Consider the following 57,671-nt stretch of genomic DNA (forward strand, 5'->3'; position numbering starts at 1 on the left):
CTATCTTGAGTTTGAAGAAGAAGACTTCGTTCAATTGTCAGAATTGCCAGAAGCAGAAACGTTTGCCAACCAAGAAGAAATCTTGGATACCTGGTCAGCCTTCATGGACTTCCGTGGTCAAGCTCAAAAAGCCTTGGAAGAAGCGCGGAATGAAAAAGTGATCGGTAAATCTCTTGAAGCTCACTTAACTGTTTATCCAAATGAAGTTGTGAAAACTCTTCTTGGAGCTGTTGATAGCAATGTTGCTCAACTCTTGATTGTTTCTGAGTTGACCATCGCAGAAGGGCCAGCTCCAGAAGGTGCAGTGACCTTTGAAGATGTAGCCTTCACAGTTGAACGTGCAGCTGGTGAAGTTTGTGACCGTTGCCGTCGCATCGATCCAACAACGGCTGAACGCCACTACCACGCAACCATCTGTGATCACTGTGCAAGCATCGTCGAAGAGAACTTTGCGGACGCAGTCGCAGAAGGATTTGAAGCTAAATAATAAGATGTGAAAAATCGCAGGGAGAGAGTCTCCTTGCGACTTTTCAATAAAGAGGAAGTTATGTGGTACCAGAAAGAATTTAAGGAACTAGAACTGAAAGAGTTTTACGAGATCGTTCAGCTACGATTAGAGACTTTTGTCGTGGAACAAACTAGGATCTACAATGATCTCGATGATGTTGATTATCGATCTATCCATCTTTTTCATCAAAATAGGGAAGGACGTGTGGATGCCTATGCTCGCATATTCGAAACAGGGCTGACAATTCATTTTGGCCGAGTGGCTGTTGCCGAAGGCAGTCGTGGTCAAGGACTAGGAAAGGCTATGGTAGAGCAAATTTTGGACCTTTGTGAACAAAGATTTCCTGAACGGACCATTGAAATTGAGGCTCAAGAACAGGTGGTAGGCTTGTATGAAAAATTAGGTTTTCAAACGGTGAGCGAGCCCTTTATCTTGGCTTCTACCCCTCACGTAAAAATGATCTATCAGAAATAAAGAATCCTTTCATCTCATAATCGAGGTGAAAGGATTTTTTTTGGAAAAAGATACCAAAGAAAAAAGTAAGGCAAATTGGCCTTACTTAGTAATTGGAAAGGAAATTTCAATTAGTTTATCGGAGTAGAGGGTTTTAATAGCGGATTGGTCAATGATTTGAAGATCAATCTTACGTTTTAAAAAGAACTCACGAATTTTTTCTACTTCAGTTTCACGAATAGCTCGGTGTTTGTTACTGATCAATAATTCATAGTGTGTTGGGGCCTGTGTAAAAACAACATCGGTATTGCCCGCGGAATAAACCTCGACAAGCAAGGCGTCAGTGCTGGCAAGTTGGCTTTTGACCAGTGCAGCATGACTATTTGTGGTATTAATGAGCTTCATATGAGTTCCTCCTAACCTCTATCTTCATTTATTATAGCACTTTTTTATTTTTTGTGAAAGAATTCCTTTATTTTTTGTGGGTATTTTTCCACTGTTCAATGCCCCATTTGTGACTACCACGTTTGAGTTTTTCAATCGCTTCATCTACAGGAAACCAAGCAAGATTGTTAAAATCTTCCAGTGGTTTTTGAGTCTCTGTATAGTCTACCACTTCATAAATATAGGCAGGATTGTAGTAGTAGGTGTCGCGATGACTGGAATAGAAATACTCATCTGCTTGGCCATAGTATTGCCCTAAAATAGCGGTAAAGCCTAATTCTTCGATCAGTTCCCGTTTCAGAGCTTGCACGTGATCTTCACCTGCCTCAATTTCCCCTCCAGGTAAGAACCAAGCTCCATTAGGAGCTTGAACGAGGATGATCTGATCCTTGTCCTTATTGGGAATAACAGCGTAGACACCATAGCGATTGACGTAGGTCACATCTTGTTTCTTTTCACCAAAAGAAGGATTTGTCATTGAATTTTCCTCATTATCTAGTATCTTTATTATTATCATAATGGACGAGGTGAAAGCTGTCAAGAATAAACTGCTGAACTTGTGCAAAAAAAGCTACTTTGTCTGAAGTATAAATTTGTTTAGTTAAACACTCCTATCAAATTAGTTTAATTGATATAATAAAAGGGAGGTGATTTTATGGCTGAATCAAGACTATTTCGTATTTTATACATACTTTTAGAAAATGGGAGAATAACCGCTCCTGAACTTGCTCGATTATTTGAAGTCTCAGTACGTACAATTTATCGTGATATTGAGAGATTAAGCATAGCAGGTATTCCTCTTTATTCTGTTCCTGGAAAGGCTGGAGGGACCTTTTTAATGAAAGACTTCGTTCTTGATCGCACCCTTGTATCAGAGGAGGAAAAAATAGAACTTTTATCTGCTTTACAAGGTCTCCAGACTTTGACAGAAGATAAACAAGATTTTTTACTGACAAAAATGGAATCTATTTTTAAAGTTTCAGCTAGATCTTGGGTAGAAGTCGACTTAACAGATTGGAGGAAACGAAAAGGGCAAAAAGATCTCTTTGATACAATTAAACAAGCTATCTTAGAGAAAAGACGACTTTCGATTACTTATATGAGTGGGAATGGTCAGAAAACGATTCGTACAGTTGAGCCTTTTAAACTAGTATTTAAAAAAAGAGACTGGTATCTTCATGCTTATTGTTGTTCAAAAGAAGATTGGCGTTTTTTTAAATTATCTAGGATTAATGACTATCAACTACTGGAAGAAACAATTAATCAAAAAAATGTGATTGAACCTATTGATACTTCAATTAAGATGGAAAATCTAATGGAAGTATCATTGAAGTTTAGTCAAAAGCTCGCTTTTAGAGTTTATGAAGACTTTTTAGAAGAAGAGATTTTTCAGTGTGAGGATGGATGTTTATATGTTAAAACCCAATTGCCAGAGCACGAGAGTATTTATACTTACTTATTGTCTTATTTAGATGGGGTAGAGATTATTGAACCGGATCATCTGAGAAGATCAATGATTTCAAGATTAGAAAAAATACAAAAGATTTATAAACCTTGACAAAAGATGTCAGGGTTTTAATGTTAGAATTGAGATAGAAAGGAGATAGGTCAAATGAAATATGAATGGAGAAAAATAGAGAAAGTTCTCTATCAAATCAAGGATAAGCCCACTATCCTGCAAGTACCTTCTAAATCCTATATCATAATTGACGGCAAAGGTGATCCAAATGAAGAAGATTTTTCTCAACGAGTGAGTGCCTTATATGCGTTAGCATATGCTATTAAGATGAAGTATAAAAAGTCTCCTCTGGATCAAGACTACATGGATTTTACTGTTTTTCCATTAGAAGGTTTATGGAAACAGGAGAATGAAGGGAAACTAGTTAAAAGTGAACTGTCTTATAGTATTATGATTGGTCAACCTAATTTTGTTACGAGTGACTTGTTTGATAAAGCTTTGGAAGAGGTTAAAATCAAGAAGCCCAATCAGCTCTATGATGCTATTCGTTTTGAAGAACTAGAAGAAGGCTACAGTCTTGCCATGCTTCATGTAGGACCTTTTGATACAGAAAATCAGACTTTTGATGAAATGGAGCGTTTTTGCAAACTCCATAAACTTAAAAGACTTTCGAAAGTTCATCGTGAGATTTATCTAAACAATCTCCATCGAACAGATCCATATAAATTAAAAACAATTCTTCGTTATCAGATTCAAGAAGAGAATTAAAAAGAACAGGAAATAAGAATTCCTGTTCTTTTTATAAAACTAGAAAATTTAGTCTTCCTTTTCAGAAGTGTTCTTTTCTACTTTTTTAGCAGCTTTGATACTAATATTCCCATTGCTGGTCATGACTGCTTTGAGTTGTTTCTCACTTGGATGTTCCAGGTAATAATCGGTAATGGCATCTTCGATATGGTCTTGGATGGTACGACGGAGTGGGCGGGCCCCCATTTTTGGATCGTATCCCAGATCGACCAGTTTTTCTTTGACCTTCTCTGTCACATCCAGATGAATCTCATTTTGTGCGAGACGTTGATTGACTTCATCCAGCATGAGGGTAACGATTTGGAGAAGGTTTTCTTTTGATAGAGGTTGGAATTCAATGATGCCATCAAAACGGTTCATGAATTCAGGGCTAAAGAAGTTACCGAGTTCTCCAAGTACAGAGTTGGTTCGACCTTCGCGAGCAGCTCCAAAACCAACATTGGCCTCAGCTTTGCCGGTTCCAGCATTAGAGGTCATGATGATAATAGTATCTTTAAAGCTGACGGTACGACCTTGACCATCTGTCAAACGGCCATCATCCAAGACTTGCAAGAACATGTGCATGACATCTGGATGGGCTTTTTCCACTTCATCCAATAACACGAGGGAGTAAGGATTGCGACGTACCTTTTCTGTTAGTTGTCCGGCTTCATCGTAGCCAACATAGCCCGGAGGAGCTCCGACTAGTTTCGCTACGCTATGTTTTTCCATGTATTCGCTCATATCAAAGCGGATCATATTGTCTGCAGAGCCAAAGAGCTCGATCGCCAATTGTTTAGACAATTCGGTCTTTCCGACACCGGTTGGTCCGACAAAGAGGAAGCTTCCGATTGGTCGATTTGGAGATCCTAGGCCGACACGATTGCGTCGAATGGCTTTCGCGATTTTATCTACTGCATCATCTTGACCGATCACATGAGCTTTCAAATCAGAAGCCAGATTGATCAATTGAGACTGTTCTTTTTCTTTCAAATCACCAACAGGAATATTGGTCTTTTGTTCAACGATGTGTTCAATAGTTTTTTCACTGATGACAGGGGTTTCCTGATCGGTGACATGTTGACCTTGCATTTCCTTGTATTTCGCGATTTGGTCGCGGAAGTAGGCTGCTTTTTCAAAGTCTTCTTCGCGCGTCGCTTGAGCTTTGAGGTTTTCCGCTTCAATCAAGCGCTGGTCGATCACTTTGGGATCCACGAAGTTTAGGGTCAGGTTCATCTTAGATCCCGCTTCATCCAACAAATCAATGGCCTTGTCTGGCAGGAAGCGATCTTGGATATAGCGGTTTGAAAGAATAGCTGCCGCTTCGATGGCCCCGTCTGTATAGTGGACGTGGTGGTAGTCTTCGTATTTTTTCTGGATGCCCTTGAGGATGGTGATGGTTTCTTCAACCGTTGGTTCATCGACCTTAACGGGCTGCATCCGACGTTCCAAGGCCGCATCTTTTTCAATGATACGGTATTCATTGAGGGTAGTAGCCCCAACTAATTGGAGTTCTCCGCGCGCTAAGGCTGGTTTAAGGATATTTCCAGCATCCATATTGCCCTCACCAGCTGATCCTGCGCCAACAATTTCATGGATTTCGTCGATGAACAGAATAACATCTTCGCGTTGACGAATTTCATCCATTAATTTTTGCATGCGTTCTTCGAATTGACCACGAATGCCTGTGCCCTGAACGAGGCTCACGACATCTAGGCGGATGACTTCTTTTCCTTGCAATTTATGAGGAACGTCGCCATCGACGATTTTTTGAGCCAGGCCTTCCACAACAGCAGTTTTTCCGACCCCAGGCTCTCCAATCAGAACCGGATTGTTCTTGGTTCGACGGTTGAGAATTTCGATGACACGGATAATCTCCTCGTCACGGCCAATGACAGGGTCAATATCCCCTTTGCGGGCAATTTCTGTGACATTGATGCCGAACTCTTCTAACAGTCCTTTTGGCTTCTGAGGGCGTGCTTGACGAGGGTCTTGACCGCCACCATGGTTATTGTTTTGGCCGTAGCCACCACCTCCATAACTGCCTCCAGATTGAGTTGGAGGAGTTTGAGGTTCTTGCGGACTTTGGAAGTTTCCAAGGTTATTGAAGAAATCTTCAAAAGGATCTCCAGTGAGTTGGCTCCGTTGGGTCATGCCTTTCAAGAAGCTGTTATTTGGGTCTGTTTTCATAATTTTATAGCAATTTTGACAGAGGTCTACTTGCTGCTGACGTCCATTTACATTTGTATATAAATGGATGGTTGATTCATTTATTTTACAATTTTGACAAAGCATATACATACCTCACAGTAGGTTTTTGATGGTTTTCCATCAAGAGACGAGCCTATTTTCAAAAGGTCAAAAATAGTCAAAGATTTATAGTTTCATTATATCAGTATTCTAGAAGTTTGCAAGAATTTGCTACGGAATGTCACTAAGGATTGAAGAAAGAGCAAATCAATGGAAAATGTGAATTTTTATTGGAAGAGCTTTCTCTTTTATGATAAAATAGGAGAGTAGAAAGTAAAGAGGAGAAATAAAATGGAATCACATTTAGTACGGATTATCAACCGTTTGGAGACGATGACAAAAGACGGTGGAAACTTGAAACGTAATTTTGAACGTGACGGTGTTGTTGTCGCTGAAGTAGCATACAACCACAATGAAGAAGAAGGTTCAACCTTTACACTTCGTGATGTTGAAGCGCGTGAAACCTATACATTTGATAGCATTGATTTAATTGCAATGGAAATTTATGAATTGCTTTACTAAGCAGCTGTGTGGATGAGTTTGGGGTGGTCTCAAGCTCATTTTTTGTCCATCTGGCTATAGTTTTCGTCTATAAGAAATTCTAATTAGGAACAGTTAGGTTTGAGAGTGGAAATCTGCTATAATAGAGAGGACTATTTTCATTACTTGACTAGAAAGAGAATTGATATGACGACACTCATTGATGGGAAGGCGCTCGCTACAAAATTACAGGGTGAGATTGCGAAGAAAACAGCACGATTAAAAGAAGAGACAGGGGTTGTGCCTGGTCTCGTTGTCATCGTGGTAGGAGATAATCCAGCCAGCAAAATCTATGTAAGAAATAAAGAGCGTTCTGCTATTGCGGCAGGCTTTCGGAGTGAAGTGAGACGACTTCCTGAAAGCATCAGCCAAGCTGAATTATTAGAAGTGATCGAACACTACAATCAAGATCCCCTTTGGCATGGGATTTTAGTGCAGTTGCCACTGCCTAAGCATATCGATGCGGATGCAGTCCTTTTAGCCATTGATCCGACAAAAGATGTGGATGGCTTTCATCCATTGAATATGGGACGCTTGTGGGCTGGAAATCCGATTATGGTGCCATCGACTCCCGCTGGTATCATGGAGATGTTCAAAGAGTACGGGATTGATCTAGAAGGGAAGCGAGCAGTCGTGATTGGTCGTTCCAATATCGTTGGAAAACCAATGGCGCAGTTGCTCCTCGCCAAAAATGCGACGGTAACCTTGACCCATTCCCGGACCCATCATCTGCCTAAAATCGCTAAAAGAGCGGATATCCTGGTTGTGGCGATCGGTCGTGCAAAATTTGTAACAGCAGACTTCGTGAAAGAAGGCGCAGTCGTCATTGACGTCGGGATGAATCGCGATGAGAATGGCAAATTGTGTGGGGATGTCGATTTTGACTCCGTTGCCCCTTTGGCCAGTCATATTACTCCGGTACCAGGAGGGGTTGGTCCTATGACCGTTACCATGCTGATGGAGCAGACCTACGAAGCAGCTGTTCGTACCTTAAAAAAATGAAAGTGTGAGCTAGATGAAGTTTGTCTTTGATTTAGATGGAACCTTGTCATTCGATGGTCTTACCATCGATGATGAAATCAAACAGGTCTTATTGAGAGCAGAAGAATTTGGCCATGAAGTCGCTTTTGCTTCTGCGCGTTCTTATCGGGATTGTTTAGGCCTTTTAGGGGATCAACTGAGTCAGCAACTCGTGATTGGCTTAAATGGCGGGCTAGCTTATCGTCAGGGCCAACTGGTTTATGAGGATCAATTGGACAAGGATGTTTATCGAGAAGTCCTTGGTTTTTGTCGCCATTTCAATCTACCATTTTTTGTGGACGATACCTTTGATTATAGTGGTCAGATTTTGGAAAAGATTCCTTTTATTGCGAATGTGGATCCCCTCAAAAAAGCCCAGTATCGTTCTTTAGAGGACCTGACGGACCCGATTAAGGTTGTGATCTATATGGGGGCCCATGAGGAATTGGTAGATGAAATCATTGAGCGAATTGAAAAGACCAATAAGGCCCACATTCGTTATCATGCTCATGAAAAATGTATCTATCTCAATCCAGTAAACACTCATAAAGCGACAACAGTCGAAGAACTCTGTGGAGAAAATTTCGTGGCTTTTGGTAATGATCAAAACGATATTGAGCTCTTTGAAAAAGCTATTTATGCAGTTCAAATTGGCGATTTTCCATCCCTTCGGCCTTACGCTGATGATCAATTAGTGGCCAAGCAAAATCATCCACAAGCTGTTGCTGCTAAGATCTTGCAAGTCTTCGCAGAATTTAGAGGAAAATAAAAGAAGGAGGGGGAGTCGTGGCTTCTCCTTTTTCGCTAGAAATGAGGAAGGTATGAGAAGAGTTGAGATAGGAATATCTCGGCTTTTTTTATTTATTGTAAAGCAGGTTTTGTCAATTGAAGTTTCTTTCTATTGTTTTGTAGTATAATGATAGTAAGAAAATTTGAGGAGAAGGAATATGCTTGTAAAAATTTGTAATGCAGATTATAGTCTCCAGTGGGATGGAATTTATCAATTTGCTCTTGAAAACTATCCACAGATTCAAGAATGGGAATTGGAGAAGCTAGCAAAGTTTATTGCTTACGAACAGGACCATCATCGTCAGACCATTGTGGAATGTGAGAATCATGAATTAAATATACAAATTCATGATTACTTGCAAGAGCATAGCTATTTTCCTCCCTACAGGCCAAGTCATCGGCTTGTAGCTTCTACCTATGATATCCATAGGAAGTTAGTTACTTCAAATTATTGTAGTCATACTTGTACAGTTGAGGTGGCTCAGGCTATTTTTCAGATTGGAAAACTCATGTCGGCGGTAAAAGTATTTGGTAAAAGTGGGGCTGAGTTAGTTACAGATAGTCGTAATGCAGCTTCTGATCCAGCAGACTATTTTGACTATATCATGTTCGGATGGTCTAATACGACTTCGGGTTACCGACTCGCTATGGAGCGTTTGTTAGGACGGGCACCGTCTGAGGAGGAATTACAAGAAAAGTTCATTCCTGGTGTTAGTTTTCATTTTCTGTATGAAGAATTAATTCAAGCACCAGGCTATATGTTTGATGGCTATCATGTTGCGAAGGTAAGAGATAGTTTAGATTTGGATACCTTTCTTCATTTATGTGTTATTCCTTCAAAAGATAAGTCTTGTTTTGAAGGTTTGATTCCTTGTCAATTACAAGATAGAGTGATTTACCTAGACTATGAAGGAGAAGGGTTACAGGCTTGGAATACTAAGGTTAATCAAGTACTATATGGTAAGGATAAGTTGAGGGAGTAGTGTATGAAAGAGATTGATCAAACTCTACTGAAAAAAGTTATCATTGAGCGTCCTCGTTCTAGTCATAAGGGAGATTTTGGTCGTCTGCTCTTGATTGGGGGAACTTACCCCTATGGAGGAGCTATTATTATGGCAGCCCTTGCTGCGGTTCATAGTGGTGCGGGGCTGGTTACTGTCGCAACAGATCCTGATAATCTGACAGCCCTTCATAGCCATCTTCCTGAAGCCATGGGCTTTGATTTGGCAGATCACGAACTCCTTTGTGAGCAGCTCCAAAAAGCCAGCGTGATTCTTGTAGGACCGGGCTTAAATGAAGCAAGAGAAAACCAAGCAATCTTGCACATGATTTTTGAGCAAGTCTCTAGCCAGCAGGTCTTGATATTAGATGGAGGGGCTATTAGTCTTTTTGCAGTCTCTCAGTTTGACCTGCCAGAGGCTCAGTTGGTCTTTACCCCTCATCAAAAAGAGTGGGAAAAGCTGTCAGGACTTGATCTAGCAAGCCAGACTGAAGATAGAAGCCGAGAAGCGGTTCAAAGCTTTCCTAAAGGGACTGTCATTGTAGAAAAAGGGCCTCACACCCGCATTTGGACAAGTGGGCAAGAAGAGGGCTATCAGCTAGATGTTGGTGGTCCCTATCAAGCCACAGGTGGAATGGGGGATACCTTGGCAGGGATGATCGCAGGATTTGCGGGTCAATTCCCACAGGTCAGTCTCTATGAGCGCGTGGTGGTTGCGACCTACCTCCATTCAGCCATTGCTGAAGACTTGAGCAAGGAGGCTTATGTGGTTCTACCGACAACCATCAGCCAAGAAATCCCAAAATGGATGAAGAAATGGAGTGACCAAGACCAGGTTGCCAGCACTGAAAATAGAAAATAGGTAAAAAAGATGAAGGAAAGCATTCGGAAAGCAAATCAGTATATCGATGAAAACAAGGAGAGGGTTAACCAGCAATATAGAGGAGCATTTCATTTGTTACCTCCTATCGGCTGGATGAACGATCCAAATGGCTTTGTTTATTTCCGTGGGGAATACCATTTGTTCTATCAATTCTATCCCTATGATAGTGTTTGGGGTCCCATGCATTGGGGGCATGCCAAATCAAAAGATCTTTTCCATTGGGAAGAATTGCCAGTAGCTTTAGCACCAAGTGAAAGCTATGATAAGGATGGCTGCTTCTCGGGTAGTGCTATTGTGAAAGATGACAAGCTCTATTTGCTGTATACGGGTCATGTAGACGATGAGGAAAAGCGAGAAGAGACTCAGTGTCTTGCGGTGTCAACAGACGGCATTACCTTTGAAAAGTTGCCTACTAATCCTGTGATTCATGCTCAACATATTGAGGGGATCGCAGATATTGCAGATTTTCGTGATCCTAAAGTATTTGAATACCAAGGAAGCTATTACGCTGTCGTTGCTTCTAAGACGCCAGATGACAGAGGTCAAATTCTCCTATTTGCATCAAGTAATCTAGTAGATTGGGCCTTTACATCAGTTCTTTTAGAAGGTGAAAAAGGGCAAGGGATTATGTGGGAGTGTCCCGATTTCTTCCCTTTAGATGGCAAATGGGTCTTGATCCTGTCTCCCATTGAAATGGAAAGGCAGCAAGAAAAATACTGGAATTTAAATTCGACGGTTGCCTTTATCGGTGACATGAATTGGGAAACGGGGCGCTTTCATGTCGATTCCTATGATGAAATGGATGGTGGTTTGGATTTCTATGCCCCTCAAACTTGTCAAGGACCAAATGGCGAACGATACATGGTTGCCTGGATGCAAATGTGGCACCGGTCTATCCCCAGTCATGATTTAGCTCATGGGTGGGCAGGTAGTATGACTCTTCCAAGAAAATTGTCCTTGAAAGACGGACGATTGGTTCAGGAGTTACCTGAGTCAGTGAACGAACACTTTCTTGTAGACCATGCGTCAGAAACCATTGTTAAGGGCAATCAGATCACGATTCCGGCTAGAGGGAAACAAACCTTGTTTGAGCTAGATGCCAAACCGGGTCGCTCCTTTATCCTTGGATATGGCGATGAAACCGATCCTGATAGTGTCTTGCAATTGGTTTACGACGCCTCTCAAAAACGCTTTAGCTTAAGTCGAGACCGATTTGGGCACCCCATTTCTGGAAAAGAAAATCCAGTATTTCAATCGAGATGGATTCAGTTGGATGCTGAAAAGGATCATCATTTTTCGATCATTCGCGATACCAACTCAATCGAAGTATTCGTGGATGGTAAAACTCTCTCGATGACCTTTTATGAAACGACTGAGAATCCCGTCTATACTCTCACGGCAGATGAAGGGGTCGATTGGGTCGTAAAAACCTATCAAAAATAGGAAATCAATAGCCTCTTAAAGAATAAAAGACAAGTCTTGTGACTTGTCTTTTATTCTTTAAGAGAGGACAGAAGCGAGGAGCCCTCCGAGAATGAGGATGATAGCCCCGCTCAGTCGGTTGGCCATTTGGGCGAAGGCGATCATTTCCATACGATCAGATGCGGAGAGAACAGCGATATTTCCGGTTCCTCCCATGGAGTTATTGATCATACCAGATCCGATAGCAGTCTCGACTGGATACAATCCAACCAGTTTTCCGATCAAAGCAGAAGCAAGCCCCATAGCTAGAACAGATGTCAAGCTTAGGAGAATGAATTGCCAGGTCATCGCCTTAGCGAGAGTTGAAAGGTCAATCAAGGAAAGACCGATCCCAGCTAGGACTGCATGGGTGAGGTTAGTCATAATGACTTGGTTGAACATGACCACACAGTTTTCCAAAGGTTTTGGAACAGCATTGAATGCTTTTAGGATAAACACAATGATAATCATGAAGGCATAGCTGTGAATTTTTGGAACAAAGGCATTGCAGATGACCCCAAGAAGAAAAATACTAAAGGCAAACATCATACCAACCCCGATTTGGGTTGGATCAAGTATGAGCTTTTCTTTCTTCAATTCATCTTTATTGACAGGAATCAAGACGCCGTGACCATTGTAGGGGCTGTCTGCAAAGACCTTAACAATCATCACCGCTCCGATAATGGCAAGGATATTACCCAGTGTGGTAGCCGGTGCCAATTGAGAGAAGATGGCTGCTTGGCTTCCATGGAGATTGGCAGCATAGATCTTCGAAAGAGGCAGGATTCCAGCTCCCATGCCCCCTACCATTTGAGGGAAGGATACATAAAGGATCGAGTGTCCAAATCCTTGCCCCAAAAGAGTTCCAACGATTCCAACAGAGAGAGCACCAATGGCCATGGTGACCAAGGAAACAGGAATAAAACGAGCAGAAGCTTTCACCAAGAGATTGCGATTCATCCCTAGAATAGCTCCACAAATCAAGGCTGCGATATAAAAATCAAGAAAGCCAAATGAATCTCCCAAGAAGCCCTTGGTGGCTGTGATAATGTTTGCTGGAATAACATGAAAGGTCGCTAGAAGAGTAGCTCCTAGTAGGGTGAAAACGGATCCTCCACCTAGGTAAGAATTCATGATTGGAAGTTTCTCACCGATAAAGTAGAGTAGGTGCCCCATGACGACCAAAAGGAGGGTTAATCCAAGCATATTGAGTGGGAGTTTCCCCATAGCAATCGTCACCGCGAGAACGATGACGATGAATGCATATAGAGGGAGACTGACACCGGAAATTTTGATTTCATTCAATTTTTTCATGGTTGTTCAGTCAGCTCCTTATTAGTATTTAGGATACCATTTAAGATCACGTACAGCTTTTGCCATATCTGTTTCTTTGGCTTGTGCAAGACCTTGTTCTTGGGCTTTCTTAGCAACAGCTTCTGCCACCTTGATAGACACATCAGCCACATATTGGAATGGTGGAAGGACTGGCGCACCTGGTTGGCCTGGATTGACAATACCTGACAATGAATGAGCAGCTGCCCCAATCATTTCATCTGTCAACAATTTGGCTTCAGATGCCAACATACCAAGACCAAGACCTGGGTAGATCAAAGCGTTATTGGCTTGACCGATTTCGTAGTCCACACCTTTGTAGCTGATGGTTCCTGAAGGGACACCGGTAGCGACAAAGGCTTTACCGTCTGACCATTCGATGACTTGTTGGGCTGTTGCTTCCAATTTTTTGGTTGGGTTAGAAATTGGGAAGATAACTGGGCGTTCAGTGTTTTCACACATGGCTTCAACGACTTCTTTAGTGAAGGCACCTGGGTTTGTAGAAGTTCCGACCAAGATCGTTGGTTTTACGGTTTTGATCACTTCAAGAAGGTTGGTCATATCGCCTTTACCTTCGAAGTCAGAACGTTTCTTAGCAAATGGTTTTTGAGCTGGCGTCAAATCTTCCATATCATCAAACAAAAGACCTTGTTTATCGATCATGAAGAAACGTTTGTAAGCTTCTTCTGGAGAAAGACCTTCTGCAACCATTTCAGCGTGAACACGGTCTGCGATACCAGCACCAGCAGAACCACCACCATAGCAAAGGTAAACTTGGTCTGTCAATTTTTCGCCAGTGATATCCATCGCTCCAAAGATACCGCCCAAGACAACAATACCAGTACCTTGAATATCATCGTTGAAAGTTGGAATTTCTGTCTTGTAACGGTTCAAGATATCAGCTGCATTTGAACGACCGAAGTCTTCCCAGTGAAGGTACAATTTAGGGAAAAGTTTTCCAGCTGTTTGAACAAATTGATCGATAAAGGCATCGTATTTTTCACCACGAACACGTTCATGACGGTTTCCAAGATACATTGGATTGTTCAACAATTCTTCACGATTGGTACCAGCATCGATGACAAGAGGCATAACGCAAGCTGGATCAATTCCGGCTGCAGCAGTGTAGACCATGAGTTTTCCTACAGAAATGTCAACCCCTTGGACACCCCAGTCACCAATACCAAGGATTCCTTCTGCATCAGTTGCAACGATCAAGCGGATATCGCGATCGCCAGCCGCATTTTTCAATGTTTCTTCGATATTTTCGGGATGGTTAATATCAAGGTAAGCTGCATATTGTGGGTCTACAAAGAGTTCAGAATATTGTTCAATGGTGTCTGCGATCACTGGATCATAGACGATTGGGTTGAACTCAACGATGTGTTGGTTAAAGAGGTAGTAGAAAAGAGTACGATTTGTGTTAAAGATTTCCATCAAGAAAAGACGTTTTTCAAGGTCAGATGGTTTGCGTAAGAAGTGTTGGTAAGCTTGTTCAGCTTGTTCTTCGATGCTTTGAACATATGGAGGAAGAAGACCAATTAGGCCAAGTTTTTTACGTTCTTCCATTGTGAAAGCAGTTCCTTTATTAAGGAATGGATTGTTTAAAATTTCATGTGATTTCATTGCGAAATACTCCTCATAAATATTTTATCTGTAAGATTTTTCTCACGCAAGCCATTATAGTCTTCTGTGTTTCTTATAGTCAACTTCCCTTATCCTTATAAAAAAATTTTATAAGTAAGATTTTTATGTTAAAATGAAGGAAATGGAAATTGTAGAAATAGAGGGATACAGATGAATATCCGGGACTTGGAATATTTTTATCAACTGTCGAAGCTAAAGTCTTATACGGACGTGGCGCATTATTTTCAAGTAAGTCAACCAACTGTGACCTATGCCATCAAGCGATTAGAGGACCACTATGGGTGCCAGTTGGTAGAAAAATCGTCTTCTAATCGTGTTTTGCACCTGACTCAGACGGGGAAGGTTCTAGCCAATCACGCGCGAGAGATTTTAATCGAAATCGAAAAGACGGAAAAAGCTGTTGAACGAAGTAAAAAGAATCTGTTGCGCATTGGGCTACCGCCATTGATCACCAGTGATATCATGAAAAAATTTGGTACGCATGATGAAGAGCTTGAGATTTTTCGTCAATCGCAATTGGTGCAGTTAGGCTCAAGAGACTTGATACGATTGTTGATGCGTGGAGATTTAGACTTTAGTCTACTAGGAAGCTTAGAACCTATTTCACACGCGCATTTGACCAGTCAGCTCTTATATAAGAAAGAATTTTTTGTGATTGTTTCGAAAGATCATCCACTAGCAGATCGCAAAGAAATTTCTTTTAAGGAGGTCTTAGAGGAGACCTTCATTTTGTTGGATGAACACCATGTGCACATGACTGCTTTTAAACGCTTGAATGCTCGCTTTGACGACTTGGCACAGTCTACTGTTGTCTTGACTGATTCCAACTTGGTTTTGAGTTTCATCGAAGAAAATTTAGGGATTGGCCTCATGACCGATCTGACTCTTTTTCCAGAATATCCAAATCTTGTCAAAATTCCGCTGGTTGAAGAGGAAAAAACAGTCTTCTATATTAGTTATGCCTACCCAAATGAAGGGGAACCCCAAGCACTTCTTAGCTCCTTTATTGAACGATTAGAGAAGTGTGAAAAATAGGGAAGCTGGTTTAAAATAGACCAGTAGAAAGTGACTTGAATAAAATGAGGCTTGGAGAGAAAGGAAATTCATGATTTCGCTTTGTCTGCCAGCTTTTTTTGGTGTTTTTTGGTATAATTAAACTTGATCATATTCTGTAGAAAGGAGTTCCTATGTCCAACTATTTATCCGTATCCAGTCTGACCAAATACCTCAAGTTAAAATTTGATAAGGACCCCTATTTGGAGCGGGTCTATTTGACAGGTCAGGTCTCGAATTTTCGGAAGCGTCCCAATCACCAGTATTTCTCTCTAAAGGATGAAAAGGCTGTGATTCAGGCGACTGTTTGGGCTGGGATCTATAAGAGTTTTGGCTTTGAGCTAGAAGAAGGCATGAAGATCAACGTCATTGGACGGATTCAGCTTTATGAACCAAGTGGGAGTTATTCCATTGTCATCGAAAAGGCGGAGCCAGATGGGGTAGGGGCCTTAGCCATCCAATTTGAGCAACTCAAGAAAAAGTTGACCGAAGAAGGGCTTTTTCAGGATCGGTGGAAGCAAGCTCTACCGCAATTCCCAAGAAAGATCGGGGTGGTCACTAGTCAAAGTGGGGCCGTGATTCGCGATATTATCACAACGGTGAGCCGTCGTTTTCCTGGTGTGGACATCGTACTCTACCCGACCAAGGTCCAGGGAGAAGGCGCTGCAAGTGAGGTGGTTGCTAATATCCAGAAGGCCAATGCTCGGACGGACCTAGATGTCTTGATCATCGGTCGTGGGGGTGGTTCGATTGAAGACCTCTGGGCCTTTAATGAAGAGCCAGTTGTGCGGGCTATTTTTGAGTCTAGAATTCCCATTATTTCCAGTGTGGGACATGAGACAGACACGACTCTAGCAGATTTTGTAGCGGACCGACGAGCCGCTACTCCGACGGCAGCAGCTGAATTAGCCACTCCGGTGACGAAATTAGATCTCTTGTCGCATTTACAAAAGCAGGAGAATCGCATGGCAACAGCCATGTCCAATCGTTTGGCCTATAATCGAGAACGTTTGGCCAAATTAAGTCAATCGGTTATTTTTAGACAGCCTGAAAGACTCTATGATGGCTACCTGCAAAAGATTGACCAGTTGCAATTGCGCTTGAAACAAGGGATGCGGGATGCTTATGGACAAGGGGCCAATCAGCTACAAGGTCTGCGTCATCGCTTAGAAGCTATGTCTCCATTGCATCGTATCGAGCGTTATCAAGACCGTGTTCTCCAAGATAAGAGGATCTTAACCAGTCGAATGGAACAAGTCCTAAAAGATCAAAAGGTCAAGGTGCAAGGTTTATCAGAAGCCCTATTGATGCTGGATACCAGTCGGATTATTGCGCGTGGCTATGCCATGGTCAAGCAAGACGATCAAGTCTTGGATTCGGTTGCGAAAGTAAAAGAAGGAGACCCGCTGTCCCTCATCATGAGAGATGGCCAGTTAGAAGTAGAGGTAAAACATGTCGAAAGAAAAGAAATTTGAAGAAAATTTAGCAGATTTGGAAGACATCGTCCAAAAATTGGAGAGTGGTGATGTGGCTCTTGAAGAAGCGATTACAGAATTCCAAAAAGGAATGAAGTTGTCAAAAGAATTGCAAGATACCTTGGATCAAGCAGAGAAAACCTTGGTCAAGGTCATGCAAGCAGATGGTACTGAAGCGGATCTAGCATGAGACAAGAAGAAAAACGAAATAGAGTAGAACAAGCGATTCGCTCTTTTTATGAGGAAAAATCCATCGCTCCCCATTTAGTGGAGTCGGTCCTTTATTCGATTCAAGCAGGTGGAAAACGCCTGCGCCCAATGCTTCTTCTAGAATTGTTAGAAGCCTTCGGTCAGGAGTTGACAGAGGCTCATTTTCAAGTGGCAGGGGCTTTGGAGATGATCCACACAGGAAGCCTTATTCATGATGATCTACCGGCCATGGACAATGACGATTACCGTCGGGGGCAATTGACCAACCACAAGAAATTTGGAGAAGACCTGGCAATTTTAGCAGGAGATGCACTTTTCCTCGATCCCTTTGGAATGATTGCTGCGAGTGACCTTTCATATGCGGTCAAGGTCTCTTTGATCCTTGAGTTATCAGATGCTTCCGGCAGTCGTGGAATGGTAGCTGGCCAAGTCCTTGACATGGAAGGGGAGCACAAACAGCTCACTCTAGCAGAATTGCAAACCATCCATGCCAATAAGACAGGACGTCTCCTTGCCTATCCATTCATCGCAGCAGCCTCGATTTTAGAGTTGCAAGCAGACATTGGTCAGCTTTTAGAAACAATTGGGAAAACATTAGGGCTGGCTTTTCAAGTACGGGATGATATTTTGGATTTGGTCGCTGATTTTGAAGCTCTGGGTAAGACTCCTCAAAAGGACTTAGTGGCAGAAAAATCGACTTATCCAGCCCTCTTGGGATTGGAAGAATCAAAAGCTTTGCTTACAAGCGAATTAGACGTTTGCGAGAACTTGTTGGATCAGATGACAGCTTCTTGCGACTTTGATCCGCAAGCAATCAAGAAATTAATAGAAGGATTACGAATAGATGGCTAAGGAAAGAGTGGATGTATTAGCCTATAAACAAGGCCTATTTGATACCCGCGAACAAGCCAAAAGAGGGGTGATGGCAGGCCTTGTCGTTGCCGTTATCAATGGTGAGCGCTTTGATAAACCGGGTGAAAAAATTGATGAAGCGACCGAGTTGAAATTAAAGGGTGAAAAGCTCAAGCATGTCAGCCGCGGCGGACTCAAATTAGAAAAAGCCTTGAACCAATTTGGCTTAACTGTAGAGGATAAAATTGCGATTGATATTGGAGCTTCTACAGGTGGCTTTACAGATGTCATGCTGCAAAATGGAGCCAGCCAGGTCTTTTCGGTGGATGTCGGGACCAATCAGTTGGCCTGGAAATTGCGCAATGATCCTCGGGTAGTCTCGATGGAACAGTTCAATTTCCGCTATGCCCAGCCAGATGATTTTGAAGCGACACCGAGCTTTGCGAGTATCGATGTCAGCTTTATTTCCTTGGACTTGATTCTGCCAGCCCTTCACCGGATTTTGGCAGAAAATGGACAAGTCGTAGCGCTGGTCAAACCTCAGTTTGAGGCAGGACGCGAGCAGATCGGAAAAAATGGGATCATTAAGGATCCTAAGATTCATTTAGCGGTTCTTGAAAAGGTCGCTACATTTGCAGGAACGCATGGCTTTTCTGTAATGGGAGTAGATTATTCCCCTATCCAAGGAGGCCATGGCAACATCGAATTTTTGATGTATCTAGAAAAAAAAGAAGAGAAAACAAAGCCAACGACAGAGCAGCTGGAGGCTGTTGTGGAGCTGGCACATAAGGAATTTAAACATGAAGAGTAAGAATATCAGATTAGAAAAAATTCGCCGCTTCATTCGCGATCATGAAGTAGGGACCCAAGAAGAGATCGTCGAACATTTGAAAGAAGAAGGCATCTCAGCAACCCAAGCGACGGTATCACGGGATATCAAAGAATTGGGCATCGTAAAACGCCCTCTGAAAGACATGACCTATGTCTATGAATTGCCACGTAAGCACCACCAAGGAATTGGGATGATTGAAAGCAATATCTTGTCTCATCGTCGCATGGGAGAATATGTCAATTTCACCATGGTTCCAGGGACAGCGCCTTTAGTCAAACGTCGTTTGAGGGAGATTTATAAGGATCATATCTTTAGTATTGTCGCAGATGATGATACGATTTTACTGATTGCTTATTCCGCACCAGAAGCAGAGAATATCCTCAAATCAATCTTTGGGTGGTAAGAGCCTATGCTATTAGAAATTTCGATTAAGAACTTTGCCATTATCGAAGAGATTTCCTTAAATTTTGAAAAGGGGATGACGGTACTGACAGGGGAAACAGGTGCAGGGAAATCCATCATTATCGATGCTATGAACATGATGCTGGGAAGCCGTGCAACGACGGATGTCATTCGACACGGAGCCCCAAAAGCGGAAATCGAAGGTCTCTTTGCTGTTGAGAGCAATCGCCACTTGACGGCTCTCTTTGAAGAGCAAGGACTAGAGTGGACCGATGAGTTGATCATCCGCCGAGAGATCCTGCAAAATGGACGAAGTGTCAGTCGGATCAATGGCCAAATGGTGAATTTATCGGTCTTAAAAGCAGTCGGCCAACATTTGGTGGACATCCATGGCCAGCATGATCAGGAAGAACTCATGCGCCCCCAATTGCATATCACTATGCTAGATGAATTTGGGGATGCAGCCTTTTTCCAAACGAAAGCCGCTTATCGTCAGACCTTTGAAGATTACAAACGACTGCGCAAACAAGTGGTGGAACTCCAGCGCAACCAGCAGGAAAACAAGGCCCGTATTGAGATGTTGGAGTTTCAGATTGCGGAGATTGAGGCAGCTGCCTTGGAAGTGGATGAGGATGTGCGTTTGGAGCAAGAACGCCAACGCCTGCTCAATCATAAAATGATCGCAGATATCCTAACCAATGCCTATACCATGCTGGATGCAGAAGAGTTTTCGAGTCTAGCCAATGTTCGCTCAGCCATGAATGATCTGGAAAGCATCGAAGAATACGATCCCAGCTACAAAGAGCTCTCAGGCCAGCTGGCGGAAACCTTCTATGCCCTTGAGGACATTACCAAACGCTTAGAAGATGTGGTCGATGGTCTGGAGTTTGATGGCAATCGCCTCATGCAGGTGGAGTCGCGTTTGGATTTGATTCATTCCATCACGCGAAAGTATGGTGGCCAAGTCAAGGATGTCTTGGAATACCTGGCGCAAATTACTAAAGAATATAGTCTCCTCACCGGAAGTGACCTCTCATCTGAGAAATTAGAAAAAGAACTCAAACGTTTGGAAAAGAGTTTGGTATCCTTGGCTCAAGATTTGAGTGATCAGCGGCATGCCCTGGCCCAAGCTTTAGAAAATGAAATCCAGCAAGAATTAGCGGACCTTTACATGGACAAGGCGCGCTTTCAAGTGCGCTTTAGCAAAGCTAAGTTTAATCGTGAAGGAAATGAAGCTGTTGAATTTTACATATCGACTAACCCAGGTGAGGACTTTAAACCGCTGGTCAAGGTAGCATCCGGCGGAGAATTGTCACGCTTGATGTTGGCCATTAAGTCTGCTTTTTCTCGAAAAGAAGGAAAAACCAGTATCGTCTTTGATGAGGTAGACACAGGAGTTTCTGGGCGCGTGGCCCAAGCGATCGCAGCGAAAATTCATAAGATTGGTCAAAATGGCCAAGTGCTTGCTATCTCGCACCTACCTCAAGTCATCGCAGCAGCGGATTATCAATTCTATATTGAAAAGATCAGTGATGCACACTCTACCGTATCTACGGTTCGCTTGCTCAATAGAGAAGAACGAATCGAAGAAATTGCCAAGATGCTTGCAGGAGAGGATCTAACGGAAGCTGCCCGTCAACAGGCAGAGCAACTTCTCAAGCGTTAAGAGAAAGAAGGTTTATAACCATGTCAACATACTTTGTAGTCGGAGATATTCACGGGAAAGCACAAATGCTAGAAGAGCTCATGACAGAGTGGGACAGAAAAGCTCAATTGGTCTTTTTAGGGGATTTGATAGATCGAGGCGAAAACAGCAAACGATCGATTGAGATCGTAAAAGACTACGTAGACCATCACGGAGCTGTTTGCCTTTCCGGAAATCACGAGTACATGTTTTTAGCTTGGTTGGACAATCCAGAAGAGCGTTATGACCACTACCGAAGAAATGGTGGCGATACGACCATTAATTCTCTATTGGGACGCCCGCTCGATGCTCCTGTAGATGGCATTGCGGATGCGCAAGCAGTAGAAAATGCCGTTCCTGACTTGGTGGCCTTCATCCGTAGTTTGCCTTTTGACTACGAGACAGAGACCTATTATTTTGTACACGCTGGTGTGGATCTAACCCTTGAAAATTGGCGAGAAACCAGTGATTATCAAAAGGTCTGGATCCGAAAACCATTCCATGAAGCTGAGAATCATACAGGCAAATGGATCGTCTTTGGCCATACACCGGTCTATGGACTGCTCAATGAGCCAGTCGGTACCGAAAATCTTTGGATTTCAGATCAGAAAATGGGCGTCGATGGGGGCGCTGTCTTTGGTGGAGTCCTCCATGGATTGCTCTTGGATGATCAAGGCATTGTCCATGACCATGTCCTTCATAATACAGGTTTTTCTGCCGCAGACGACTGAGGAAGCAGGAATAGATATCTTTCACTGCAAAACCCCGTGTTTTTTGATATAATGAAAGCAGAACATTCTTAGGAAGAGTATAGAAATATATGGCAAATATTAAAATAGTTACAGACTCATCTATTACAATTGAGCCTGAAGTGGTTGAAGAATATGGCATTACCATTGTGCCACTTTCTGTTATGGTGGATGGAGTCCTTTATTCCGACAGTGAGTTGGGCGAAGGGGACTTCTTGCGCTTAATGCAGTCTAGCAAAAACCTTCCAAAGACCAGCCAACCACCCGTTGGAGTCTTTGCGGAGGTGTATGAAAAGTTAGCAGCAGACGGAGCTCACATCGTTTCGATTCATATGTCTCATGCCTTGTCAGGAACAGTAGAGGCAGCTCGTCAAGGGGCAACCTTATCTGGAGCAGATGTGACCGTGATTGATAGTGGCTATACAGACCAAGCCATGAAGTTTCAAGTGGTTGAGGCGGCTAAGTTGGCTAAAGAAGGAGCAGATCTAGACACCGTTTTAGCTCGTATCGAAGAAGTCAAAGAAAAGACAGAGTTGTATATCGGCGTATCTACCTTGGAAAATCTAGTTAAAGGTGGTCGGATTGGCCGTGTTACCGGACTTTTGAGCTCGCTTCTTAACATCCGTGTGGTGATGCAAATGAAGGACCATCAGTTGGAACCAATCGTCAAAGGACGTGGAAACAAGACCTTTAAGAAATGGTTGGATGAATTGGTAGAGAAACTTTCCCATAATAAGGTGGCTGAGATCGGAATCTCTTATGCAGGAACACCAGAGTGGGCCAATGAAATGAAGGCTCAGTTGCAATCGCTCGTTGAAAAAGCAATCCCTGTTCTCGAAACTGGATCGATTATTCAAACCCATACAGGTGAGAATGCATTTGCAGTTTTGGTACGCTACGAATAAGCTGAATAAATGTTTGAAAAAACAGGTTTAGTACTTGACCTAAAGGCTTTTTTTAGATATTATAGTACTGTTAAGGCGTAAAGCCTAAAAAAATTTGGAGGATTTGTTAAATGGCTAACAAACAAGATTTGATCGCAAAAGTGGCAGAAGCTACAGAATTGACTAAAAAAGATTCAGCAGCAGCTGTTGACGCTGTATTCGCAGCAGTTTCAGAATACCTTTCAAAAGGTGAAAAAGTTCAATTGATCGGTTTCGGTAACTTCGAAGTTCGTGAACGTGCAGCTCGTAAAGGTCGCAACCCACAAACTGGTAAAGAAATCAAAATCGCAGCTTCTAAAGTTCCAGCATTCAAAGCTGGTAAAGCTCTTAAAGAAGCAGTTAAATAATTGCATTTTGAAAAGCCATCCTAGATTTCTAGGGTGGTTTTTTTGTTGGACAGCTCTATAGGATAAGGGTATAATAGGAAAAAAGAAAGAGAGAAAAGACCATGCGATTCATTTTAGGACTCTTTGCCTTGTTGTTTATCCGACCTATTTTGTATCTGCTGAAAGGGCTGTGGTTTGTACTGGAATTTTGCTTTATGATCCTCGTGGTCAAAATGATCTTAGGAACCGTGCGCTGGATGACCAGTTGGATCGGCTGAGAGTAGATGAATCTATTTCAGGCTCGTGAATCAATGTCCACTGGACATAACCTCGCTTTTCCGTTTTCAAGCTCGTGAAAAAAATGTCCACTGGACATTTTTTTTAATTAAAAGCATTCTAAATAGTGATTTATTTTGAAACATGCTATAATAGGGGTAACGAATCGATTAAATCAAATTGGAAAGGGGGGATCATAGTGAACACATTGCATCGTCATGAAGAAGAGCGCGTGGAAGAAGTTTTGCAAAGTTTGCGTGCTAAGGGCATTCGGATTACCGATACTCGCAGAGCAGTTCTTTCCTATTTAGTGGCGAGTCATGAACATCCAAGCGCTGAGAAGATCTATCGCGATTTATTGCCTCAGTTTCCAAGCATGAGTCTAGCAACTGTCTACAACAATATCAAGGTTTTAATTGATGAGGGGGTTGTCTCTGAGATCAAGGTTCGCAATGATACCACGACCTATTTTGATTTCATGGGGCATGACCATTTGAATGTGGTGTGTGAAAAATGTGGCCGTATCGCAGATGTGGACATTGAAGTCCCAGATCTTCGCGAAGAAGCAGCGAGTCAAAGTGGCTACCAGATCACCAAGACCCAAATGACTGTCTATGGTATTTGCCCAGACTGTCAAAAACAATGATGAAGATATTCCAAGAGAGCCGTCAGGCTCTTTTTTGTGAGAAATTGCACTTTTTCTATGGTCGCCACTAGATTTTTCACTGAAAATCTAGTAGAATAGAATAGATAAACGGGGGGAACCTCGGAGAATAAAAAGGAGATCCATCTAATGGTAAAATTGGTTTTTGCTCGCCACGGTGAGTCTGAATGGAACAAAGCTAACCTTTTCACTGGTTGGGCTGATGTTGATTTGTCTGAAAAAGGTACACAACAAGCGATCGACGCTGGTAAATTGATCAAAGAAGCTGGTATCGAATTTGACCAAGCATACACTTCAGTATTGAAACGTGCGATCAAAACAACAAACCTTGCGCTTGAAGCTTCTGACCAATTGTGGGTTCCAGTTGAAAAATCATGGCGCTTGAACGAACGTCACTACGGTGGTTTGACTGGTAAAAACAAAGCAGAAGCTGCTGAACAATTTGGTGATGAACAAGTTCACATCTGGCGTCGTTCTTACGATGTATTGCCTCCTGCAATGGACCGTGATGATGAACACTCAGCACACACTGACCGTCGTTACGCTTCACTTGATGATTCAGTGATTCCAGATGCTGAAAACTTGAAAGTTACTTTGGAACGTGCCCTTCCATTCTGGGAAGATAAAATCGCTCCAGCTCTTAAAGATGGTAAAAACGTATTCGTAGGAGCACACGGTAACTCAATCCGTGCTCTTGTTAAACACATCAAACAATTGTCAGACGACGAAATCATGGATGTGGAAATCCCTAACTTCCCACCATTGGTATTCGAATTTGACGAAAAATTGAACGTTGTAAAAGAATACTATCTTGGAAAGTAAGATAGCGTGATTTGTTATCAATCATAGAAAGCTGACTTCGGTCAGCTTTTTTGTTTGTCTGTCGCAGACCTAGCTGGTTTTGGGTTTTCAGGGTCTCATAAAAATGTTATAATAGAGTGTTACTAAATTGGGTTCCATTAGCCCTGAAAGGAAAAGAAACATGACAAAATCATTCTACATCACAACCCCTATCTATTACCCATCTGGTAAATTGCATATTGGTTCAGCATACACAACGATCGCCTGTGACGTCTTGGCGCGTTACAAACGCATGATGAACTACGATGTTTTCTACCTGACTGGTCTTGATGAGCACGGTCAAAAGATCCAGCAGAAAGCAGAAGAAGCTGGGATCACGCCGCAAGCTTATGTAGATGGGATGGCCGTTGGAGTGAAAGAACTCTGGCAATTACTCGATATCTCATATGATAAATTCATCCGTACGACAGACGATTACCATGAAAAAGTGGTGGCCCAAGTCTTTGAACGCTTGCTTGCGCAAGACGACATCTACCTTGGTGAATACTCTGGTTGGTATTCAGTATCTGATGAAGAGTTCTTTACAGAAAGCCAATTGGCTGAGGTCTACCGTGATGAGAATGGTAAGGTCATCGGTGGGGTAGCCCCATCAGGCCACGAAGTAGAATGGGTTTCTGAAGAATCTTATTTCCTTCGTCTCAGCAAATACCAAGACCGTTTGGTTGAGTTTTTCAAATCCCAACCAGACTTCATCACGCCAGATGGTCGTCTTAATGAAATGTTGAAAAACTTCATCGAGCCAGGTTTGGAAGACTTGGCGGTATCTCGAACCACCTTTACCTGGGGTGTGCCAGTCCCATCTAATCCAAAACACGTGGTCTATGTATGGATCGATGCCCTTCTTAACTATGTGACCGCTCTTGGTTACGGTCAAGAAGATCATGAAAACTTTGACAAATTCTGGAACGGAACCGTCTTCCACATGGTTGGAAAAGACATTCTTCGTTTCCACTCCATCTACTGGCCAATCCTTCTCATGATGTTGGATATCAAATTGCCAGAACGTTTGATTGCCCATGGTTGGTTTGTCATGAAAGATGGCAAGATGTCTAAGTCTAAAGGAAATGTCATCTACCCAGAAATGTTGGTAGAACGCTTTGGCTTGGATCCGCTTCGCTACTACCTTATGCGCAGTTTGCCAGTTGGTTCAGATGGTACCTTCACACCAGAAGACTACGTAGCCCGCATCAACTATGAATTGGCTAATGACCTTGGAAACCTCCTCAACCGGACGGTAGCCATGATCAATAAATACTTTGGTGGTCAAGTTCCGGCTTATGTCGAAAATGTCACAGCATTTGATGCAGATTTGGCCAAGGTGGTTGAAGAAAACATCGCTGAATACCACAAGCAAATGAACGCGGTTGATTATCCACGCGCTTTAGAAGCCGTATGGAACATCATCTCTCGGACCAACAAGTACATCGATGAGACTGCTCCTTGGGTCCTCGCTAAAGAAGATGGTGACAAGGAACAATTGGCAGCGGTCATGGCTCACTTGGCAGCTAGCCTTCGTGTTGTGGCTCACTTGATCCAACCATTCATGATGAACACCTCAAATGCCATCATGGAACAACTAGGCTTGGACTTGGACTTCGATCTTGAAAACTTGACCCTAGCAGGCTTCCCTGAAAATGTCACAGTGGTTGCTAAAGGAACTCCAATCTTCCCACGTCTGGATATGGACGAAGAAATTGCCTACATCCAATCTCAAATGACTGCAGGCAAACCACAAGAAAAAGAATGGATTCCAGAAGAAGTGGAACTCAAGTCTGAAAAAGATGAGATCAAGTTTGAAGAATTTGACAAGGTTGAAATCCGTGTAGCAGAAGTCAAAGAAGTGGAACGCGTCGAAGGCTCAGACAAATTGCTTCGCTTCCGTCTTGACGCTGGTGACGGCGAAGACCGTCAAATCCTTTCTGGTATCGCGAAATTCTATCCAAATGAACAAGAATTGGTCGGCAAGAAACTCCAAATCGTAGCCAACCTTAAACCACGTAAGATGATGAAGAAATATGTCAGCCAAGGCATGATTCTTTCCGCAGAATACGGAGATCAATTAACAGTCTTAACTGTTGATCCATCTGTACCAAATGGAAGTATCATCGGCTAAACATAGATAAATAAGCACTCCCGCGGGAGTGCTTTTCTTGTGTCGATATAGTTCCCATCATTGAGTTTTACAAGGATGGTAGATGAGTCCTATTAGTAATGGGTGTTAACGGAGACTTCCGCAGTGAGAAAAGAGTCTGAAACATTTTTGTTTCAGACTCTCGGAAGATTTGAGACAGTGGGCTCAAATCTAAGGTATGGAATCCCAAAGGGATTCGCTACCGTCCGTCCTCACCCAAGGAAAGTCTCCGAATATAGTTCCTATTCATCTGGCCGGTATTCCAGGATATCTCCGGGCTGGCAGTCGAGTTCTTTGCAGATGGCTTCAAGGGTGGTGAAGCGGATGGCTTTGGCCTTGCCGGTTTTGAGGATGGAGAGGTTAGCAGTCGTGATGCCGATTTTGTCGGCTAGCTCGTTGGATTTCATTTTCCGCTTGGCCAGCATGACATCTAGATTGACGATAATCATGGCACCCTCCTTAAATGGTTAGCTCATTTTCTTCAGCAATCTCAATACCTCTCTCTAAAATCTTGCCAGAGACCCAGACGATTGGAACGGCAAGGAGAAGCCCTGTGTTAAAGGTAAATTGGAAAGTGAAGGGAAGGAGATAAGCATTTCCACTGGTTTCAAGTGTGCCAGACATAAAGGACAAGACCAAGAGAATCTTCCAAGCTCGGTTGCAAAGATCAATGTTGGAGTGAGAAAAGATCTTTTCTTGGTAGAGATTTTGGAGGAAGCTGCGAATGGTGATGAGAAGGTAAATATAGATAGCGCTTGAGGCTAGTGGGAAGAGCAACTGCCAGAGAGGTTGCGGATGTTTGGGGAAGAGCTGGATGCCATTCACATCAAAGGACAAGCGTCCAGTTTGAATGAGATCTTTAAACACTCCCATCCGTGAAAGCAGGTGGACGACCAGTGCAGCCAGGGTCATAAAGCCACAGAAGTAAATGAAAGCCGTTAAGACTTCAATGACATTTTTTAAGGTTTTTGAGTTTTTCATCGCAAGCCTCCTTGAAGTTTATTTATTTTTCACTTATAGTATACTCCTTATAAAAAATTAGTCAATAAAAAAGTATCGAAAAACGATAAAAAAATAATGATAAACAAAATATTATTTTTGAGAAACAGGTATTTTCTACTCAAACTAGTCAGTTCAAACCTGGAAAACCACTACATAGAGGGGAATTTTACTATACTTTCGATTTAGGGTATACTAGTGTAAAGATCTTATTCCATGGAGGTAGTAAAATGAATCTTAAGTGGAAGAAAAAATACCTGGGGCCGATTTTGGGGCTGGTCGGAGCAGTTGTTCTGATCGGTGGAGTCTATCTCTACTCTAGCTCCAACATCCAACCAGACCATCAAAAGGAATTTAACCAGACTAGCAAGAAGGTCACCAAGCCAAAGGAAAAAGCCATTGACTTGAGTGGTGACTATGTCTCTAATGAACGGGATGAAGCCAAAATCGAGAAAAAGGGCAAGGCCTGGAAGATCGATTACCAAACGGCTGACGGTAAGGTATCCGCTGAATTTAGTACGGATTGGAAGGTCGAAGGGTCTAACAAAGTTTCAACAGGCAAGATGAAAAAGTCCGATGGCAATACAGACTTTACAGTCACTGTTCGTGTCTTCAAATACAAGACAGACAAGAAGCCTTTGATCACGGTCACCATGTCTGACAAAAATCCCGACCACGAGATGGTCTTTGCCAATCGAGAGGATTTTTTCAAATCGACAGATCCAAATGATGTCGTCCTTGATGGCAATCTCTCACCGTTTGAAGGTGCTTATTCTAATGATACCTATGAAAAGGAAATCGCAGATTCCGGTTTTAAACTTTATGGCTATACTCCAGAAGAATATTACCAAAACAAGACCAACGCCTTTCCAAGTATTGTAAATGGGGAGACTGGCTGGACTTTCTGGAGTGGAGGCACTCGGGCAAGTTACTTGTTCAATAAAGAAAAAGAGCCCAAGAAGCGAAAAGGTTATTATGAAGTTTATTTCACTGGGGCCAATGCGACTGCGATCCAAGGGCAAGAGCAAACCTTGTACTTGATCCCAGCAGGTGTGACAGGTCCTGATGGAGTTGCTTCCCAAGAACGTCGGATTCTCTTTGGTGACGTGGCCTACCGTGATTACCATCTAGAGTGGTGGAAAGCCTACCCGCAACCGAAAAAAGAGAAAGATTTGGATATTGCGGCCATTAACGGAGGCGACTTCTCAAGCTTAGCTGGAACCTGGCGCAATGGCAAGGGTGCTGAAATCGTCATCCAAGCAGACGGAAAAGTCAAGGGCCAAGGTAGCCTCAAGGCTGTTGCGGACTCGGATAAGAAGAGCAAGATCCCTTATGTTGAGATGAAGATGGGTGAGACTGGTGCTGCGATTGGACTTCTGAAAATCGGTTTCCAAAATCCGGATGGAGACCAGTCTGATACCAGCAAGCCACGTCTAGTGGTCACTCAATCTGCAGGCAACTATCCGGCTGATCAATATTTTTACCGTCAATAAAAAGTTTGAGACAGGTTTGTCTCAAGCTTTTTTTACTGCAAGGAAGGCTCGTGGGGTCTAGGAAACGGTTAGTCTCTAACATTAAAAGGAAAAAAATGTAAAAAAGGCTTGACAAAGCAAATGATTAGCAGTATTATTAACTAGTTAATTAACTGATTAATAAACTAGTTAACGAAAATGAAAAAGAGGTGAAGGATGAATAGGAGAAGAATGAAGGTTCTGGGACTCTTGTTTCTCGGTTTCTTTCTGCTGACAGCTTGTGGAAGTCAAGGAAATGCAGGCAAGCCCCCTTCTAAAAAAGGTCTTAAAATTGTCACGAGTTTTTATCCTATCTATGCCCTGGTCAAGGAAATCTCTGGCGATCAAAATGACATCTGGATGGTTCAGTCAGGTGCAGGGATCCATGATTATGAACCCTCAACCAAGGAAGTGGCCCAGATCTATGATGCGGATGTATTTGTCTATCATTCTCAGACCCTGGAATCTTGGGCCGGTCGCTTAGATCCCAATCTTCAAGGTTCCAAGTTGCGAGTGATCGAAGGCAGCCAAGGAATGACCCTTGATAAGGTGGCTGGATTAGAGGATGTCGAGGCTGGTCAGGGAAAAGAAGACAAGCATTTGTATGATCCGCATACTTGGTTGGATCCTGTAAAAATCGCAGAGGAAGGAAAGATTATCGCCCAGCGCTTGGGAGAGATCGATCCAAAGAACAAGGAGCTCTATCAAGCCAATGCCCAAAAGCTTGAAAAGCGCTGTGAGGAACTAGTAGACCGCTACCAGCCTCTCTTTGACAAGGCCAGGCAAAAGACTTTTGTGACCCAGCATACGGCCTTTTCTTATCTGGCCAAACGCTTTGGTCTCAAGCAGTTGGGGATTGCAGGGATTTCCCCTGAGCAGGAACCAACCGCCCGGCAATTGGCGGAGATCCAGCAGTTTGTTAAAGATTATCAGGTGAAAACGATCTTCGTAGAGAAGCACACGTCGTCAAAGGTGGCAGATAGTATCGCCAAGGCAACAGGGGCGCGTGTCAAGGTCTTGGATCCACTGGAAGCTGATCCGCAAAACGATAAGGATCTATTAGCAAATTTAGAAGAAAATATGGCGAGTTTAGCCAAGGAATTAGAGGAGTAAATCAAGAATGAAGAAAAAGGGAACGATTGGAATTGTAGCAACTTTGGGAATAGGGCTATGTGCCTATGCGCTCAGTCAGCAACCGCAAGCTAAGGAAGAGAAAAAGAATCAGATTCAGTATCTACAGGCAGAAAAGAAAGCGTCATCGACTGCCTCCAGCAAAAAGGAAGACAGCATCGAAGCAGTCAATGCCAAGGAAAAGACCCAGGCGGAGCAGATTGTCATCAAAATTACGGATGAAGGCTTTGTCACTTCTCATGGGGATCATTTTCATTACTATAGTGGTAAGGTCCCATTTGATGCCATCTTTAGTGAGGAGTTGATTTTGAGAGATCCAACTTATCAGCTCCAAGAAGCTGATATTGTCAGCAAGGTCAAGGACGGCTATATCATCAAACGCGCTGGTAAATACTATCTCTACTTAAAGGATGCGCAGCATACGGTCAATGTGCGCTCGATCGAAGAGATCGCTCAACAACAAAAAGGAGGCGCTAAAGAAGAAGGAGAAACGGGATCGGTACAGGCAAGCTCCTCGCACAAGGCAGGCAAAACCCGTGACTTCCGTCAACCTAGTCAAGCGCTAAAAGAGGGGAAGACCCTTGAAACGCTGACTGCTAAAAACCATTCAGGAGGAGGCTATCGTACGGACGATGGTTATGTCTTTAGCCCTGGAGATGTCATTTCAGATACAGGAGATGGCTTCATTGTGCCCCATGGTGGACATTACCATTATATTCCAAAGAGTGCCTTATCTGCTGGTGAGTTAGCAGCAGCCCTCTCTGTCCTAGGCGGTCAAAGTGGCCACCAGGCTGGAAGCTCGTACTTAGCTAGTCCAAGTGTAGAAGCAGGTAAGAATCAAGGGACTCCAAATCAAGCCTCTCCAAGCCTTGGGAAGCAAGCAAGCAACCAGCCGTCAGCCAGTCCAACCCCTACACAGACGCCACCAACGACTTCTAAACCGGCTACTTCCAAACCGAGTCCAACTCTCAGCAGTCTGATGGAAGAATTGCAGAAAGCACCTCTGACTTCTCGTCATGTGGAATCTGATGGTTCTGTCTTTGATCCAAGTAAGATTACCAAGTGGACCGATCAAGGAATTGTTTATCCGCATGGGGATCATTTCCACTTTATTCCTTACAGCTCTCTATCTCCTTTAGAGCGTGAGCTGGCTCGGCAATTCCAACTGCTTCGAGCTCAAGGTGCTACTACACCTGCTGAAATAAGTCCAAACCGACCTTCAAGTCCAAGTACAAAACCAGTTGACCATGAGCACGAGCATGAACATGGGGACAGTCATGATCACGAGCATGAACATGGGGACAGTCACGATCACGAGCACGAAGAGGGGCATGATCATGGTTTCCATGCAGATATGGTCATCAGTAAGGACGAGGACGGTTACATGGTCGCTCATGGCAACCACGCTCATTATTTCTATAAAAAGGACCTCTCTCCTCAAGAGATTGCAGCAGCAGAGGCAACTCTGGCAGGTAAGAAAGAAGAGGATAAGGGACAGCCACTGACAGATGATGTCGCCAGCTATTCTCGCGATGCCTCAGATGAGGAAAAGATCCAGTACATCAGTAAGACCTACGGCGTCCCTCGTGAGGCCATTAAGATTTCCAATGGTTTCTTTGTCTTTAACAATCCAGACCAAGAATACGATCCGACCCACATCCACCCTTATGCAGTACGGAAGGAACATGTCCGGATCCCGCTTGAGACGGGTAATCCTGAACTAGACTTTATCAATGAACTCTATGCAACAGCGCTTCGTTCAGGAATTTCTCCTTATAGCCTTCAGATTGAAAATGGTCAGTTTGTCATCCCGCATGGCGATCACAACCACTACATCAAGGTACGTTCAGCGGGACTAGCAGACTACTTAGCCCATCGCCTTCCTACCATCCAATCGCCTTACAAAAAAGGAGACTTGAATAAAAAAGCAGTAGAGGACAGGGTCAACCAACTTTTAGCAGAAAGCCGGACTCTTTACGCTTCTGATCCATTGCAGCAACGACGGATTGAGCTCATCTTGGGCCACTTCTTGGAAAATGTCAAGAGTTTCCCAAGCAACTCAACAGAGGGCTATCTTGCCAGTCTTAAGCAGGTTGATGAACAGTACATCCATGCCACTCAAGCGGTCAAACCAAAAGAAGAGACAGCCCTCGATCGTCGATACCAGGAATTGCTGGAACAAGTGCGCTTGCTAGACACAGATACCTTCCAACTGAAGAAGGAAGGGTTGGTCGCACAACTGCAGGAAGCCTATGCTACCAAGGACAGCAAGCGTTTAGAACAGGAAGGGAAGCTATTAGAAGCTGTTCAGGAGATGCAGGATCGGACGGGTGTGACCTCGGTCGACTATCTCAAGTACTTCTATCAAAGTTTGAGCGATGCGCGCTTGAAACCAGAATTGCGCACCAAGGCGGCAGATCTAGCTTTGAAACTCTATCGGGCCCAAGCCTTTGAAGAAGCCTGGGATGCTAAGGCTCACTTTATGGAACTCTACCAAACCAAGCAGGCAATTGACCAGCTCTTCTCTCAAGAAAAAGGCCAAACCTATCCTATTGAAAAAACAGTTTTGGATCAAAAAGGAAGTCAGGCCCCATCTTATAACTTAGCGGTCTATGATTTCCTCAAGGGCTTATATGGAGAGTTGGACAAGGCGACAGAATCCCGTCAACGAACCAGCATCCTGACAGCCCTCTCAGAGCAAATCCAGTCGCTCTTGCCACAAGTCGAAGACCAGGCCAAACGAACTGCCTTTGAAGCAAGTTTGGCTCAGCTTGTAAATGAGACGGATCCAGACAAGGCTATTGCAAGTGGACAAGCTCTGTTACGCGAAATCAGTGACACCATTGAAAAGCAAAAACAAAAGCAAACAGAAGAGCCTCAGATTGGGGATGTCGCCCTTTATCAACAGCTCTATAACCAATTGATGGCGCTTCACCAACAATTGCAGGAAAAGGGGGCTAGTGATGCTGTATTTGATCGCTTAGAAGCTCTCTTTGACCAATTGGCTAATCCTAAGAGTGACAAGGCAGCCCTACTACAGGCTATCCAAGCCTTTCAGGCAGAGTTAGCAGCGGTGCCATCTGCAAGCGAAGCGGGGAAACCAGCTAGCACGGTCGAAACGCCTGTAGCTACAGAAACTCCGGTAGAAACAGAAGCAGCAGCTTCAGCAGGAAGCAAGCCTGCCACAACTGAGACAGAAACAGAGCCTGCAAGACCAGCTTCCATAGAAGAAGGCACGCCAGATGCTCCATCTTCTCAGGACCAATAGAAAATAGAAAATCATCTGAAAGACATTTCAGATGATTTTTGCGTTCTAGTGAATAGAAGAGGTGGTCTCTTTTTTCAGTTGTTGAGTCTCACTCCTTGTGCTCAAGGAGCAGAGGTGAGGAGGACTCGACTGCTTTTTTTCGCTTGAAAAATGCAGTCATTTGAACCAGAATACGGGGAACCGTCTGCCATTTTTTCCAAGTTTGAACACGGGTATCGAGGAGTTGTTTGGCTAGACGTTCCAGCATTTCTCGCTCTGTGGGATCCAAATCCTGAGCATTTTGAAAGATCTCTTTGATCTTGGAGAAATTTTTCATGTTCCTCAAATCATTGATTGAAGTAATGCCTGCATCTAAGAAGAGGCCGAAGAAGGTATCAAAGAACTTCTTGCGCTCATCCGCCGATGTTTCGCGAACCCACTGCTTCAAGGTCTCGTCGGTCTGCTGGCTATCGGGACTGGTTTGATCTAGGGTCACAAATTTATCTTTCTCAATCATCCAAGTAAAAGCGTCATGCTGGATAAAGCCACCAAAAGCTCGGCTTTTTACGATTGTAGCAGGCTCAGGGACTTCTAGCATCATGCCGACGATGGATCCTTGGGGGACAAAGCGAAGAATGTTTGGGGACGTCCGCTGGTAGCCTTCGGTCTCGATAATGGCCCTGTTGAGGCCAGGAGCATCGTAGCTGTAGATGGCATCGACCCGTTCAAACAGATGATTTGGAAGGTAAGAGCAGGCATAGGTTGCGAGATTGCCCCCTTTGGAGTGACCGGCTACTAAGAAGCGCCCTTTAGGAAATTCCTTCATGACGTTTTGCAGGTAGCTGGCTGCTCGCCTCTGAGCTGGGACATGATCCATATAGGTCATGTGGAAGTCTTCCTTCCAGCCGATCAAGGTGTCATCCGTCCCTCTGAAGACAACTAAATAAACATCCATGGTAAGGCGATAGGTCATAGCCGCAAACTGCTTCTGAACATCAGGGTCATATTCGTTGACATAGTTAAGGAGTTTGATGTTTTTAAAACGCTTTGAACTAGCTAAGTCATCGACTAATTGCAGGTGTTGGTCTGTCACGATGAAATCTATGGTTCGATCGACTAGCTCTGCTGCATCAGATAAGCGGACTTCAATATTGGTCGTATCCCCTTGGGGCACGATCCGATCAAAAGGAAGATAGGTCAGCTCTGTCAGTGCTAGGACATCCAGTTCATTGAAAGGACGGTCGTATATGGAATCGTAGGTCACTTCTTTTAGGTAATAAAAAATCGTTGACATCTGTGCCTCCCGTGTCTTATTTCTTTCAGTATAGCACAAAAATGGATGGAGAAAAAGCGCCTTCCATCAAGACAGTAGGAGTGAGATCTTATTTCCCTCTGAAACAGCCTTTTTCTCTGCTTCTTAATCTGTTATAATAGGAAGAAGAAAAAGGAAGGAAAGAAAGCCATGCATAAAATTCTCTTAGTGGAAGACGATGAAATTATCCGCCAACAGGTCAAACAATTATTGGAACAATGGGGCTATGAAGTGGTCGCAGTAGAGGATTTTATGGATGTCCTTGGGATCTTTGTCGAAACCGACCCCCACTTGATCCTCATGGATATTGGACTGCCTCTCTACAATGGTTACCACTGGTGCCAGGAGATTCGCAAGGTTTCAAAGGTTCCGATTATGTTTCTTTCCTCACGGGATCAAGCCATGGATATTGTCATGGCCATCAATATGGGTGGAGACGATTTTGTCACCAAGCCTTTTGATCAAAATGTCCTCCTTGCTAAGGTCCAAGGGCTCTTGCGCCGCTCTTACGAATTTGGGACGGATCAAAATCTGCTGGAACACCGGGGAGCCATCCTCAATCTCAAGTCTACGGACTTGGTGTATGAAGGGGAAGTCATCAAGTTGACTAAGAATGAATTTCAGATCCTGCGCGTCCTGTTTGAGCATGCAGGCAGTATCGTGGCGCGCGATGATATGATGAAAGAGCTCTGGAATAGCGACTTCTTTATTGATGACAATACCTTGTCTGTCAATGTGGCCCGCCTTCGCAAGAAATTAGAAGAGGCTGGCTTGTCAAACTTCATTGAAACCAAGAAAGGCATCGGTTATGGGTTGGTCCATGAATAAATATGGAAACATCTTTTGGCAGTATGTGGTATCCCGCAGGCGCCTGCTCTATCTAGTGGTCATCTTTTTGATGGTCGATTTGGTCTTTGCCTTTCTCTTTCCAGATACGGGGACGGTTTTCCTCTATGCGACTCTGATGCTAGGATTTTTTACCATCTGTATCTTGATCTGGGATTTCGCGATGACCTTTCAGGAGTACCGCAAAGCCTTGCTGTATGAGGAAATAGAGCTTGCCTCACCACTGGAACATCTCCTTTATGAAAAATATACAGAAGAACAGCAGGCGCGCCTGGAGCAGGGTAAAGTAGCCCAGGCCAAGTTCAATGACCTGATGGATTACTACACCCTCTGGGTTCACCAGATTAAGACGCCCATTGCAGCAAGCCAGCTCTTGGTCCAAGATGTCGAGACACCTATTGTCAAGCAGCAGATGGAGCAGGAGCTTTTCAAGATTGACTCCTATGCCAATCTGGTTCTGCAGTACCTGCGACTGGAGAGTTTTCATGACGATCTGGTCTTAAAGCGCGTGTCGCTAGAGGACTTGGTCAAAGAAGTGGTCCGCAAATATGCCCTCTTTTTTATCCAAAAGAACTTGACAGTGAACCTGCATGATTTGGATGTCGCCGTCATTACCGATCGCAAGTGGCTTTTGGTCATCATCGAGCAACTCTTGTCCAATAGCCTCAAGTATACCAGTACAGGTGGAATTGAGATCTATTTCAAAGACCAGACCCTCTATATAAAAGACAGCGGGATTGGAATCAAAAATAGCGATGTCCTCCGCGTATTTGAGCGGGGCTTCTCCGGTTACAATGGCCACATGACTCAGCAATCCTCAGGGCTGGGGCTTTATCTGTCTAAGAAAATTGTAGAGCAATTGGGTCACAAGATTAGCCTCCACTCAGAGGTTGGCCAAGGCACAACCGTCGCTATTCGCTTTGAAGAGAAGAAGTTGGTCATGGATTAGGAAAAAGGGATTATTATGGAAAATAAAAATGAAACATTAGAGATTACTAATAATGAATTAGAATATAGCAATTTGATAGATCTACAAAGTAGTCTTCAAGTTGAGTTAAATGATATTTTAGATGAACTTTCTACAATTGAGGAGGATAGAGAAAAATTACAAAATAATAAATATCTTGAAGAGGCTATTCAAGATATCATTTGGGATCAAGTTCAAAATCAATTAGCAGTCCAAATTGGTGAAGAGTTTATTAAAGATAACAACGGACAAAAACTAGATTTACGAAAAGAAGCACATATACAAACTGCTGAAAATTTTGATAAAGGGAAATTTATTACTCATAATGCGGATAGAAGTATCTATGAGGACAGATATAAAGATTGGCAAGGGAAATTTGAAAAAGATGAATTTGGAAATATTCGAACACATGCAACTAGATCAGGTAAAACGGTAAATACCTTAAAAAAATTAGCTAGGAAAAAGTTTGATGAAAATAGACCAACAGGGTCAAAAGTAAAAGGAACTCAAATGGATCACACAGTCTCTGCTGGAGAGATTATTCGTGATGCAAAGGCCAATGCCTTTATGACAGAAGAAGAACAGATTGCTTTTGCAAATAGTAAAGCTAATCTGTACGAAATAAGGAGTGAAATTAACCAGGCTAAGGGGGATCAATCTACAACTGAATTATTAGATAATCCAAATTCTAAAGGGCAATATGCTAGAGAAGTCCATAATATTAGCTCAAAAGAAGAAAAACAGTTAAGAGAGAAAAATAAAGAGGCGCGCACGGAATATGATCGAGTAAGAGATGAAGCTGAGAAGCGCGCCATACAGTCTGGCAAAAAATCACGACGTAAAGAGGCTTTGAAAGTGACTGGGAAGGCCTTAAAAGCTGCTGTTCTTCAATTGTTGACTGAATTTTTGAGAGAGATCGTTAAGAAGTTTATTTCTTGGTTGGGTGAAAAAGAGAAGAATTTCGGAACCTTCATTGCAAAAGTAAAGGAAGCAATTTCAAACTTTATGTCCAATCTTTCTCATCATGTTCTTGGTGTTGGGCAATCAATGGTTACGATGTTAGCAACTTCCATCATTGGGCCTGTAGTTGGAACATTTATGCAAGTTTGGACATTTATTCAGCAAGGTTGGCGATCTCTTACCGAGGCAATTGACTATTTAAAAAATCCAGAAAATAAAAATAAAAGTACAAGTGTTAAAATGCTTGAGATAGGAAAAATTATTGTTGCAGGAGTAACAGCTGCTGGAGCGATCGTTTTAAGTAGTGCGATTGGAGCAACTTTGTTATCTATTTTTCCTCCACTTGGTGTAGAAATTCCATTGCTAGGAAGTTTGTCTGGCCTGATCGGTACATTTATGGGGGCAACAGTAGCTGGTATAGCCGGTGCATTTGTCTTGAAATTAATTGATCAAATGATTGTCGACAAACAGCTTGATGAATTAACAAATAAAAAAATTGATAAATACAATAATAAACTGATTGTACAAGACCAAATGAATGCGGTTGGAATGGCGCTTGTTCAAGTGGATAAAATGGAGTCTTTGAGTCAAATGGAGGATCGACATCACCAAGCAGCAGAAATAATGCGGGATGAGCTTTCTTTCTTACTTGAAGAAAAAGAAAAAAATGACAATGAATTTACAGAAATCGACGCCTTGTTGGCAGAGTTAACAGATTAGGAGTTATTATGGAAAAGGAATTTGACTTACAAGTCAGTAATCATGATTTTAATGCAGCAAAAGAACAATTGAAAAAATTTGCTGAACAAGATGTAGAAGAGTTAAAGTTTGATAAAGTTCGTACACATGAAGATATCTTTGGATTAGAGTGGGCTGAACACGGAGTGACTGGGAAAGAACTCAATTCATTGATTGAAAAACTTCAGAAGTATTTTTCAAAGGTTTATGATCGTGATCAAAACTTAATTGAAGAATTTGGTGAAGTTTATAAAGCTTTAGAAGCATTGGATAAGGATTACATTCAGGCTATACTAACTTCTGTTTCTGCGATCAAAAAAACAAATGAAAAGATTTTAATAGAGCAAGAACGAATTGATCAGACGATTGAGAAACAAAAAGCTACCTTAATCGCCTTAAAACAGTTTAAAGAAAATGTGTCAAATCAATTATCTGAAATTGATTCTAGTCAACTTATCGGTCTTATTGAACAACTTGGGAATAGAGTTGAGACTTTGGAAAAACCTTCTAGTGATTTGAAGGATGAAAGCACAGAAATTAGTCAGTTAAAGAATGAATTAGATTCTGTAAAAAGTCAACTGAATATTCTATCAAATAAACTAATAGCTTCTTTTGCTTTGACAGGTTTAGCTACTGGGGTTGCTGTTGTGACTTTGATCATTTTATTAATGAGGTAAGCAAATGAGCCGTTATCAGGATGAATTAATTGAACTAGCAAAAAAATTTGATATCCAAACAGATTCAAAAGGAAAATTTCTTGAACGAGTAATTATTTTGCTCAATGATTACTCTGAAAAATTAGTCATTGATATTTTGCAATACTTGGTCATTAAAAAACAAGAGGGTTCTCAAAAGATCGCCACTCTAGCAAATCAATTGTCAGAAGCGCTTTTGAAATATGCAGGCTATGTAAGTCTAAAAGGTTATAAACAAAATAAAAATGAGCTAGTAACGGAAGAATGCTCACTTGATGATTTAAAAAAAGAACTTGATCGATTAGTTGGTTTACAAAATGTAAAAGAAGAAGTTAATCATCTGATTTCCTATCAAAGAATACAAAAGTTAAGGAAAGAAAAAGGATTGAAAATTCCGAATAGAACTTTGCACATGGCATTTACAGGTAACCCAGGGACAGGAAAAACAACAGTAGCTCGTATTGTTGGAAAAATGTATAAACAACTCGGATTATTATCTAAAGGTCACTTTATTGAGGTGTCACGAACAGATTTAATTGCGGGATATCAAGGACAAACTGCTTTGAAGGTCAAAAATGTGATTGAGAAAGCAAAAGGAGGAGTTCTGTTTGTCGATGAGGCTTATAGCATTACTGAAAATGAAAATTCCGATTCTTATGGTAGAGAATGCTTAACAGAATTAACCAAGGCCTTGGAAGATTATCGAGATGATTTAGTTGTGATTGTTGCCGGCTATACGAGACCAATGGAACAGTTCTTTTCTTCAAATCCCGGGTTGAAATCTAGATTTAATTACTTCATTGAATTTGGGAATTATGTACCAGATGAACTATTGAAAATATTAGAATTTTTGTGTCAAAAGGATGACTATAGATTAAGTGATAATCTGAAGTTGAAATTGATCAATTATTTTAAAACAAGTATCCTAAATGATGAGAAGAACTTTTCGAATGGAAGATTTGTTCGAAATATATATGAAAATCTCGTAATGAATCAATCTGTTAGATTAGATAAAGCAAAGATAAATGATATAGCAGTTTTGTCATTACTTAGATCGTGTGATTTTGAGGCATAGAATCTCCATCTTACAAAAATGTAAGAAATAAACGGTAAAATGAAAGGTTAGGTTATGGTAGCCGCCTTTTATTTTTTATACAATAGTCTCATCAAATGAAGGAGGTCAAGAAAATGAAACTCTTGAAATGGATGAAAGAACCCAAAAAGATTAAAAAACCAAATAAGCAAACCGATTTGGAAAAGGTGGAATTTGGTCGCCAAGTCCTGCACCAAACCCAAGAATTTTTCTTGATCTACTAGTAAAAGGAGAAAAGTATGTCATTGCTAGACGTTCAACATATCAAAAAAATCTACAAAACCCGCTTTCAAGGGACGCAAGTCGAAGCCCTAAAAGATATTCACTTCACCGTGGAAAAAGGCGAATACGTCGCCATCATGGGGGAATCAGGATCCGGGAAATCGACCCTTCTCAATATCCTAGCCATGCTGGACCAGCCGACGGAAGGGCGGGTTTACCTAAATAATATAGACACCTCAACCATCAAGAACAAGGACGCTTCGAGCTTCCGTCGCGAAAAGTTAGGCTTTGTCTTTCAAGACTTCAACCTGCTGGATACCTTGTCCGTCAAGGACAATATCCTTCTCCCTCTAGTTCTCTCACGCAGACCGGTTAAGGAAATGATGAGTAAGGTGGATAGCGTGAGTCGGGAATTGGGCATTCATCAGCTTCTAGAGAAATATCCCTACGAAATCTCTGGTGGGCAAAAACAACGGGTGGCTGTAGCACGGGCCATCATCACCTCACCTGAAATCCTTCTTGCCGATGAGCCAACAGGGGCGCTGGATTCCAAGTCTTCGGCTGCGTTGCTCGATGTCTTTGAAGATATCAATAGCATGGGGCAAACCATCCTCATGGTGACCCACTCAACTGCAGCGGCTGCTCGGGCCAAGCGCGTGCTCTTTATCAAGGACGGAATTCTCTACAACCAGATCTTCCGCGGGGAAAAAACAGAGCGTCAGATGTTCCAAGAAATCTCGGATACCCTGACGGTCATGGCAAGTGAGGTGGAGTAGATGTTTCGATTAACTACTAAATTAGCTTGCTCCAATCTCATCAAGAATCGCAAGCTCTATTATCCCTTTGCGATTGCGGTCATTCTCGCAGTGACCATCGCCTATCTCTTTGACTCCTTGACCTTTAATCCCAACATTTCTAAGCTTCGAGGGGGATCTCCCATACTCTTCACCCTTGGATTGGGACTGTTCGTGGTAAATGTTGCGGGGGCTATCATCGTGCTCTATGCCAATAGCTTTGTCATGAAAAACCGCTCCAAGGAGTTGGGAATTTACAGTATGCTAGGCCTTGAGAAACGCCATCTCATCAGCATGATTTTCAAAGAACTCTTTATTTTTGGTTTTGTGACTATCTCAAGCGGTGTCTTGATCGGAGCCCTCTTTGATAAGCTGATCTTTGCCTTTCTCTTGAAACTGATGAAGATGAAGGTCCAGCTGGTATCTACCTTCCAACCTGGAATTGTGATTGCAGTCTTTGTCACCTTTGGTCTCATCTTTGCCCTTTTGGTCCTTCTCAACGCTTGGCGCATTCTCCGTTTGAATGCCCTGCAATTGACGCGTGAGAAGGCTAGTGGCGAAAAGAAAGCCCGCTTCTTGTGGCCCCAAACCATCCTGGGCTTAGCCTCTCTCGGTTTTGGCTACTACCTGGCTTTGTCTGTCAAAGACCCCATGTCTGCGATTTTGATCTTCTTTCTAGCCGTTGTCTTGGTTATGATCGGGACCTACCTGCTCTTTAATGCTGGGATCACCGTCTTCTTGCACCTGCTTAAGAAAAAGAAGAGTTATTATTACCAACCCAACAACATGATCTCGGTTTCTAACCTCATCTATCGCATGAAGAAAAATGCAGTGGGGCTTGCGACCATTGCCATCCTCTCGACCATGGTGCTGGTGACGATCTCTGCTGCCACCAACATCTATGTCGGTGGCGAAATGATCAAGAAAATCATGAATCCACATGATTTCTCCATTCAAGGAAAAGGGGTGGACCTGGAGCAAATCAACCAGAAGTTTGATGAATTTGCTTCTGAGCATCATCTTGAGATCAAAAATCGTGACCTGGTGAACTATGCCACCTTTGGGGTCGAATCACAAAAGGGCACAGACTTCACGGTCTATCCTGATGATGAACACGATGTCAGACCGCGGACAGTTTTTCTGGTCTTTGATGCAGCTAGCTATGAGCAAATGACCGGAGAACACGTTGATCTGGCCGGCAACCAAGTCGTTCTCTTTGCCCATAACCAGGCTCTGACAGGGCAGAAACAGTTCACCATCAATGGGCAAGGCTTCCAAGTCAAGGAAGAAGTGACCAAGGATTTTATCACTGATCATGTCCCAAACATGTTTAACATGCTGACGGAGGATTTCAATTACCTGATCGTACCTGACCTTTCAGCCTTTGTTGCCAAGTTTCCGAACCTTGCTGTCGTTACCCAAATCTATGGTGGTTTCAATGTCAATGTTGACGAAGACCAGCAACTTAAGCTGGCAGCTAGCTATGACAAGATGATCGATGAATTGAGCAGCCAACAGGGCCAAGGAACATTTGTCTATGGAGGCAATCGAGCATATAATGTGAGAGAAATGAATAGCCTCTTTGGTGGCATCTTCTTTATCGGTATTTTCTTGTCATTGATCTTTATGGTCGGAACAGTCATCGTTATCTACTACAAGCAAATCTCAGAAGGCTATGAAGACCGTGATCGATTCGTCATCCTCCAACAGGTGGGGCTCGATGAAAACGAGGTCAAACGGACCATCAACCGTCAAGTGCGGACCGTCTTCTTCCTTCCCCTCATCTTTGCCTTTGTCCACCTGGCCTTTGCCTACCATATGATTCGCCTGATCCTCAAAGCTCTTGGCGTGATTAATAGTGGCCAAGTCCTCATCGTCACCCTCAGCGTCTGTGCTGTCTTTCTCATCACCTACCTAATCGTCTTTTGGATCACCTCTCGGAGTTATCGCAAGATTGTGCAGATTTAGGAAAAGAAACTCAAATTAAATTAGAAACTTTCCTTAGGTGAGTACGGACGTCAGCGAACTTCGAAGAAGTTCCATGACTAATTATTGAGCCTAAGGTCTCAATAATTCCGAGTGCCTGAAACATAATTATTTCAGGCACTTTTCTCACAGCGGAAAGTTTCAATATACTCTAATAATAATCAGATATTATTTGGATATTTTTGCACAATAATCCAGCATAGGTTATTCAAAGAAAAGAATTGTCAATTTTTTTAGCTTGCTCATAGCGGGCTTTTTTGTACGAAAACCGACTGCGATTGTTTTTGTTTTTCAAAGGGATACACAAAAAAGACTGAACCCGTAGAGTTCAGTCTTTGTTCACTTTCTATTAAAGTGATGTAAGGAAAGTCAATCCCCCTAGGATGACACCTGCCGAATTCGGAATGATCAAAATCCAGTCTTTTTTAGGTTCCTTTGTCCAACCATAAATGACCCAGATCAAGCAAGAAATAGCAGCTGACAAGGGTTGGAAAGGTTGGGCCTTATTTCCCTGTAAATTAGCAATAATTTGTGGGATGTAGGCAATGAAAACGATAATCCCAATAAAGGCACCGATCGAGCCAACGATTTTGTTGATTTTTTGTTTATTCATAAAATTTTACCTCTGTGTATTAAAATAGCATAAGTAGGAAGAAAATGCAATTAATTTGCATGCTATGCAAGATGAAAATGATTACATTCGCACAAAATTAGACAATGTGTCAAAAAAATGGCAACTAGAGAGAAGACTCTCTCGAAAAGAAATCCATCTTCCTGCAAAATCACAAGATTGTGACACTTTACAGTTCGGTAACATTTGAAAAAAAGACTTGAATTTGTAAAGGACAAAAGGTAGAATAGTGCATACTTTAAAAAAAGAAAAGGAAATGGTAGTTTCAAAATGAATGAAAAACAAATGAAAATTCTTGGTTGGGTTGCGACCTTTATGTCTGTTATGATGTATGTGTCTTACTTCCCACAAATCATGGATAACCTCGCAGGTCACAAAGGGAACTTTGTTCAACCCCTTGTCGCAGCCATCAACTGTAGCCTTTGGGTTTACTACGGACTCTTCAAAAAAGAACGCGATATTCCACTTGCTGCAGCCAATGCACCAGGGATCATCTTTGGTTTGATCACAGCCATCACAGCCTTGTAATTAATTAAAAAAGCTGGACAAAAGTCTGGCTTCTTTTTTTATGACTTCACTCATTTCCATGGTATAATGGGAGGACTATTCATAGAGAAGATCAAAAGGAGACACGAGTGGATCAAAAACATCACTGTCAGGTCCTATGGGCGAAAAATAAATACCTGGTGCTCAGTCGTTCGAGTAATATCTACAAGGAAATCCGGGAGTACCTCAAGCAAGACCAGGTAGAGGTCAGCCACGTCGAGGACCTAATCCAGCAAGCGCTAGCCCTGCCGGAAAATCGTGGCCAAGTCTCCAATGCCTTTCAGCATATTTGGGGCTATTTCAAAAAGCAGGCGACTGCAGAGGAAAAGGCGGACTTTATGTTGCTACTTGAGAAGTACCAGCATGGCCAAGCTAGCCAAGAGGATCTGATCGAGGGGATCCAGATGCTCCTTGAGCGCTACCCTAATCGCTACTTACAAGACTCGACGCTACTAGGAGGGCAATAGATGAGACTCTGGCACCAAGACTTGATTAGCAAACTCCCTCGTCCCCAGCTCCTGGGTCAACACCGGGAATGCTGCGCCCTTCGAGGCAATGGCTGGGGCAAGAAGCACGCGACGGTCAACTATGTCTTTGACTACTCGCCCTATCGCCTCTATGCCTATCACCGCCTGATCATGAAGGAGATGACGGCTCGTGGCTACAAGGTCAGCCCAGAGTGGTGGGAGCCGACCTACCGAGGCAAGACCTGCCCAGCCTATCCAGAGCTGGAAGAGGAAGCCTTGAACACCCCCATCTATCCCGAGCATCAGGACACTTACCTCCAAGAATGCTTAGACAATCTAACAGAAAAAGGGATCCAACTAGACTAAGAAAGAACGAACCAGACCAGGTTCGTTTTTTTGCCCGAAAAACCAACAAAATGCTTTGAAAGCGTTAATTTCTTTCCTAAACATGCTATAATAATAGGAGATTATGCACAGGAAAAGGATAGACGGATGAAGGCAGTAGCAACTCCAGAACTTGAGATTGAAAGACAGTTGATCCAGCAGTTGACAACAGGAGAGAGTCAGTGGACCTATCGAGAGGATCTCAAGAATGAAGACCAGTTGTGGGACAATTTCTTTGACAAGCTGGCGCAAAACAATGTCGCCGTGTTGGCGGACCATCCCTTGACCAACCAAGAAAAGCGCCAGATCAAGAACCAGCTCAACTTTGTCAGCTATTATGAAGCGGCCAAGTGGCTAGCTGGTGAAAATGGCATCGCCAAGGTTGAAGTCCAACGTGAGGATGCCAGTCTAGGGACCATCCGCTTAGCTGTCATCTGGCGGGACAATATCGCAGCTGGTAAGTCGAGCTATGAAGTGGTCAACCAAGTCGAACGCGACAAGGCCTATCCGCTAGACCAAGATCGACGACTCGATACGACCCTTCTGATCAATGGCCTGCCCCTCATCCATATCGAACTCAAGAGTCCACGAGTGGCCTTTCTAGATGCCTTTCATCAGATCAAGAAGTACGACCGAGAAGGCAAGTTCCGTGGTATTTACTCGAGCTTACAGATGTTTGTCGTGACCAATAAGGTAGACACACGCTATATCGCTGCAGCGAGGGAAAGCAAGCTAAACAAGCAGTTCCTGACCAAGTGGGTGGACAAGGACAACCAGCCCATGATCGATCTCAACAGCTTTGCTCATGAGGTTCTCTCCATCCCTCGGGCCCACCAGATGGTCATGCAGTACTCGGTCATCGACGATAGCAAGAAAGCCCTCATCCTCCTGCGTCCCTACCAGATCCATGCCATCGAAGCTGTGCAGGAAGCCTCTCGCCGCCAAGAGTCGGGCTATATCTGGCATACGACCGGATCAGGCAAGACCCTGACCTCTTACAAGGTGGCGCGCAATCTCTTGCAGATCCCAGCGATCCAAAAGACCATCTTTGTCGTCGACCGCAGAGATCTGGACCAGCAGACGACCTCGTCCTTCCTCTCTTATGCGGCCAATGATGTCATCGACATCGACGAGACGGACAATACCCATGAACTGGTCAAGCGCCTAGGGGGCAATGACAAGCGCGTGGTGGTCACGACCATCCAGAAAATCACGACCATGATGCGCAAGTTTGAAGAAGGGAAGTACCAGCGAGATGCGGGGAAGATCAAGGACCTGCGCGTGGCCTTTGTCGTCGATGAGTGCCACCGGGCGGTCACCCCACAGACGCAAAAAGAGATCAAGGCCTACTTCAAGAACTCTCTCTGGTATGGCTTTACAGGGACTCCGATCTTTAAGGAAAACAAACGCAAGCAAGTGGGTGACCTGGCTCAGACCACCCACCAACAGTATGGCGATCGCCTACATGAATACACGGTCAAGGAAGCCATCCATGATGGAGCGGTTCTGGGCTTTAAGGTTGACTACCGCAACACCATCATCTCGGATATCCTAGAAGAAGAAATTCCAGACCAGGCCTATGAGGACAAGGAGCACATGCTAGAGGTCCTCGATGCCATCCTCAATAAGAGCCAGCAACAGCTCAATATCCCTAAAGGGGTCGGAAAGAGTTATGAAGCTATCTTGACAGTCAAGTCCATCCCACGATCACAGGCCTATTATAATCTGCTCAAAAGCATTCTCGCTGGCAAGGAGCGAGTCAAAGTCTCCGAGCGGGTTAAACGCCATTTACCAGATTTTCCAAAATTCACCATCACCTACTCAGTGTCTGAAAATGAGGAAGAGTCTATCGGCTACCAAGACCACATGAAGCAGGTCATGGAGGACTACAACCAAGAGTTTGGTACACATTTTAGCCTAGCGGATCTGCGAGGCTTTAACACCGATGTCAACAATCGCCTGGCTAGAAAGCAGGACAAGTATCTCTACCGCAATGAGCAGTTGGATTTGGTTATCGTGGTTGACCGTCTCTTGACCGGCTTTGATGCTCCTTGTCTTTCTACGCTCTTTATCGATCGCAAGCCTATGCGTCCACAGGACTTGATCCAGGCCTTTAGCCGGACCAATCGGATCTTTGATGACAGGAAGCACTTCGGCCATATCATCACCTTCCAGCGTCCTCAAGCCTTTAAGGAAGCTGTCGACAATGCCCTCAAGCTCTACTCCAATGGAGGAGAAAATGAGGTCCTGGCACCAAGCTGGGAAGAAGAGAAGCGCAACTTCTTAAAAGCCTGGGCAGAGTTTAAAGACCAAGTCACAGACTTCGAAGAAGAAGGAGTCGCCCTCGAGCAGGCTCCAACAGCCCAGCTCCGCAAGGTCGCTAAAGCCTATCAGGTCTTTGACAAGTACCAAGCCTCGATCCGCGTCTATTCAGAGTACGATAAGGAAGAGATCTATCGGGAAACAGGCCTCAGTGACAGTCGGCTCGAAGCCTATCTGGGCCTCTATCAAAATATCCTGGCGGAGATCAAGAGCAGGGATCCAGAAGTGGACAGCCAAGATGAGCTAGACATCCACTATGAGCTGGAGTCTGTCCAAGTCGATGAGATCAACTATGCCTATATCCTGATGCTGATCCAGAGTATGATTCAGCAGGAGGAAAATGAGGAGCAGACCCTGAGTGACAAGGATATCGCAACTGTAGATAGCTATATCGAGAGCCTGAACCGGACCAATCCAAGCCTAGCGGAGATCATCCAAAATCTCTGGATCCAAGTACAAGAAGAGCCCGAACGCTACCGAGGACGATCTATCACTGGTGTCTTGGACCAGATGATCGAATCCGTCATCGATAGCCATATCGTAAGCTTCGCCAAACACTGGTATATCGGAGCCGACGAGCTACGCTACTATATTCAACACTATCGCAAAGGCGCCAAAAAACAAGCCGGCGAAAGCCAGCTGACCAAGAGCCAACGCTACAAAGACTACAAGGCAGAAGTAGCAGACGCCCTCAACCCACTCAGCTACAAAAAACAAATCAAAGAAGCCTATACCCAACTGATCGAAGAGGTGATTGAACCACTGAGAGTGGGGAGATAGGAGAAAGGAATTAAATGAAAAAGAAAGTTGCTGTATATGAAATAACCGATGAAATCACTGAAATAGAACTTGATAACAATAAAATTACAAATATTGATGAGATATTCAGAACAATTATTGATAACCATTCGAGTCATGTTTCGGTAATCGCAGAAGTTACAGAGGAGAGAGAAAGTATTTTGAAAGAATTCGAACAATCTCCTGAGGATTTTGATATTAATTTATTTCCTGAAAAGTTGTTAGAGTCTGAGAGGAGCTCTAGTACAAATTCTAGAAAGAAAAGTATTAGATCAGGCTTTCTTTTTATTAAAGAATCTGACGATAGTTTGTTACTATTAAAATTAGAAAAAACTTCTGTAGCTGATACAGAGACATTTAAATTAGTAGCTCAGTTGGGGACAGAAAAAACCTACTATAAAGCCTGTATTGCAAGGAAAGATTTGTCAACAATTGAAGTTATAGATAAAAATAGGAAAGTTGCTAGTTATTGGATGAGTGATTTTCTAGGTTTACAGGAAGTTAGAAATAGTAGAGTTAATTCTTTAGAACTTATTAAATTAGTTGAAGATGAGGAATTATTTTCAACTCAAATTAAAGAAAAACAGAATTTTTCAGATATCGTTTCTGAAACAAAAGGTTATATCTTCGATCATAATTTATTTGATAAATCAGAGTTAATTGATTATTTGAATTATAAAGAATTGATTGATATTCCTACTGATGTTGGAAATTATGAGGATGAATTTTTTTCAATAGAGGCCAAACAGCTAGATGCTAACTTTACTATTGACTCAAAAGTATTACGTGATAAGTATAAAGATGAGATTAGAGTCTCTAGTGACACAGTTATTAAAACTGATAATTTTGAAAAATTGAAAAGACGAAGACAAATTAAAATTGAAGATAACAAAATAATTCTAACTGTATCTGAGGATTTCATAAATGAAGTTAGATCAAAAATAGGTAATATAAATGCAGAATAATTCTTGGAACGGAACTTCATATGAAATAGTGGATGACGAAAGTAATCGTGATTTAATTGAATTTTTGCAATATAATAATGTTGAACTTGAGGAAGAAAAAGGTAAGTATATATTATATCAAAATAATAAGACGATATTTAATTTAAATGATTACATTGAAACAAAGACACATTTCACAGATATTGAAGACTATTTTTCCGATATTGATTTTTCAGAAAAGATTGATTATATCTATCGTGACAATCATAACTGGAAAAGCGAAGAAATTGATGTTAAGGATGAAATGGAAAAATATAATAATGTTGTCAAGTCTAACATTATTAATAGAGACATTAAAAATTTTTCTGTAAATTTATTGAGAAAAGTTGAAAATCCATCTCAAAAAATTTTGCATTTAAACAGAATTTTCATCTTATTATTCTTATCTACAAATACTGAAATAAAAATCTTAGAGGATGGCTTTATATTTGATTTTAGAATTAGCGAAGATAGGATTTCGATTTCAGAAAGATATGCTTTCTCAGAAGTTAATATTAACGATATAGATTTGTTGAATAGTGTCTATGATTGGGTTATTAATGATACAGGTTACTATAATACTTATAAGCAACGATTAGATATTGTAAGAAGTATTATCGTTAAAAATGGAACCTTTAGAATAAATGAAGACATTGTTAATAAAGCAGAAAGTATTTTTAAACGTATTATCAGTCAGGAAACAGATAAATATTTTGAAGAAGTTTCTAATCTGAAAAATGACTTTCTAAAAATTACAGAAAGGGAAAATGACATTTATCAATCCTTACATTTAAAATTAATGGGGTGGATGACTGCTCTGTCTTTACTGATTTTTGATAAAATTAAAGATTATGATGGAGCGGATGTTATAAGTAGATTACTTAATTCGAGTTCGGAAAAGACACAACTATTATTAGTTTTACTAGTTTGTGCTCTTTTGGTTATTTTAATAATTTATATTTTAGAAATGTGGAAAAACCAAGACGAATATTTGAAATTAAAGGATTTTTATACAAAGAGTCTTATGTTTAACGGAGACGATTTTAAAAATAAAGTTAAGTTTCCAATTATAGATGATAGATATGTAGTATTAATTTTAGTGGTTGGCCTGATATTGATTTTAAGAATATTTTTCTTAAGAGATGACTTTATTAAAATTTTAGTAGTCCTACCATTTATTTATATAGTTTATATAATATTACGGGCAAAAGATATAGTTGGAAATTCTTGTATAAAACTAAATAAAAAGGAAAAGAGTTAGTGAATAAAAAAACACATATTCCAGAAATTAGATTTAAAAATTATCGTGATAAATGGGAGGAAAAGACGTTAAAAGATTTATCTAATTCAATAGAGTATGGTTTAAATTCTTCAGCAACGTACTATGATGGCGTTCATAAATATATTCGTATCACTGATATTGATGATAATTCACGAAAATTTATTTCTGAAAAAGTAACATCGCCAGATATAGAATTTACACCTGAATTAGAGAATTTTAAATTACAAAAGAACGATTTGCTTTTTGCTAGAACTGGAGCAAGTGTAGGAAAAACATATTTATATGAAGAAAAAGATGGTGAAATGTATTATGCTGGTTTTCTGATTCGTGCTCGAATTAAAGAGGATGTTTCAGCAGATTTTATATTTCAGCAAACTTTAACTGAAAAATACAAGCAATTCATTGCTATTGCTTCACAGCGATCTGGGCAGCCTGGAGTAAATGGAAAAGAATATGGTGATTGGAAACTTAGTGCTCCAAGTTTTCAGGAGCAATCCGCCATCGGTTCCCTCTTCCGTACTCTCGATGACCTTTTGGCGAGTTACCAAGGCAATCTTGCAAACTACCAATCTCTCAAGGCGACCATGCTATCCAAGATGTTTCCTAAAGCTGGACAGACGGTACCTGAGATTCGTTTGGATGGATTTGAAGGTGAGTGGGAGCTTCTTGAAATTAATGATTTAGCTGATGACTTTCAAAGTGGTGGCACTCCAAAAACAAATGTTCAGGAATATTGGGATGGGGATATTCCTTGGATTCAATCATCTGACTTAGAGACAAATTGTCTATTTGAAATTAAAGTTCAAAAAAGTATTTCTGAGAAAGGTTTAAAAAATTCATCAGCCAAAATAATACCAAAGGATTCAATTGCGGTTGTTACGAGAGTTGGAGTTGGGAAGTTAGCAGTGATGCGTCATGAATACGCAACAAGTCAGGATTTTTTATCACTCTCAAATCTTAAATCAAATATAGAATTCACAGCATATTTACTTTATAGATTACTTCAAAAGGAGGTTACTCAACTTCAAGGAACATCAATAAAGGGTATTACTAAAGTGGAATTACTATCGAAAAAAGTACTTATACCATCTCTTTCTGAACAACAAGCCATCGGTGCCTACTTTTCTAACCTCGATAGCCTCATCTCTGCTCACCAAGAAAAAATTTCGCAGCTAGAAACTCTCAAAAAGAAACTCTTACAAGATATGTTTATCTAACCTTCAAAAATAATCCTTATCAGTAACCAAATGCACAGCATTTTTAGAATAGTATAAGTGAGTCCCTTTGATCTTTTCAAAGGGTGCTCCTTAGTATTTAATAACTTAAAAGTATTTACTTTTAATAACTTTAGAGTTATAATAAATTCGAAAAGGGGTTGCTTTGTGCACGCTATTTATTTTTATAAGGACAAACAAGGGAATCAACCGGTCCTGGACTACATGAGGGAGCTAGCTCGTCGCGATAATAAGGACAGCCGGATCAAACTGAACAAGCTTAACGACTACATCGAGCTTTTGAGCCAGCATGGAAAACGTGCTGGCCAACCCTACATCAAGCATCTGGATGCGGAGATCTGGGAGTTGAGACCCTTGCGAGATCGGATTTTATTCGTGGCTTGGCTGGATGGGAGCTTTGTCTTACTGCATCATTTTGTCAAAAAGACGCAAAAGACACCTAGACGAGAGATTGAGAAAGCCATGCGGGAGTTGCAAGATTTGAAGGAAAGAGGGCTAAGTGATGAAGAATAGTGCCATCGGCAGCAATTGGAAAGATGTGAGAGCAGAGCTCTTCACCAAGGAAGAAATTCTGGAAAGTGATCTGCGGGTCGCGATTATGACAGAGCTGATCGAGGCTCGTCATGAAAAGGGAATTAGCCAAAAGAAACTAGAAGAACTCAGTGGGGTCAGCCAACCGGTCATTGCTCGGATGGAGACAGGCAAGACCAGTCCTCAATTGGACACGGTCTTGAAAGTCTTAGCCAGTCTGGGCAAGACCCTCGCTGTCGTCCCACTAGAACAAGAAAAGGTCTAAAAGAAATCAGAAAGAATAACTATGGAAACAACACAAACCTCCCAGTCGCTCTACCAAGCCCTGTGGAACTCAGCGGATGTGCTCCGCTCTAAGATGGATGCCAATGACTACAAGTCTTACCTTTTGGGGATGATCTGTTACAAGTATCTCTCAGATAAGTTGCTCTTCTTCGTGGCGGAGACCATGGAGGAGGAGACAGAGAGCTTAGATGAAGCCTTGGCGCTTTACCGATCCTACTATGAGGATCCAGCCTCTCAAGAGGAGCTGATCTCCGTCGTCAACGATGAACTCAATTATTTCATCAAGCCTGACTTGACCTTTACAGCCTTGGTGGACCGGGTCAATGAAGGGACATTCCAGCTGGAAGATCTGGCTCAGGGCTTCCGAGATATCGAGCAAAGTGACGACCTCTATGAGAATCTCTTTGAGGACATTGATCTTTACTCCAAGAAGCTAGGGGCCACTCCTCAAAAGCAAAACCAGCTAGTGGCTGCCGTTATGAAAGAATTGGCAGTGCTGGATGTAGCAGGTCATGCAGGAGATATGCTTGGGGATGCTTACGAGTACTTAATCGGTCAGTTTGCGACTGACTCGGGTAAGAAAGCTGGTGAGTTCTATACACCTCAGCCTGTAGCCAAGCTCATGACCCAGATTGCCTTTTTAGGGCGTGAAGACGAGCAGGGCTTTACCCTCTACGATGCCACCATGGGATCGGGCTCCCTCTTGCTCAATGCCAAGAAGTATTCTCACCAGCCTCAAACCGTCCAGTACTTTGGTCAGGAGCTCAATACCTCTACCTATAACCTGGCTCGGATGAACATGATCCTACACGGGGTTCCGGTGGAAAACCAGTTCTTGCACAATGCCGATACGTTGGACGAAGACTGGCCTACCCAAGAGCCGACCAACTTTGATGGGGTCCTTATGAACCCTCCGTACTCAGCTAAGTGGTCTGCAAGCTCTGGCTTCCTCCAAGATCCTCGCTTCTCCCCATTTGGTAAGCTCGCGCCTCAATCCAAGGCAGACTTTGCATTTCTCTTGCACGGTTATTACCACCTCAAGCAGGACAAGGGTGTCATGGCCATCGTCCTTCCTCATGGAGTCCTTTTCCGTGGTAATGCTGAAGGAACCATTCGCAAGGCCTTGCTGGAAGAAGGCGCCATTGATACCGTGATTGGTCTTCCTGCCAATATCTTCTTCAATACCAGCATCCCAACAACGGTCATCATTCTCAAAAAGAACCGGACCAATCGGGACGTCTACTTTATCGATGCTTCTAAGGAATTTGACAAGGGCAAGAACCAGAACATTATGACGGATGCCCATATCGAGAAGATCCTTAAGGCTTATAAGAGCAGAGAGGATATGGATAAGTTTGCCCATCTGGCTAGCTTTGAGGAGATCGTCGAGAATGACTACAACCTCAATATCCCACGCTATGTGGACACCTTTGAGGAAGAAGAAGTGGAGCCACTGACAGAGATCCTGGCTAAGATCAACCAAACCAATGCCACTATTGAAACCCAAACTGCTTCTCTTCTAGACATGCTCAGCCAGCTTCATGGAACGACACCAGAAGCTGATGCCGAACTCAAGAAATTTGTCCAAGAGTTTAAGGGTTAGGGTGTGAGAAGATAGGGATTAGGTAAAGGGTACATTATTCGCTATTTCCCAAATTTTTTTCGAATAATAGAAGTAGAGGGACCTTCCCTCTATTTTTTATCGAAAAGGAGCAGGGATGCAAAAAAGACACGCGCATGTATCGCCGACCTTGGATATCATGGCCAAGAAGATTTTTAGTTTGCCGGAGGTGACGGCAGCATTTATTCGGGACATTTTGGAGCTAGATGTAGCGGACGCTCAGATTGTGGAAGGAAGCCAGCCCTACAGCATGGCCTATGAGGAGGATGACTTGTTCTCCACTGCGGTGGATGTGAGGGCCAAGCTCCATGACGGGACCGAGGTGATCATCGAGATCCAGATTCGCAAGCAGCAGTATTTCTTGAATCGGTTCCACTATTATTTGGCCAATCAGCTGGTGGAGAATGTGCAAAAACTGCGCCAGCAAGGTCAGACGCATAAGATGTATGAGCAGATGGAGCCCGTCTATGGGATTGCGATTTTGGAGAAGTCGCTCTTGCTAGACGAAGAGGCCGCCATCAATAAATACTGGCTGACCAATAGCCGGTCCGGCAAGCAACTTAAGGCCTATTATAAAAATGGCAAGCACCAAAATCTTCTGCAGGTTGCCTTTTTAGAGCTAGACAAGTATAATAAAGATGAGAACCTGACAGATGCAGGCAGACAATGGTTGGAGTTTTTTGGGAATCTTCCCTTTACAAAAGCTCCCAGTCAGGCTGTGGCTCATGCAGATTCATTATTAGATTCATCTAGCTGGACCAAGGAGGAGAAGACCATGATAGACGAGCGAATTCGTATTCAAGAAAATTATGATATGACCCTGGAGACGGCGATTGATGAAGCGCGTGAAGAAGGTTTAGTACAAGGGCTGGAACAAGGCTTAGAAAAAGGCTTGGAACAAGGTTTGGAACAAGGCCTGGAACAAGGTCGTAAACAGTTGGTATGCGAGATGATCTCACGAGGAATGTCGCCTGATCTTATATCGGAGATGACGGGTTTGTCCATTGAAGAGATCAAATCTATGTTAGCGTAAGATCTAGCTGGACCAAGGAGGAGAAGACCATGATAGACGAGCGGATTCGTATTCAAGAAAATTATGATATGACTATGGAGACAGCCATAGACGAAGCACGAGAAGAAGGTTTAGTACAAGGGCTGGAAGAAGGTCGTAAACAGTTGGTATGCGAGATGGTCTCACGAGGAATGTCGCCTGAGTTGATCTCGGATATGACGGGCTTAACCATTGAAGAAATTGAGGCTCTTCTTTCCTAAGTCGTTAACGGAGGCACCGCCTCTTCTCTTTTTTGAAAAAAACTTGAAAAATTTTCCCAACTTTTTCAATCTACCTTTCTAGAATTGTGGTAGAATAGAGTCAACAAAGAGCTATCCTCACCAACAGTGTGATCGATACTAGAAAAGAGGATTCTGATGACAAGAAAAATTGGTATTATTGGTTTGGGGCATGTGGGTGCGACCTTGGCCCACAGCATGATTTTGAAACACACCTGTGATCACTTGGTCTTGATTGATACCAATGAGAAAAAGGTCAAGGCAGATGCCTTGGATTTCTGTGATACAGTTGCTAATACGGGGTATCCGGTTCATATCACGGTCAATGACTACGCGGCTTTAAAAGATGCGGATGTCGTGGTGTCGACTCTTGGAAATATCGAGTTACAGGCTAATAACACAGATGACCGTTTTGCGGAGCTTCCTTTTACTAGCAAGCAAGTGGTGCAAGTAGCGCGTGATTTGAAGGATTCTGGCTTTAGTGGGGTCTTATTGGTAGTGACCAATCCGGTCGATGCCGTCACTCAACTCTATCAACAATATACCGGCCTTCCAAAAGAGCAGGTGATTGGGACAGGGACCTTGCTGGATACAGCTCGGATGAAGCGCGCAGTCGCCGATCGTTTGCAGGTTTCTCCTGCTAGTGTATCAGGCTATAACCTTGGTGAGCATGGAAATTCTCAATTTGTTGCTTGGAGTCAGGTCCGTGTCAAAGGACACGCCATTACCGATCTCTTCTCTCAAGAAGAGCTGGATGCCATTAACTACGAGTCCTTGCGTGGTGGTCATACTGTCTTTTTTGGTAAATTCTATACCAACTTTGGGATTGCTGCAGCAGCCCAACGCTTAGCAGAAGCTGTGATCAATGATAGCCACGAGGAAATGCCGGTGTCTAACTATCGTCCAGAATATGGAACTTATCTTGGCTATCCAGCGATTGTAGGTCGAAAAGGAATTATCGAACGATTGGACTTGCATTTGACAAAAGAAGAAAAAGAAAAATTACTCCATTCAGCCGAAACCATCAAGGAAAACACACGAAAAGGGCTGGAGCATGCATAAAAGAGAGGAGGCTGGGACAAAAGTCCTAGCCTCTCAATTAATTTTGGATTGTCGAGCAAGACGCAGTGGTTGAGTGGGCTCTACTACGCTGATTTCATCAGCTTTTACAGCCCTACTCAACTATGCGGGTGTGGGAAGATTGAAAAGGTTTGGGGAACCTTTTCAACTTTTTTTATTTTACGGAGTTCTTTCCCACTCCCTTTTTTCTGCAATTTTTTCGAATGGTATAAGTGAGGGGATTCCCTATACGAAATCATCGGAGGTTGCTATGAAGAAACGACACGAGTATGTATCGCCCACCTTGGATTTAATGGCAAAAAAGATTTTTAGTCTGCCGGATGTGACAGCCAAATTCATCCGCGAAGTATTGGATCTGCCAGTAGAGTCCGTTGAGATTTTAGAAGGAGACCAGATCCATGAGCAGGGGTTTTTAGGAGATCTTCCTTTTGAAACTTCCGTTGATGTGAGAGCAAGGCTAGATAGCGGGCTTGAAGTGATCATTGAGATTCAAGTTTTGAAGCAAGAGTATTTCTTGAATCGTTTCCACTATTATTTAGCCAATCAACTGGTAGAAAATGTCCAACGCAAGCGAAAGAAAGGAGCGACCCATTCTATGTACCAGGAGCTGGAGCCGGTCTATGGGATCGCTATCCTGGAGCGAAGTATTTTTCCTCATTTAGATTCACCCGTCAATGTCTATGA

The 57,671-nt window shown here is 42.7% G+C and carries 56 protein-coding genes and 1 pseudogene (2 of these 57 running past the window's edge); 48 read left to right on the top strand and 9 right to left on the bottom strand.

Annotated features, from left to right (window positions below):
* Together ileS and NMM13_RS04010 are read left to right on the top strand one after the other, a co-directional pair.
* Window positions 1-487, top strand: the end of a protein-coding gene (gene ileS, locus NMM13_RS04005; protein WP_254727999.1) for an isoleucine--tRNA ligase. The gene continues 2,306 nt to the left of window position 1, outside the view; 487 of the gene's 2,793 nt are visible here — the last part of the coding sequence; its start codon lies off the left edge, out of view; the stop codon is at window positions 485-487.
* A 60-nt stretch (window positions 488-547) separates the two neighbouring features.
* Window positions 548-982 (top strand): GNAT family N-acetyltransferase, encoded by a 435-nt coding sequence (locus tag NMM13_RS04010; protein ID WP_070666455.1) that lies wholly within the window; start codon window positions 548-550, stop codon window positions 980-982.
* Between the two features lie 81 nt (window positions 983-1,063).
* Here the strand turns inward: NMM13_RS04010 and NMM13_RS04015 are convergent, their stop codons facing one another.
* Together NMM13_RS04015 and NMM13_RS04020 are read right to left on the bottom strand one after the other, a co-directional pair.
* Window positions 1,064-1,366, bottom strand: a complete 303-nt coding sequence (locus tag NMM13_RS04015; RefSeq protein WP_003012157.1) for a DUF1827 family protein — start codon at window positions 1,364-1,366, stop codon at window positions 1,064-1,066.
* Window positions 1,367-1,433: 67 nt separating this feature from the next.
* Complete coding sequence (locus NMM13_RS04020; RefSeq protein ID WP_254727997.1) at window positions 1,434-1,883, bottom strand: NUDIX hydrolase; 450 nt, start codon at window positions 1,881-1,883, stop codon at window positions 1,434-1,436.
* Between the two features lie 177 nt (window positions 1,884-2,060).
* On the opposite strand from NMM13_RS04020, the gene NMM13_RS04025 reads away from it, so the two are divergent.
* Window positions 2,061-2,963 carry a YafY family protein gene (locus NMM13_RS04025; RefSeq protein WP_201037348.1) on the top strand — a complete coding sequence of 301 codons (903 nt, stop codon included), beginning with the start codon at window positions 2,061-2,063 and terminating at the stop codon, window positions 2,961-2,963.
* 54 nt (window positions 2,964-3,017) lie between these two features.
* On the top strand, window positions 3,018-3,632 hold the full coding sequence (locus NMM13_RS04030; RefSeq protein ID WP_049472952.1) for a GyrI-like domain-containing protein: 615 nt from the start codon (window positions 3,018-3,020) through the stop codon (window positions 3,630-3,632).
* A gap of 48 nt (window positions 3,633-3,680) precedes the next feature.
* Here NMM13_RS04030 and NMM13_RS04035 read toward each other — a convergent pair whose 3' ends face one another.
* Window positions 3,681-5,945, bottom strand: coding sequence for an ATP-dependent Clp protease ATP-binding subunit (locus NMM13_RS04035; protein ID WP_254727995.1), 2,265 nt, complete (start codon window positions 5,943-5,945; stop codon window positions 3,681-3,683).
* Window positions 5,946-6,191: 246 nt separating this feature from the next.
* On the opposite strand from NMM13_RS04035, the gene NMM13_RS04040 reads away from it, so the two are divergent.
* The 6 genes from NMM13_RS04040 to NMM13_RS04065 all read left to right on the top strand — a co-directional run bounded on the left by NMM13_RS04040 (window position 6,192) and on the right by NMM13_RS04065 (window position 11,575).
* The gene (locus NMM13_RS04040; RefSeq protein WP_003005989.1) at window positions 6,192-6,422 is read left to right on the top strand and encodes a DUF1797 family protein; all 231 of its coding nucleotides are present in this window, start codon (window positions 6,192-6,194) and stop codon (window positions 6,420-6,422) included.
* Window positions 6,423-6,587: 165 nt separating this feature from the next.
* Window positions 6,588-7,442 (top strand): bifunctional methylenetetrahydrofolate dehydrogenase/methenyltetrahydrofolate cyclohydrolase, encoded by an 855-nt coding sequence (locus tag NMM13_RS04045; RefSeq protein ID WP_254727993.1) that lies wholly within the window; start codon window positions 6,588-6,590, stop codon window positions 7,440-7,442.
* A gap of 13 nt (window positions 7,443-7,455) precedes the next feature.
* Window positions 7,456-8,229 carry an HAD-IIB family hydrolase gene (locus NMM13_RS04050; protein ID WP_009732409.1) on the top strand — a complete coding sequence of 258 codons (774 nt, stop codon included), beginning with the start codon at window positions 7,456-7,458 and terminating at the stop codon, window positions 8,227-8,229.
* Window positions 8,230-8,407: 178 nt separating this feature from the next.
* Window positions 8,408-9,232 carry a phosphate ABC transporter ATPase gene (locus tag NMM13_RS04055; protein WP_254727991.1) on the top strand — a complete coding sequence of 275 codons (825 nt, stop codon included), beginning with the start codon at window positions 8,408-8,410 and terminating at the stop codon, window positions 9,230-9,232.
* Window positions 9,233-9,235: 3 nt separating this feature from the next.
* On the top strand, window positions 9,236-10,111 hold the full coding sequence (locus NMM13_RS04060; RefSeq protein ID WP_254727989.1) for an NAD(P)H-hydrate dehydratase: 876 nt from the start codon (window positions 9,236-9,238) through the stop codon (window positions 10,109-10,111).
* Window positions 10,112-10,120: 9 nt separating this feature from the next.
* Window positions 10,121-11,575: a glycoside hydrolase family 32 protein gene (locus NMM13_RS04065; protein ID WP_254727986.1), complete on the top strand. Its 1,455-nt coding sequence runs from the start codon at window positions 10,121-10,123 to the stop codon at window positions 11,573-11,575.
* Window positions 11,576-11,632: 57 nt separating this feature from the next.
* On the opposite strand, the gene NMM13_RS04070 is transcribed toward NMM13_RS04065, so the two are convergent.
* Together NMM13_RS04070 and NMM13_RS04075 are read right to left on the bottom strand one after the other, a co-directional pair.
* Window positions 11,633-12,907, bottom strand: a complete 1,275-nt coding sequence (locus tag NMM13_RS04070; protein ID WP_254727984.1) for a 2-hydroxycarboxylate transporter family protein — start codon at window positions 12,905-12,907, stop codon at window positions 11,633-11,635.
* A gap of 21 nt (window positions 12,908-12,928) precedes the next feature.
* Window positions 12,929-14,551 carry a malolactic enzyme gene (locus NMM13_RS04075; RefSeq protein ID WP_254727982.1) on the bottom strand — a complete coding sequence of 541 codons (1,623 nt, stop codon included), beginning with the start codon at window positions 14,549-14,551 and terminating at the stop codon, window positions 12,929-12,931.
* A 171-nt stretch (window positions 14,552-14,722) separates the two neighbouring features.
* Here NMM13_RS04075 and NMM13_RS04080 point away from each other — a divergent pair, with 171 nt between their 5' ends.
* From NMM13_RS04080 to metG, 13 genes are all read left to right on the top strand, one after another.
* Window positions 14,723-15,607, top strand: coding sequence for a LysR family transcriptional regulator (locus tag NMM13_RS04080; protein WP_254727980.1), 885 nt, complete (start codon window positions 14,723-14,725; stop codon window positions 15,605-15,607).
* 152 nt (window positions 15,608-15,759) lie between these two features.
* Window positions 15,760-17,100, top strand: a complete 1,341-nt coding sequence (gene xseA, locus NMM13_RS04085) for an exodeoxyribonuclease VII large subunit (RefSeq protein WP_254727978.1) — start codon at window positions 15,760-15,762, stop codon at window positions 17,098-17,100.
* A complete protein-coding gene (locus NMM13_RS04090) occupies window positions 17,078-17,290 on the top strand; it encodes an exodeoxyribonuclease VII small subunit (protein WP_254727977.1) in 213 nt (70 codons plus the stop codon). The genes xseA and NMM13_RS04090 overlap by 23 nt, the downstream gene beginning before the upstream one ends.
* Window positions 17,287-18,162 carry a polyprenyl synthetase family protein gene (locus tag NMM13_RS04095; RefSeq protein ID WP_254727975.1) on the top strand — a complete coding sequence of 292 codons (876 nt, stop codon included), beginning with the start codon at window positions 17,287-17,289 and terminating at the stop codon, window positions 18,160-18,162. The genes NMM13_RS04090 and NMM13_RS04095 overlap by 4 nt, the downstream gene beginning before the upstream one ends.
* On the top strand, window positions 18,155-18,973 hold the full coding sequence (locus tag NMM13_RS04100) for a TlyA family RNA methyltransferase (protein ID WP_254727973.1): 819 nt from the start codon (window positions 18,155-18,157) through the stop codon (window positions 18,971-18,973). Before NMM13_RS04095 ends, NMM13_RS04100 begins: the two co-directional genes overlap by 8 nt.
* Complete coding sequence (locus tag NMM13_RS04105) at window positions 18,963-19,397, top strand: arginine repressor (RefSeq protein ID WP_003012247.1); 435 nt, start codon at window positions 18,963-18,965, stop codon at window positions 19,395-19,397. Before NMM13_RS04100 ends, NMM13_RS04105 begins: the two co-directional genes overlap by 11 nt.
* 6 nt (window positions 19,398-19,403) lie before the next feature.
* A complete protein-coding gene (recN, locus tag NMM13_RS04110) occupies window positions 19,404-21,062 on the top strand; it encodes a DNA repair protein RecN (protein WP_254727971.1) in 1,659 nt (552 codons plus the stop codon).
* Window positions 21,063-21,082: 20 nt separating this feature from the next.
* Complete coding sequence (locus NMM13_RS04115) at window positions 21,083-21,811, top strand: metallophosphoesterase (RefSeq protein ID WP_254727970.1); 729 nt, start codon at window positions 21,083-21,085, stop codon at window positions 21,809-21,811.
* A gap of 89 nt (window positions 21,812-21,900) precedes the next feature.
* Entirely contained in the window at window positions 21,901-22,734 is an 834-nt protein-coding gene (locus tag NMM13_RS04120) for a DegV family protein (protein ID WP_254727968.1), read from the top strand.
* 110 nt (window positions 22,735-22,844) lie between these two features.
* Window positions 22,845-23,120 (top strand): HU family DNA-binding protein, encoded by a 276-nt coding sequence (locus NMM13_RS04125; protein ID WP_003006038.1) that lies wholly within the window; start codon window positions 22,845-22,847, stop codon window positions 23,118-23,120.
* A 454-nt stretch (window positions 23,121-23,574) separates the two neighbouring features.
* Complete coding sequence (locus NMM13_RS04130) at window positions 23,575-24,021, top strand: Fur family transcriptional regulator (RefSeq protein ID WP_080976936.1); 447 nt, start codon at window positions 23,575-23,577, stop codon at window positions 24,019-24,021.
* A 147-nt stretch (window positions 24,022-24,168) separates the two neighbouring features.
* Window positions 24,169-24,861, top strand: coding sequence for a phosphoglycerate mutase (locus tag NMM13_RS04135; RefSeq protein ID WP_003012031.1), 693 nt, complete (start codon window positions 24,169-24,171; stop codon window positions 24,859-24,861).
* Between the two features lie 160 nt (window positions 24,862-25,021).
* On the top strand, window positions 25,022-27,013 hold the full coding sequence (gene metG, locus NMM13_RS04140) for a methionine--tRNA ligase (RefSeq protein ID WP_254727966.1): 1,992 nt from the start codon (window positions 25,022-25,024) through the stop codon (window positions 27,011-27,013).
* A gap of 260 nt (window positions 27,014-27,273) precedes the next feature.
* Here the strand turns inward: metG and NMM13_RS04145 are convergent, their stop codons facing one another.
* Together NMM13_RS04145 and NMM13_RS04150 are read right to left on the bottom strand one after the other, a co-directional pair.
* Window positions 27,274-27,480 (bottom strand): helix-turn-helix transcriptional regulator, encoded by a 207-nt coding sequence (locus NMM13_RS04145; RefSeq protein WP_003006064.1) that lies wholly within the window; start codon window positions 27,478-27,480, stop codon window positions 27,274-27,276.
* A gap of 10 nt (window positions 27,481-27,490) precedes the next feature.
* The gene (locus tag NMM13_RS04150; RefSeq protein WP_049472929.1) at window positions 27,491-28,012 is read right to left on the bottom strand and encodes a DUF2975 domain-containing protein; all 522 of its coding nucleotides are present in this window, start codon (window positions 28,010-28,012) and stop codon (window positions 27,491-27,493) included.
* Window positions 28,013-28,260: 248 nt separating this feature from the next.
* Here NMM13_RS04150 and NMM13_RS04155 point away from each other — a divergent pair, with 248 nt between their 5' ends.
* The 3 genes from NMM13_RS04155 (at window position 28,261) to NMM13_RS04165 (ending at window position 33,940) form a co-directional block, all read left to right on the top strand.
* Entirely contained in the window at window positions 28,261-29,523 is a 1,263-nt protein-coding gene (locus tag NMM13_RS04155; protein ID WP_023917492.1) for a DUF6287 domain-containing protein, read from the top strand.
* A 195-nt stretch (window positions 29,524-29,718) separates the two neighbouring features.
* Complete coding sequence (locus tag NMM13_RS04160) at window positions 29,719-30,654, top strand: metal ABC transporter solute-binding protein, Zn/Mn family (RefSeq protein ID WP_254727964.1); 936 nt, start codon at window positions 29,719-29,721, stop codon at window positions 30,652-30,654.
* 7 nt (window positions 30,655-30,661) lie between these two features.
* A complete protein-coding gene (locus tag NMM13_RS04165; RefSeq protein ID WP_254727962.1) occupies window positions 30,662-33,940 on the top strand; it encodes a pneumococcal-type histidine triad protein in 3,279 nt (1,092 codons plus the stop codon).
* 88 nt (window positions 33,941-34,028) lie between these two features.
* Here NMM13_RS04165 and NMM13_RS04170 read toward each other — a convergent pair whose 3' ends face one another.
* A complete protein-coding gene (locus NMM13_RS04170; protein WP_254727961.1) occupies window positions 34,029-35,213 on the bottom strand; it encodes a DUF2974 domain-containing protein in 1,185 nt (394 codons plus the stop codon).
* Window positions 35,214-35,381: 168 nt separating this feature from the next.
* On the opposite strand from NMM13_RS04170, the gene NMM13_RS04175 reads away from it, so the two are divergent.
* The 8 genes from NMM13_RS04175 (at window position 35,382) to NMM13_RS04205 (ending at window position 43,514) form a co-directional block, all read left to right on the top strand.
* Entirely contained in the window at window positions 35,382-36,059 is a 678-nt protein-coding gene (locus tag NMM13_RS04175; protein ID WP_254727959.1) for a response regulator transcription factor, read from the top strand.
* Window positions 36,052-37,026: a sensor histidine kinase gene (locus NMM13_RS04180; protein ID WP_254727957.1), complete on the top strand. Its 975-nt coding sequence runs from the start codon at window positions 36,052-36,054 to the stop codon at window positions 37,024-37,026. The genes NMM13_RS04175 and NMM13_RS04180 overlap by 8 nt, the downstream gene beginning before the upstream one ends.
* Before the next feature lie 15 nt (window positions 37,027-37,041).
* On the top strand, window positions 37,042-38,724 hold the full coding sequence (locus NMM13_RS04185) for a hypothetical protein (protein ID WP_254727955.1): 1,683 nt from the start codon (window positions 37,042-37,044) through the stop codon (window positions 38,722-38,724).
* A gap of 8 nt (window positions 38,725-38,732) precedes the next feature.
* Window positions 38,733-39,419: a hypothetical protein gene (locus NMM13_RS04190; protein ID WP_254727953.1), complete on the top strand. Its 687-nt coding sequence runs from the start codon at window positions 38,733-38,735 to the stop codon at window positions 39,417-39,419.
* A 4-nt stretch (window positions 39,420-39,423) separates the two neighbouring features.
* Window positions 39,424-40,512 (top strand): AAA family ATPase, encoded by a 1,089-nt coding sequence (locus NMM13_RS04195; protein ID WP_254727952.1) that lies wholly within the window; start codon window positions 39,424-39,426, stop codon window positions 40,510-40,512.
* Between the two features lie 113 nt (window positions 40,513-40,625).
* Window positions 40,626-40,754 (top strand): hypothetical protein, encoded by a 129-nt coding sequence (locus tag NMM13_RS10090; protein ID WP_302849495.1) that lies wholly within the window; start codon window positions 40,626-40,628, stop codon window positions 40,752-40,754.
* A gap of 15 nt (window positions 40,755-40,769) precedes the next feature.
* Window positions 40,770-41,528, top strand: a complete 759-nt coding sequence (locus NMM13_RS04200) for an ABC transporter ATP-binding protein (protein ID WP_129268668.1) — start codon at window positions 40,770-40,772, stop codon at window positions 41,526-41,528.
* Window positions 41,529-43,514, top strand: a complete 1,986-nt coding sequence (locus NMM13_RS04205) for an ABC transporter permease (protein WP_254727950.1) — start codon at window positions 41,529-41,531, stop codon at window positions 43,512-43,514.
* 367 nt (window positions 43,515-43,881) lie between these two features.
* Here NMM13_RS04205 and NMM13_RS04210 read toward each other — a convergent pair whose 3' ends face one another.
* A complete protein-coding gene (locus NMM13_RS04210; protein WP_006596747.1) occupies window positions 43,882-44,145 on the bottom strand; it encodes a SemiSWEET family transporter in 264 nt (87 codons plus the stop codon).
* A gap of 288 nt (window positions 44,146-44,433) precedes the next feature.
* Here NMM13_RS04210 and NMM13_RS04215 point away from each other — a divergent pair, with 288 nt between their 5' ends.
* From NMM13_RS04215 to NMM13_RS04280, 14 genes and pseudogenes are all read left to right on the top strand, one after another.
* The gene (locus tag NMM13_RS04215) at window positions 44,434-44,691 is read left to right on the top strand and encodes a SemiSWEET family transporter (protein WP_003006102.1); all 258 of its coding nucleotides are present in this window, start codon (window positions 44,434-44,436) and stop codon (window positions 44,689-44,691) included.
* A gap of 107 nt (window positions 44,692-44,798) precedes the next feature.
* Window positions 44,799-45,176 (top strand): YbgA family protein, encoded by a 378-nt coding sequence (locus tag NMM13_RS04220; RefSeq protein ID WP_254727948.1) that lies wholly within the window; start codon window positions 44,799-44,801, stop codon window positions 45,174-45,176.
* The gene (locus NMM13_RS04225) at window positions 45,177-45,542 is read left to right on the top strand and encodes a TIGR02328 family protein (protein ID WP_254727946.1); all 366 of its coding nucleotides are present in this window, start codon (window positions 45,177-45,179) and stop codon (window positions 45,540-45,542) included.
* A 126-nt stretch (window positions 45,543-45,668) separates the two neighbouring features.
* Window positions 45,669-48,662 carry a type I restriction endonuclease subunit R gene (locus NMM13_RS04230; RefSeq protein WP_254727944.1) on the top strand — a complete coding sequence of 998 codons (2,994 nt, stop codon included), beginning with the start codon at window positions 45,669-45,671 and terminating at the stop codon, window positions 48,660-48,662.
* Window positions 48,663-48,676: 14 nt separating this feature from the next.
* Window positions 48,677-49,645 carry a nucleoid-associated protein gene (locus tag NMM13_RS04235; RefSeq protein WP_254727942.1) on the top strand — a complete coding sequence of 323 codons (969 nt, stop codon included), beginning with the start codon at window positions 48,677-48,679 and terminating at the stop codon, window positions 49,643-49,645.
* Window positions 49,635-50,924, top strand: coding sequence for a hypothetical protein (locus NMM13_RS04240; protein WP_254727940.1), 1,290 nt, complete (start codon window positions 49,635-49,637; stop codon window positions 50,922-50,924). The genes NMM13_RS04235 and NMM13_RS04240 overlap by 11 nt, the downstream gene beginning before the upstream one ends.
* A complete protein-coding gene (locus NMM13_RS10125; RefSeq protein WP_254727939.1) occupies window positions 50,924-52,162 on the top strand; it encodes a restriction endonuclease subunit S in 1,239 nt (412 codons plus the stop codon). The genes NMM13_RS04240 and NMM13_RS10125 overlap by 1 nt, the downstream gene beginning before the upstream one ends.
* 165 nt (window positions 52,163-52,327) lie before the next feature.
* A complete protein-coding gene (locus NMM13_RS04250; protein ID WP_254727937.1) occupies window positions 52,328-52,693 on the top strand; it encodes a type II toxin-antitoxin system RelE/ParE family toxin in 366 nt (121 codons plus the stop codon).
* The gene (locus NMM13_RS04255; RefSeq protein WP_021144391.1) at window positions 52,683-52,976 is read left to right on the top strand and encodes a helix-turn-helix domain-containing protein; all 294 of its coding nucleotides are present in this window, start codon (window positions 52,683-52,685) and stop codon (window positions 52,974-52,976) included. Before NMM13_RS04250 ends, NMM13_RS04255 begins: the two co-directional genes overlap by 11 nt.
* A 21-nt stretch (window positions 52,977-52,997) precedes the next feature.
* Window positions 52,998-54,599: a type I restriction-modification system subunit M gene (locus NMM13_RS04260; protein WP_254727935.1), complete on the top strand. Its 1,602-nt coding sequence runs from the start codon at window positions 52,998-53,000 to the stop codon at window positions 54,597-54,599.
* A 115-nt stretch (window positions 54,600-54,714) separates the two neighbouring features.
* The gene (locus NMM13_RS04265; RefSeq protein WP_254727933.1) at window positions 54,715-55,650 is read left to right on the top strand and encodes an Rpn family recombination-promoting nuclease/putative transposase; all 936 of its coding nucleotides are present in this window, start codon (window positions 54,715-54,717) and stop codon (window positions 55,648-55,650) included.
* Between the two features lie 2 nt (window positions 55,651-55,652).
* Window positions 55,653-55,889 (top strand): annotated as a pseudogene (locus NMM13_RS04270) (hypothetical protein); the annotation flags it as partial.
* Between the two features lie 156 nt (window positions 55,890-56,045).
* Entirely contained in the window at window positions 56,046-56,969 is a 924-nt protein-coding gene (locus NMM13_RS04275) for an L-lactate dehydrogenase (RefSeq protein WP_254727931.1), read from the top strand.
* Between the two features lie 268 nt (window positions 56,970-57,237).
* Window positions 57,238-57,671, top strand: partial view of an Rpn family recombination-promoting nuclease/putative transposase gene (locus NMM13_RS04280; protein WP_254727929.1) — the beginning only. 637 nt of this gene lie beyond the right edge of the window; 434 of the gene's 1,071 nt are visible here — the first part of the coding sequence; it begins with the start codon at window positions 57,238-57,240; its stop codon lies beyond the right edge, outside the window.

The organism is Streptococcus sp. CF8_St5-11 (genome assembly GCF_024295625.1).
Classification (GTDB): Bacteria; Bacillota; Bacilli; order Lactobacillales; family Streptococcaceae; genus Streptococcus.

Bases quoted from the DNA above. Each gene is read 5' to 3' on its own strand.
- metG (WP_254727966.1), top strand. From the start codon at position 25,022: ATGACAAAATCATTCTACATCACAACCCCTATCTATTACCCATCTGGT.
- NMM13_RS04035 (WP_254727995.1), bottom strand. From the start codon at position 5,945: ATGCTTTGTCAAAATTGTAAAATAAATGAATCAACCATCCATTTATAT.
- NMM13_RS04155 (WP_023917492.1), top strand. From the start codon at position 28,261: ATGAATCTTAAGTGGAAGAAAAAATACCTGGGGCCGATTTTGGGGCTG.
- NMM13_RS04105 (WP_003012247.1), top strand. From the start codon at position 18,963: ATGAAGAGTAAGAATATCAGATTAGAAAAAATTCGCCGCTTCATTCGC.
- NMM13_RS04195 (WP_254727952.1), top strand. From the start codon at position 39,424: ATGAGCCGTTATCAGGATGAATTAATTGAACTAGCAAAAAAATTTGAT.
- NMM13_RS04200 (WP_129268668.1), top strand. From the start codon at position 40,770: ATGTCATTGCTAGACGTTCAACATATCAAAAAAATCTACAAAACCCGC.
- NMM13_RS04210 (WP_006596747.1), bottom strand. From the start codon at position 44,145: ATGAATAAACAAAAAATCAACAAAATCGTTGGCTCGATCGGTGCCTTT.
- NMM13_RS04160 (WP_254727964.1), top strand. From the start codon at position 29,719: ATGAATAGGAGAAGAATGAAGGTTCTGGGACTCTTGTTTCTCGGTTTC.
- NMM13_RS04095 (WP_254727975.1), top strand. From the start codon at position 17,287: ATGAGACAAGAAGAAAAACGAAATAGAGTAGAACAAGCGATTCGCTCT.
- NMM13_RS04135 (WP_003012031.1), top strand. From the start codon at position 24,169: ATGGTAAAATTGGTTTTTGCTCGCCACGGTGAGTCTGAATGGAACAAA.
- NMM13_RS04240 (WP_254727940.1), top strand. From the start codon at position 49,635: ATGCAGAATAATTCTTGGAACGGAACTTCATATGAAATAGTGGATGAC.
- NMM13_RS04180 (WP_254727957.1), top strand. From the start codon at position 36,052: ATGAATAAATATGGAAACATCTTTTGGCAGTATGTGGTATCCCGCAGG.
- NMM13_RS04050 (WP_009732409.1), top strand. From the start codon at position 7,456: ATGAAGTTTGTCTTTGATTTAGATGGAACCTTGTCATTCGATGGTCTT.
- xseA (WP_254727978.1), top strand. From the start codon at position 15,760: ATGTCCAACTATTTATCCGTATCCAGTCTGACCAAATACCTCAAGTTA.
- NMM13_RS04025 (WP_201037348.1), top strand. From the start codon at position 2,061: ATGGCTGAATCAAGACTATTTCGTATTTTATACATACTTTTAGAAAAT.
- NMM13_RS04090 (WP_254727977.1), top strand. From the start codon at position 17,078: ATGTCGAAAGAAAAGAAATTTGAAGAAAATTTAGCAGATTTGGAAGAC.
- NMM13_RS04190 (WP_254727953.1), top strand. From the start codon at position 38,733: ATGGAAAAGGAATTTGACTTACAAGTCAGTAATCATGATTTTAATGCA.
- NMM13_RS04040 (WP_003005989.1), top strand. From the start codon at position 6,192: ATGGAATCACATTTAGTACGGATTATCAACCGTTTGGAGACGATGACA.
- NMM13_RS04020 (WP_254727997.1), bottom strand. From the start codon at position 1,883: ATGACAAATCCTTCTTTTGGTGAAAAGAAACAAGATGTGACCTACGTC.
- NMM13_RS04080 (WP_254727980.1), top strand. From the start codon at position 14,723: ATGAATATCCGGGACTTGGAATATTTTTATCAACTGTCGAAGCTAAAG.
- recN (WP_254727971.1), top strand. From the start codon at position 19,404: ATGCTATTAGAAATTTCGATTAAGAACTTTGCCATTATCGAAGAGATT.
- NMM13_RS04255 (WP_021144391.1), top strand. From the start codon at position 52,683: ATGAAGAATAGTGCCATCGGCAGCAATTGGAAAGATGTGAGAGCAGAG.
- NMM13_RS04230 (WP_254727944.1), top strand. From the start codon at position 45,669: ATGAAGGCAGTAGCAACTCCAGAACTTGAGATTGAAAGACAGTTGATC.
- NMM13_RS04165 (WP_254727962.1), top strand. From the start codon at position 30,662: ATGAAGAAAAAGGGAACGATTGGAATTGTAGCAACTTTGGGAATAGGG.
- NMM13_RS04030 (WP_049472952.1), top strand. From the start codon at position 3,018: ATGAAATATGAATGGAGAAAAATAGAGAAAGTTCTCTATCAAATCAAG.
- NMM13_RS04060 (WP_254727989.1), top strand. From the start codon at position 9,236: ATGAAAGAGATTGATCAAACTCTACTGAAAAAAGTTATCATTGAGCGT.
- NMM13_RS04070 (WP_254727984.1), bottom strand. From the start codon at position 12,907: ATGAAAAAATTGAATGAAATCAAAATTTCCGGTGTCAGTCTCCCTCTA.
- NMM13_RS04015 (WP_003012157.1), bottom strand. From the start codon at position 1,366: ATGAAGCTCATTAATACCACAAATAGTCATGCTGCACTGGTCAAAAGC.
- NMM13_RS04150 (WP_049472929.1), bottom strand. From the start codon at position 28,012: ATGAAAAACTCAAAAACCTTAAAAAATGTCATTGAAGTCTTAACGGCT.
- NMM13_RS04115 (WP_254727970.1), top strand. From the start codon at position 21,083: ATGTCAACATACTTTGTAGTCGGAGATATTCACGGGAAAGCACAAATG.
- NMM13_RS04215 (WP_003006102.1), top strand. From the start codon at position 44,434: ATGAATGAAAAACAAATGAAAATTCTTGGTTGGGTTGCGACCTTTATG.
- NMM13_RS04170 (WP_254727961.1), bottom strand. From the start codon at position 35,213: ATGTCAACGATTTTTTATTACCTAAAAGAAGTGACCTACGATTCCATA.
- NMM13_RS04175 (WP_254727959.1), top strand. From the start codon at position 35,382: ATGCATAAAATTCTCTTAGTGGAAGACGATGAAATTATCCGCCAACAG.
- NMM13_RS04100 (WP_254727973.1), top strand. From the start codon at position 18,155: ATGGCTAAGGAAAGAGTGGATGTATTAGCCTATAAACAAGGCCTATTT.
- NMM13_RS04225 (WP_254727946.1), top strand. From the start codon at position 45,177: ATGAGACTCTGGCACCAAGACTTGATTAGCAAACTCCCTCGTCCCCAG.
- NMM13_RS04045 (WP_254727993.1), top strand. From the start codon at position 6,588: ATGACGACACTCATTGATGGGAAGGCGCTCGCTACAAAATTACAGGGT.
- NMM13_RS04145 (WP_003006064.1), bottom strand. From the start codon at position 27,480: ATGATTATCGTCAATCTAGATGTCATGCTGGCCAAGCGGAAAATGAAA.
- NMM13_RS04265 (WP_254727933.1), top strand. From the start codon at position 54,715: ATGCAAAAAAGACACGCGCATGTATCGCCGACCTTGGATATCATGGCC.
- NMM13_RS04275 (WP_254727931.1), top strand. From the start codon at position 56,046: ATGACAAGAAAAATTGGTATTATTGGTTTGGGGCATGTGGGTGCGACC.
- NMM13_RS04065 (WP_254727986.1), top strand. From the start codon at position 10,121: ATGAAGGAAAGCATTCGGAAAGCAAATCAGTATATCGATGAAAACAAG.
- NMM13_RS04055 (WP_254727991.1), top strand. From the start codon at position 8,408: ATGCTTGTAAAAATTTGTAATGCAGATTATAGTCTCCAGTGGGATGGA.
- NMM13_RS04010 (WP_070666455.1), top strand. From the start codon at position 548: ATGTGGTACCAGAAAGAATTTAAGGAACTAGAACTGAAAGAGTTTTAC.
- NMM13_RS10090 (WP_302849495.1), top strand. From the start codon at position 40,626: ATGAAACTCTTGAAATGGATGAAAGAACCCAAAAAGATTAAAAAACCA.
- NMM13_RS04125 (WP_003006038.1), top strand. From the start codon at position 22,845: ATGGCTAACAAACAAGATTTGATCGCAAAAGTGGCAGAAGCTACAGAA.
- NMM13_RS04120 (WP_254727968.1), top strand. From the start codon at position 21,901: ATGGCAAATATTAAAATAGTTACAGACTCATCTATTACAATTGAGCCT.
- NMM13_RS04075 (WP_254727982.1), bottom strand. From the start codon at position 14,551: ATGAAATCACATGAAATTTTAAACAATCCATTCCTTAATAAAGGAACT.
- NMM13_RS04260 (WP_254727935.1), top strand. From the start codon at position 52,998: ATGGAAACAACACAAACCTCCCAGTCGCTCTACCAAGCCCTGTGGAAC.
- NMM13_RS04235 (WP_254727942.1), top strand. From the start codon at position 48,677: ATGAAAAAGAAAGTTGCTGTATATGAAATAACCGATGAAATCACTGAA.
- NMM13_RS04205 (WP_254727950.1), top strand. From the start codon at position 41,529: ATGTTTCGATTAACTACTAAATTAGCTTGCTCCAATCTCATCAAGAAT.
- NMM13_RS04185 (WP_254727955.1), top strand. From the start codon at position 37,042: ATGGAAAATAAAAATGAAACATTAGAGATTACTAATAATGAATTAGAA.